51 protein-coding genes (2 of these 51 only partly in view) are annotated in these 57,671 nt (G+C 38.6%); 2 read left to right on the top strand and 49 right to left on the bottom strand.

Annotated elements, in window-relative coordinates:
* From D9780_RS20815 to D9780_RS20580, 48 genes are all read right to left on the bottom strand, one after another.
* Positions 1-336, bottom strand: partial view of a C40 family peptidase gene (locus D9780_RS20815; protein ID WP_240458746.1) — the beginning only. The gene continues 663 nt to the left of window position 1, outside the view; the window shows 336 of its 999 coding nt (coding positions 1-336); it begins with the start codon at positions 334-336; its stop codon lies off the left edge, out of view.
* 264 nt (positions 337-600) lie between these two features.
* Entirely contained in the window at positions 601-2,232 is a 1,632-nt protein-coding gene (locus D9780_RS20810) for a peptide ABC transporter substrate-binding protein (RefSeq protein ID WP_121641378.1), read from the bottom strand.
* A 15-nt stretch (positions 2,233-2,247) separates the two neighbouring features.
* Positions 2,248-3,252, bottom strand: coding sequence for an ABC transporter ATP-binding protein (locus D9780_RS20805; protein ID WP_121641377.1), 1,005 nt, complete (start codon positions 3,250-3,252; stop codon positions 2,248-2,250).
* Between the two features lie 8 nt (positions 3,253-3,260).
* The gene (locus D9780_RS20800) at positions 3,261-4,226 is read right to left on the bottom strand and encodes an ABC transporter permease (protein ID WP_121641376.1); all 966 of its coding nucleotides are present in this window, start codon (positions 4,224-4,226) and stop codon (positions 3,261-3,263) included.
* Positions 4,223-5,158 carry an ABC transporter permease gene (locus D9780_RS20795; RefSeq protein ID WP_121641375.1) on the bottom strand — a complete coding sequence of 312 codons (936 nt, stop codon included), beginning with the start codon at positions 5,156-5,158 and terminating at the stop codon, positions 4,223-4,225. Before D9780_RS20795 ends, D9780_RS20800 begins: the two co-directional genes overlap by 4 nt.
* Before the next feature lie 12 nt (positions 5,159-5,170).
* On the bottom strand, positions 5,171-5,995 hold the full coding sequence (locus tag D9780_RS20790) for a M55 family metallopeptidase (protein ID WP_073009301.1): 825 nt from the start codon (positions 5,993-5,995) through the stop codon (positions 5,171-5,173).
* A 472-nt stretch (positions 5,996-6,467) separates the two neighbouring features.
* Entirely contained in the window at positions 6,468-7,796 is a 1,329-nt protein-coding gene (murA, locus tag D9780_RS20785) for a UDP-N-acetylglucosamine 1-carboxyvinyltransferase (protein ID WP_121641374.1), read from the bottom strand.
* A gap of 34 nt (positions 7,797-7,830) precedes the next feature.
* Entirely contained in the window at positions 7,831-8,550 is a 720-nt protein-coding gene (locus D9780_RS20780; RefSeq protein ID WP_162985958.1) for a YwmB family TATA-box binding protein, read from the bottom strand.
* A gap of 101 nt (positions 8,551-8,651) precedes the next feature.
* Positions 8,652-8,882, bottom strand: coding sequence for a DUF1146 family protein (locus D9780_RS20775; protein WP_121641372.1), 231 nt, complete (start codon positions 8,880-8,882; stop codon positions 8,652-8,654).
* A gap of 489 nt (positions 8,883-9,371) precedes the next feature.
* The gene (locus D9780_RS20770; protein WP_121641371.1) at positions 9,372-9,767 is read right to left on the bottom strand and encodes a F0F1 ATP synthase subunit epsilon; all 396 of its coding nucleotides are present in this window, start codon (positions 9,765-9,767) and stop codon (positions 9,372-9,374) included.
* 97 nt (positions 9,768-9,864) lie between these two features.
* Positions 9,865-11,274 (bottom strand): F0F1 ATP synthase subunit beta, encoded by a 1,410-nt coding sequence (atpD, locus tag D9780_RS20765; RefSeq protein WP_073009287.1) that lies wholly within the window; start codon positions 11,272-11,274, stop codon positions 9,865-9,867.
* Between the two features lie 43 nt (positions 11,275-11,317).
* On the bottom strand, positions 11,318-12,187 hold the full coding sequence (gene atpG, locus D9780_RS20760) for an ATP synthase F1 subunit gamma (protein ID WP_073009284.1): 870 nt from the start codon (positions 12,185-12,187) through the stop codon (positions 11,318-11,320).
* A gap of 48 nt (positions 12,188-12,235) precedes the next feature.
* Positions 12,236-13,747, bottom strand: a complete 1,512-nt coding sequence (atpA, locus tag D9780_RS20755) for a F0F1 ATP synthase subunit alpha (protein WP_073009281.1) — start codon at positions 13,745-13,747, stop codon at positions 12,236-12,238.
* Positions 13,748-13,765: 18 nt separating this feature from the next.
* On the bottom strand, positions 13,766-14,311 hold the full coding sequence (locus D9780_RS20750; protein ID WP_073009278.1) for a F0F1 ATP synthase subunit delta: 546 nt from the start codon (positions 14,309-14,311) through the stop codon (positions 13,766-13,768).
* A complete protein-coding gene (gene atpF / locus D9780_RS20745; protein WP_073009275.1) occupies positions 14,308-14,835 on the bottom strand; it encodes a F0F1 ATP synthase subunit B in 528 nt (175 codons plus the stop codon). The genes D9780_RS20750 and atpF overlap by 4 nt, the downstream gene beginning before the upstream one ends.
* Positions 14,836-14,948: 113 nt before the next feature.
* Positions 14,949-15,161 carry a F0F1 ATP synthase subunit C gene (gene atpE / locus D9780_RS20740; RefSeq protein ID WP_073009272.1) on the bottom strand — a complete coding sequence of 71 codons (213 nt, stop codon included), beginning with the start codon at positions 15,159-15,161 and terminating at the stop codon, positions 14,949-14,951.
* Between the two features lie 46 nt (positions 15,162-15,207).
* Entirely contained in the window at positions 15,208-15,933 is a 726-nt protein-coding gene (atpB, locus tag D9780_RS20735) for a F0F1 ATP synthase subunit A (protein WP_121641370.1), read from the bottom strand.
* Positions 15,934-15,938: 5 nt separating this feature from the next.
* Complete coding sequence (locus D9780_RS20730; protein ID WP_121641369.1) at positions 15,939-16,325, bottom strand: ATP synthase subunit I; 387 nt, start codon at positions 16,323-16,325, stop codon at positions 15,939-15,941.
* Between the two features lie 505 nt (positions 16,326-16,830).
* Positions 16,831-19,032, bottom strand: coding sequence for a S8 family serine peptidase (locus D9780_RS20725; RefSeq protein WP_305847183.1), 2,202 nt, complete (start codon positions 19,030-19,032; stop codon positions 16,831-16,833).
* Positions 19,033-19,262: 230 nt separating this feature from the next.
* Entirely contained in the window at positions 19,263-20,381 is a 1,119-nt protein-coding gene (wecB, locus tag D9780_RS20720; protein WP_073009263.1) for a non-hydrolyzing UDP-N-acetylglucosamine 2-epimerase, read from the bottom strand.
* A gap of 87 nt (positions 20,382-20,468) precedes the next feature.
* On the bottom strand, positions 20,469-21,098 hold the full coding sequence (gene upp, locus D9780_RS20715) for a uracil phosphoribosyltransferase (protein WP_073009260.1): 630 nt from the start codon (positions 21,096-21,098) through the stop codon (positions 20,469-20,471).
* A 735-nt stretch (positions 21,099-21,833) separates the two neighbouring features.
* A complete protein-coding gene (glyA, locus tag D9780_RS20710; protein ID WP_073009257.1) occupies positions 21,834-23,078 on the bottom strand; it encodes a serine hydroxymethyltransferase in 1,245 nt (414 codons plus the stop codon).
* Between the two features lie 175 nt (positions 23,079-23,253).
* Positions 23,254-23,841, bottom strand: coding sequence for a TIGR01440 family protein (locus D9780_RS20705; protein WP_121641368.1), 588 nt, complete (start codon positions 23,839-23,841; stop codon positions 23,254-23,256).
* 65 nt (positions 23,842-23,906) lie between these two features.
* Positions 23,907-24,353: a ribose 5-phosphate isomerase B gene (gene rpiB, locus D9780_RS20700; RefSeq protein ID WP_073009251.1), complete on the bottom strand. Its 447-nt coding sequence runs from the start codon at positions 24,351-24,353 to the stop codon at positions 23,907-23,909.
* A 163-nt stretch (positions 24,354-24,516) separates the two neighbouring features.
* Positions 24,517-25,812, bottom strand: coding sequence for a methyl-accepting chemotaxis protein (locus D9780_RS20695; protein ID WP_073009248.1), 1,296 nt, complete (start codon positions 25,810-25,812; stop codon positions 24,517-24,519).
* 15 nt (positions 25,813-25,827) lie between these two features.
* Complete coding sequence (locus D9780_RS20690) at positions 25,828-26,433, bottom strand: low molecular weight protein arginine phosphatase (RefSeq protein ID WP_121641367.1); 606 nt, start codon at positions 26,431-26,433, stop codon at positions 25,828-25,830.
* Positions 26,434-26,708: 275 nt separating this feature from the next.
* A complete protein-coding gene (locus D9780_RS20685) occupies positions 26,709-27,260 on the bottom strand; it encodes a manganese efflux pump (RefSeq protein ID WP_116277331.1) in 552 nt (183 codons plus the stop codon).
* Between the two features lie 471 nt (positions 27,261-27,731).
* Entirely contained in the window at positions 27,732-28,766 is a 1,035-nt protein-coding gene (locus D9780_RS20680) for an L-threonylcarbamoyladenylate synthase (protein ID WP_121641366.1), read from the bottom strand.
* Positions 28,767-29,276: 510 nt separating this feature from the next.
* Positions 29,277-29,678 (bottom strand): GNAT family N-acetyltransferase, encoded by a 402-nt coding sequence (locus D9780_RS20675; RefSeq protein WP_073009234.1) that lies wholly within the window; start codon positions 29,676-29,678, stop codon positions 29,277-29,279.
* A gap of 69 nt (positions 29,679-29,747) precedes the next feature.
* Positions 29,748-30,389, bottom strand: a complete 642-nt coding sequence (gene spoIIR / locus D9780_RS20670; protein WP_121641365.1) for a stage II sporulation protein R — start codon at positions 30,387-30,389, stop codon at positions 29,748-29,750.
* Between the two features lie 63 nt (positions 30,390-30,452).
* The gene (gene prmC, locus D9780_RS20665; RefSeq protein ID WP_121641364.1) at positions 30,453-31,319 is read right to left on the bottom strand and encodes a peptide chain release factor N(5)-glutamine methyltransferase; all 867 of its coding nucleotides are present in this window, start codon (positions 31,317-31,319) and stop codon (positions 30,453-30,455) included.
* A 1-nt stretch (position 31,320) separates the two neighbouring features.
* Entirely contained in the window at positions 31,321-32,391 is a 1,071-nt protein-coding gene (gene prfA, locus D9780_RS20660; RefSeq protein WP_073009225.1) for a peptide chain release factor 1, read from the bottom strand.
* Between the two features lie 156 nt (positions 32,392-32,547).
* The gene (locus D9780_RS20655; protein ID WP_121641363.1) at positions 32,548-33,171 is read right to left on the bottom strand and encodes a thymidine kinase; all 624 of its coding nucleotides are present in this window, start codon (positions 33,169-33,171) and stop codon (positions 32,548-32,550) included.
* A gap of 358 nt (positions 33,172-33,529) precedes the next feature.
* Positions 33,530-33,775, bottom strand: coding sequence for a type B 50S ribosomal protein L31 (locus D9780_RS20650; RefSeq protein WP_073009220.1), 246 nt, complete (start codon positions 33,773-33,775; stop codon positions 33,530-33,532).
* A gap of 319 nt (positions 33,776-34,094) precedes the next feature.
* Complete coding sequence (gene rho / locus D9780_RS20645) at positions 34,095-35,378, bottom strand: transcription termination factor Rho (RefSeq protein WP_073009217.1); 1,284 nt, start codon at positions 35,376-35,378, stop codon at positions 34,095-34,097.
* A 1,341-nt stretch (positions 35,379-36,719) separates the two neighbouring features.
* Entirely contained in the window at positions 36,720-37,685 is a 966-nt protein-coding gene (gene glpX, locus D9780_RS20640) for a class II fructose-bisphosphatase (RefSeq protein ID WP_073009214.1), read from the bottom strand.
* Between the two features lie 250 nt (positions 37,686-37,935).
* Positions 37,936-39,222, bottom strand: coding sequence for a UDP-N-acetylglucosamine 1-carboxyvinyltransferase (locus D9780_RS20635; RefSeq protein WP_121641362.1), 1,287 nt, complete (start codon positions 39,220-39,222; stop codon positions 37,936-37,938).
* Between the two features lie 126 nt (positions 39,223-39,348).
* A complete protein-coding gene (fsa, locus tag D9780_RS20630) occupies positions 39,349-39,990 on the bottom strand; it encodes a fructose-6-phosphate aldolase (RefSeq protein ID WP_121641361.1) in 642 nt (213 codons plus the stop codon).
* 104 nt (positions 39,991-40,094) lie between these two features.
* Positions 40,095-40,952, bottom strand: a complete 858-nt coding sequence (locus D9780_RS20625; protein WP_073009206.1) for a class II fructose-bisphosphate aldolase — start codon at positions 40,950-40,952, stop codon at positions 40,095-40,097.
* A gap of 99 nt (positions 40,953-41,051) precedes the next feature.
* Positions 41,052-41,411 (bottom strand): response regulator, encoded by a 360-nt coding sequence (locus tag D9780_RS20620; RefSeq protein WP_073009203.1) that lies wholly within the window; start codon positions 41,409-41,411, stop codon positions 41,052-41,054.
* A gap of 515 nt (positions 41,412-41,926) precedes the next feature.
* On the bottom strand, positions 41,927-43,534 hold the full coding sequence (locus D9780_RS20615; protein WP_121641360.1) for a CTP synthase: 1,608 nt from the start codon (positions 43,532-43,534) through the stop codon (positions 41,927-41,929).
* Positions 43,535-43,876: 342 nt separating this feature from the next.
* On the bottom strand, positions 43,877-44,365 hold the full coding sequence (gene rpoE / locus D9780_RS20610; RefSeq protein ID WP_121641359.1) for a DNA-directed RNA polymerase subunit delta: 489 nt from the start codon (positions 44,363-44,365) through the stop codon (positions 43,877-43,879).
* Between the two features lie 910 nt (positions 44,366-45,275).
* Positions 45,276-45,902, bottom strand: coding sequence for a TetR/AcrR family transcriptional regulator (locus tag D9780_RS20605; protein ID WP_121641358.1), 627 nt, complete (start codon positions 45,900-45,902; stop codon positions 45,276-45,278).
* A 148-nt stretch (positions 45,903-46,050) separates the two neighbouring features.
* On the bottom strand, positions 46,051-47,190 hold the full coding sequence (locus D9780_RS20600; RefSeq protein ID WP_121641357.1) for an acyl-CoA dehydrogenase: 1,140 nt from the start codon (positions 47,188-47,190) through the stop codon (positions 46,051-46,053).
* Between the two features lie 14 nt (positions 47,191-47,204).
* Positions 47,205-48,332, bottom strand: coding sequence for an acyl-CoA dehydrogenase (locus tag D9780_RS20595; protein ID WP_121641356.1), 1,128 nt, complete (start codon positions 48,330-48,332; stop codon positions 47,205-47,207).
* 30 nt (positions 48,333-48,362) lie between these two features.
* On the bottom strand, positions 48,363-49,214 hold the full coding sequence (locus D9780_RS20590; protein ID WP_121641355.1) for a 3-hydroxybutyryl-CoA dehydrogenase: 852 nt from the start codon (positions 49,212-49,214) through the stop codon (positions 48,363-48,365).
* 19 nt (positions 49,215-49,233) lie between these two features.
* Positions 49,234-50,421 (bottom strand): acetyl-CoA C-acetyltransferase, encoded by a 1,188-nt coding sequence (locus D9780_RS20585; protein WP_121641354.1) that lies wholly within the window; start codon positions 50,419-50,421, stop codon positions 49,234-49,236.
* 579 nt (positions 50,422-51,000) lie between these two features.
* Positions 51,001-53,103 (bottom strand): (Fe-S)-binding protein, encoded by a 2,103-nt coding sequence (locus tag D9780_RS20580; protein ID WP_121641353.1) that lies wholly within the window; start codon positions 53,101-53,103, stop codon positions 51,001-51,003.
* 591 nt (positions 53,104-53,694) lie between these two features.
* Between D9780_RS20580 and pflB the strand changes: the two genes are divergently transcribed.
* Positions 53,695-55,941 carry a formate C-acetyltransferase gene (gene pflB / locus D9780_RS20575; RefSeq protein WP_101932870.1) on the top strand — a complete coding sequence of 749 codons (2,247 nt, stop codon included), beginning with the start codon at positions 53,695-53,697 and terminating at the stop codon, positions 55,939-55,941.
* A gap of 74 nt (positions 55,942-56,015) precedes the next feature.
* Entirely contained in the window at positions 56,016-56,750 is a 735-nt protein-coding gene (pflA, locus tag D9780_RS20570; protein ID WP_073009175.1) for a pyruvate formate-lyase-activating protein, read from the top strand.
* Positions 56,751-56,947: 197 nt separating this feature from the next.
* Here pflA and argS read toward each other — a convergent pair whose 3' ends face one another.
* Positions 56,948-57,671: the 3' portion of an arginine--tRNA ligase gene (argS, locus tag D9780_RS20565; RefSeq protein ID WP_116277352.1), read on the bottom strand. 941 nt of this gene lie beyond the right edge of the window; the window shows 724 of its 1,665 coding nt (coding positions 942-1,665); its start codon lies beyond the right edge, outside the window; it ends in the stop codon at positions 56,948-56,950.

The following is a 57,671-nucleotide window of genomic DNA, read 5'->3' as shown; positions in this document are numbered from 1 at the left end:
TTGTTTGAGTTGACAAGCAGGCACCCAACCTGGATAACCTCTTCTATCTTTATGTGATGGCTGAGTAGGTATAATAACATGCGCCCAATCACCAGCCCATTCCGTTACTAGCACTTGTTCGCCATATAACAATTGTGTTTGAATACGATTTTCCACACATAATGCCAGTTTTTCAGTATCATCTAATTGCTTCACCCACTGGTCTACATGTGCCGGGTTATGAAGCGCTAATGCATCTATTCTTCTAGCAGACAATGGTTCTGTCCAAACCGTAGCAACAGAGACACAGGTTACATACCGTTCATTTGTTGTTTGCTCATACGTTTGCTGACTCACTGTTGACCCTCCTATTTTATAAAATGAATCTTCCATGAGTAGTGTTTTCTTTCGCAACCCACACATTATTTAGTAGCAGCTTGAACTTCCGCTATAAAACTTGGCTTGTCGCCAAGTCTTATAGCGGAAGCTGTTGTTTTTCTTATACTATAAACATTTAAACTTTTATACTTCCTATAGTATTAGAAAAACTTTGGCTACCATAAGTGCCTGCTCGCCGAGAAGATCCATGTTATTTTTCTAAATGAAAGACCCCTTAGACGGCTATTGTTTATCGGCATACTTTAAATCCAGATACCCTACTGGATGGCGAAGTATTTTCGTTACACCTTCTTGTAATACTTCTACTTGATTATAATAGCGGACTGGAAATAACGGCATTTCTTCTGCTAATAGCTTTTCTGCCTCATACATATATTCCCAACGTTTCCCTTCATCCGCTTCTGATTTTGCATTGGCAATTAATTGATCATACTGTTCATTGGACCAGCCTGTGCGATTCATATATGATCCAGTAATAAAGCTTTCAAGGAAATTGACAGGATCGGCATAATCGTATAAAAAGGAGCTTCTTGATAATTGATGATTTAAAGCCTTTTGATCTTCTAAGAAAACATTCCATTCTGTATTTTCAAGCTCTACATCGACACCAATATTCTCACTAAACATGCCTTGAATTGCTTCAGCTACTTCTTTATTTAAATCGCTTGTATTATAGGATAAAGTAACCGTAGGCAGTTCATCATAGCCCTCTTCTTCCATCCCTTTTTCTAAAAGCTGCTTTGCTTCTTCAGGATCAAATGAGACGAGATCGCCATTTACATCTCGGAAGTCTTCGCCGCTAGGGTTGGTAAACCCAGGAGATATATAACCATAAGCAGGCTTCACTTTATTTTTCACCACATATTCTGTAATGTTTTCTTGATCTACTGCTAGCGCAAAAGCTTTTCTAATGTTTTTATTTTGAAAAGGCTCCTCCGTAACATTAAAGCGGAAAAACTCTAATCCTCCTTGGTCAACAACCTGCACATTATCTCCATCAATTAACTGATCGGATAATTCTGCAGGTATTTCGGCTGAATCTAACTCTCCTCGTTCAAACATTTGATATTCTGTATTCGTATCATTGACCATCGCCCAATGCACGCCGTCTAAGTTAACACTGTCTGCATCCCAATATGCATCATTTTTCGTAAACATCATTTCATTATCATGTTCCCAAGATTCCAGCTGAAATGGCCCATTACCTACAAATGATTCTGCTTCCGCATGCCATTCTGAATTATCAGCAGCTACTTGATGGTTCACTGGGAAAAAGGCAGGATTGGTTAGTACATGTAAGAAAAATCCAGTCGGGTTTTCCAATTCAACTTCTAGCGTTTTTTCATCGACTGCGGTGATTCCTAAATCGTCTGTAGAACCCTCCCCACTATTAAATGCTTCTCCCCCTTTGATAAAGTAACCGAGAAATCCAGCAGATGAGCCTGTTTTTGGATTTAATAAACGCTCCCACGCATAGATGAAATCTTCTGCCACAACTGGATCGCCATTAGACCAATTCGCATCCTCTCGTAAATAAAATGTGTATGTGGTTCCATCTTCTGAAACATCCCATTCTTCCGCAACTGCAGGTTGTGGTGTATGATCTTCATCAAGTCGCGTGAGCCCTTCCATCAAGTTATTTAACGCATTCCAAGAAACATTATCAAAACCTATTGCTGGGTCAAATGATGTTGGCTCCTCTCCGTTATTAAGTTGAAGAATTTTTTCTTCTCCTGCCTTTTCTCCCTCTCCTTCTCCATTCTCATCTTCTGTACCAGTACTCTCATTTGCCGTACAAGCAGCTAAAACAAGAAACACTAAAACTCCCATTAAGTAAAGCAACCCTTTCTTCATTATCTCTCCCCCTCGTTATTGATTGGCTGTGCGAGCTAGAAGTTGTTGCGCCCGTTTGTCCTGCAGCCAGCAATCCACTCGATGTGAACTGCTTCGTTCCGTCGTTACGGGATATACGTTATCACACACCTCCATGGCGTAAGGGCATCTCGCTGTAAACGGACATCCTTGTGGTGGTGCAAATAAATCCGGCGGTGTCCCATCAATTGGTGATAATTGCTCTTCTTTTAAGTCAAGCCTCGGAACTGATTTTAGCAAACCTTTCGTATAAGGATGCTGCTGATTGTAAAATATGTCACGCTTTGTGCCTGTTTCAATTATTTTTCCTGCATACATAACTGCAATTCGATCGGCTATTTTAGCCACAACCCCTAAGTCATGCGTAATTAGAATAATAGATACACCTGTTTTTGCTTGAATCGTCGTAAATAATTCTAAAATTTGCGCTTGAATGGTTACATCCAAAGCCGTTGTAGGCTCATCAGCAATTAATAACTCTGGCTCACAAATTAAAGCCATAGCGATCACAATTCTTTGCCGCATCCCTCCACTAAATTGGTGCGGGTATTGCTTTAAACGTTCCTTAGGATTTGGTATGCCAACTAAATGCATCATTTCTAAAGCTTTGGAGGTAGCTGTTTCTCCGCGAATGGATTGATGCTCCTGCAATCCTTCCATAAGCTGCGTGCCTATAGTTAGCGTTGGATTTAATGCTGTCATTGGATCTTGGAAAATCATCGATATTTCCACGCCACGAATCGATCGCATCTGTTTTTCGGTATAACGCGTTATCTCTTTCCCCTTAAACATCACCTTACCTCTAACAATTTTTCCTGGCGGTTCCGGAATCAGTCGCATAATCGCTTGTGACGTGACGCTCTTCCCGCAACCTGACTCTCCAACAATTGCTAGTGTTTCCCCTTTACGCAAATAAAAATTCACACCTCGAACGGCTTTGATTGTCCCACCATACGTCGAAAAAGCTACATGTAAATCGTGTACCTCAAGTAGTTTCTCCATCTACTCACCTACTTTCTCAGCTTTGGATCAAGTGCATCCTGAAGCCCATCCCCTAATACATTAAATGCAAACATCGTAAAAGAAATGAAGAATGCTGGAAAAAATAATGTCCACCAATGTCCAGATAAGATTGCCCCTAACGAATCATTTGCCATCACTCCCCAACTTGCAAATGGGGCTTGAATCCCAAGTCCAAGAAAACTTAAAAATGCTTCTGCAAAAATCGCACTTGGAACTGTTAACGTCATTTGCACAATAATTGGCCCCATTGTATTTGGTAATAAGTTTTTACGAATAATCCGTGCTGTCTTCGCACCAAATGACCTAGAAGCAAGCACAAATTCATAATTTTTGATTTGCAATACTTGCCCACGTACAATTCTCGCCATTCCTACCCAGCCTGTAACGGTTAAAGCGAGAATAATCGTACCTAAGCTAGGTCCTAAAACGACGAGCAATAAAATAACGACTAACAAATAAGGAAGACCATATAACACTTCAATAATTCGCATCATCATACTATCCGTACGTCCGCCTTTATATCCAGACAATCCACCATAAATAATTCCAATAGTAAAATCAATGAGCGCTGCCATTAGCCCGACAAATAATGAAATACGTGCTCCATACCATGTACGAGTAAACACATCCCTCCCACCATTATCCGTTCCAAACCAATGTTGTGAAGAAGGTGGCTGATACTGATCCGGTAAATTTTGTTTGTTTACTTCATAAGGCGATAATATAGGCGCGAATATGGCGAAAATAGTTAGTACAATCAAGAACACCAACCCCGTCATTGCTAACTTATTTTTCAATAATCTTCGCCAAGCATCTTTCCAATACGACAAAGATGGTCTTGATACCGTTTCTAGTGCTTTTGTATCTCGCTCTTTCCAAGAAAACCATTCATCTGGTATTTCCGTATGAGAAGTTGGCTTCTTTCCTGTTTGGTCTGTCACATTTATTTTCATTCTCTCCCGCCTTTCTTATGCAGCTTAATACGCGGGTCTAATATGCCATATGCAATATCAACGAGAAATAGCATTACTATTAAAAAAGCGCTGTAAAATACAGTTGTTCCCATAATAACAGGATAATCACGCTGATTAATGCTTTCTACAAAATACTTCCCCATTCCAGGAACAGCAAATATTTTCTCAATAACAAACGTGCCTGTTAATATTCCTGCCAGTAAGGTTCCCATAATAGTAACCACAGGCATTAACGCGTTTCTTAAAGCGTGCTTGCAAATAATCTTCCAAGGTGCTAACCCCTTAGCTCTAGCCATTTTAATATAGTCTTGTGTTAACACCTCAAGCATCGTTGACCTTGTAAGTCTTGCGATTATCGCCATGGGCCCTGTCGCAAGTGCTGTAACGGGTAAAATCATATGTGCGGGACTTAACCATCTTGCAACTGGAAACCATTCTATATTCACTGCTAATTGCTGAATAAGCAAGGTAGCTAATACAAAATTTGGAATGGATATTCCTAACACAGCAAAACCCATTGCTACGTAATCAATGATTTGATTATGCTTTAACGCTGCAAACACACCTAACGTTACGCCGGATAATACGGCTACAATAATGGTAATTATTCCTAGCTCGAAAGATATGGGGAAGCCGCGGCCAAGCATTTCATTGACCGTTTGTGATGGCTGTTTAATCGATGGGCCAAAATCAAACGTTACAATCGATTTTAAGTACAGGACATATTGAACTATGTATGGCTCATCCAAATTATAATGTGCTTCTAAGTTCGCTTGAACGGCTTCATTTGTTCCCCGTTCACTGTTAAATGGAGAACCTGGTATCGTCACCATTAAAATAAACGTTAGTGTAACAATAACCCATAAAGTCACTGTCATCATAAGTAAGCGCTTTCCTATATAACGCAGCATACTCCCTCCCCCTTATGAGAATTTTGTCATCATCGCAAGCTCTGTCATAACAAGCATTGCCTGATATGCTTCCAGTATGTCTTTTGCGTGAAAGCGAACGACTGTTGTTCCTGGTTCTATCTTTGTACCAGGCATTAAATTCGCCCATTCCGCCTGTCCGAAATTAGCAAATTCTATTCGTAAAACAGGTTCATCGGGAGGTACAAGCGGTAAAACAAGATGGCGATTTCGTACAGCTTCTGTTATCTTTTGCGTTAATAACTGCGCCGACTTTTTAGGTGTTAAGCTTTTAACAGATGACCGAGAAATCGTCTCTTTCACAGCTATAGCTGTAACATTTGGAATAAGTTCGCTTGCTTCCTTTGCTGCTTGATCATCGCCCGCAACAGCTATAATGGGTACGCCATAAAATCCTGCCAGATAAGCATTTAAACCCATTTCACCAATTTCGTGATCATTGATATACATCGTCCTTACAGCATGAATCATCGTATGAGACATAACTCCAAACATTCCTGCTCGTGCATGATAACCGACAAATATAGCGGCATCATATGAGGCATCTAGCCCATGCATCATGGAAAATGGCTTTACGTCACCAGTAATAAGCTGCGCATCTTCATGTAAATCCTCAATCAATAAGTTATTCATCTTAGAATGGCTATCATTGACAATGATTTCCAAACAACCTTGAGCAAGAGCCGCACGGATAACCACGTTGGCTTCTTCCGTCATCATCTTTCTGGAGCGTTCATAATTATGCATCGATGAGGCGACGAAAGTTTCATCTGGCAATCCCGTAATTCCTTCCATATCCACAGAAACATACAGTTTCATCTGAACATTCTCCCTAATGTTAAAATTTTCTTAAATTTTAACACAAAATAACTAAAAAGAAAAGTTTGAATTTTTATTTAAATATCAATTTAGTATATAGAACAAAGGATCAGGGCGCCCGGTTAGCAACGCAGAGAGTGGAGCGAACCAACGAAAGTTTTAGGAATCATGCTCCTGTAACAGGAGTATGCCGGCGCTCTCCGGCAATCCCATCTTAAGTCGGCCTTTCTATTTAGAACGAACCAATGATGACTTAGCTTAGGACAATGGAGTGAAGTCGCCTAGTTGCTGGGCACTGGGGCCGGACGGGGTTAAATAACTTAGTAAGTTTATCCACAGCTAATAAAATTTATAATTTCGAATAATTTCCTAGACTACAAAAAAACAGATGACCCAAACCTTTTCATCTGTTTTTACTCATATTGTATATTTATGAAACAAAATCGTTTTAATAATAATGACAATATCCAAATTATGACAGTTTTGCAGCTATAGAACGATTGATTGGTTCTACATGCACATAAGGCAAAACTGAATTACCATGCTCATCCACTCTTTCCACATCTGCTCCTAATCCTGCTAATTTCCCAGCAAAATCCACGTAACCACGATCTAGATGCTTTAATTCCGTAACTCTAGTCACACCATCAGCGATTAAACCAGCTAAAATAAGTGCTGCAGCTGCTCGTAAATCCGTAGCCGCTACTTCAGCTCCTTGTGGATTACAAGGCCCCTCGATGATAACACTGTGTCCTTCTATTTTCATTTTTGCATTCATACGACGGAATTCTTCCACATGCATAAATCGATTTTCAAACACCGTCTCCGTAATAACACTAGTGCCTTGAGCAACTAGCATTAAGGCCATCATTTGAGATTGCATATCTGTAGGGAATCCAGGATGAGGTAACGTTTTTATATCCGTTGCCTTCAATTGCTTAGGACCAATTACCCTTAGGCCATTTTTTTCTTCTTGTACGATAACATTCATTTCTTCTAATTTGGAGATAACGGAACGTAAATGCTCAGGAACAGCATTTTCAATGAACACATTTCCTTCTGTTATTGCCGCAGCCACCATAAACGTACCTGCTTCAATACGATCAGGTATAATCGAATGCTCTGTACCATACAATTTATCTACGCCTTCAATACGAATGGTTTCTGTTCCTGCACCAACAATTTTGGCTCCCATCTTATTTAAATAATTCGCTAAATCTACAATTTCTGGCTCTTTGGCACAGTTTTCTAAAACTGTCTTTCCTTCTGCTAGCGCAGCAGCCATCATAATATTTTCGGTTGCACCAACACTTGGCATATCTAAATAAATTTTCGCACCTTTAAGACGCTTGTCGACATGAAGCTCGACAAACCCATTTCCAACATGTGTTTTCGCACCCATCGCCTCAAAGCCCTTCAAATGCAAATCAATGGGTCTAGAGCCAATTGCACACCCGCCAGGCATAGCTACTTTTGCATGACCGTAACGTGCTAATAATGGTCCGATTACAAGAACAGAAGCACGCATTTTTCTTACATATTCAAACGGAGCTTCTGTTGTTAAACGATTTGAAGCATCAACCGTAACTGTGTTATTGTCAAAATGTACACTTGCATTCATATTTTCTAACACTTGATTAATTGTATATACATCAGCTAGTTCAGGAACATCCTTAATGACACTTTTTCCTTCACTTGCAATAAGACTAGCAGCAATGACAGGGAGAACAGCATTTTTAGCACCTTCCACTTTTACAGTGCCTTGCAATTGGTGTCCACCTCTTACGATGATTTTTTCCATATTTCAAATCTCCTTCAGATCCATTTTCACTATATTAATATTCATTTATTAGGATAGGTGTTCCTATTACGTATGTAGGATTGTCCGATCCATTTTCTTCAACTGCGATTTGTATGTTCATAGGTGTATCATTTACGGAAATTTTTCGTTCCCAAACTGGTGTATAACCGTAAATAATTTTTTTATGTGTCGATTGTTCTACTGTATCTAATTGCGTCTGTTTTTGTTGTATTTGAAAATAATTTGTTAATTTGTTTAAAAAATAATCACTACTTATTATACCATTTCCTTTAGTCGTCAGACAAGCAAATTTCTTTACAGAACTTGTGAAATATTCTTTTTGAAGGTGTAAAACGGTATTAAAATAGTTTTTTTCCATATCTGAATACCATCCATGTCCTTTTATAACTACGATCAATTCTGCATCAGCATGTTCTTGACGCGGGACAATCACATGAAATACCACGTTGAACCCTTTATATATACGGCTGTCTTCAAAGGAATATTTTATTTTCTGCTCATCTTTTGTTACATGCTTATGATATTTACGACTTAGCGTTTCTACTAATTCATCTGTTCTTGCTTGGGAAATGGATTCTTTCCAAGTTGTTTCCCATTCCAGAATAGAAGCATCTTCAACAATCATAAAATAAACTAAATCCAATAATTCGTTGTCACTTCTATCATGTGTTTGCGCTACTACTGTATTTGCGACGAACAAACATAAAATTGCTAGAATAATAGACTTTTTCACAATAAAATCCCCCATATCCACCTATTTACTATAAATAGTATGAACTGGGAGAAGCAAAAGCATACATGGTCCTACACGTAATCTTTTATTATACGTAAGCCTTAAAATAAATGGTTTAAATCTCTTGACCATTGGAGTACTTCTAGAAAGAAACGGCTGACACCTGATCCAATCACGATGGTTAAAAACAGAATTAATATTTGCGCCTCTTTGGCTCTTCCTTTTTTAATCATTGGCTCAAAATTAATTGCCATCATCAATTTCCATGTTACATATATAAAGAGAATATGTGAAATTAAACTAACTAATGCCTGTTGTCCTAGTGAAAACATAAGAACCACCTTTATACATTACTGATTAGATTATCACCAAGTTTTAAAGGAGAAAGGCCCCTTTTTGAAATACTAAAATCCAAAAGACTTTAGGCTCTTAAATGAAAACACTTTCCCATAAAACTCTCCTAATTGAAGCGCTACTAGTTACTTTGCCATGGATATGGAAAAAAGTCAATGTAAATGATAGCTAGAGATTTATATCCCGTCTGAAAGTAGTTTGAAATAACTACATTTCCCGGGAAATATCGACATTGCTGTAGATAATACTGACAATTCGCTTTCATGGATAGACTTTCTTATTTATAAAAAAAGTCAATGGAATTTACATTTTCCACTAATTTTTAATGGTTTGGAAAAAATTGTATTTATATATATTTTTTTGGAAAAAATAACCATCGTTTTGCTATGTTATATAATCCAAAATTTTTTACTTTCCTATAATGCAAAAAATCTCCTATAACATATTGTTATAAGAGATTTTTCAAATTATCTTATTACCCTTAAGCGATTGATAGCTCTTTTGAGAGCTAGTTCTGCTCTTAACGTATCAATATCATCTTGTTTTGATTGGAGACGGCGTTCCGCACGCTCTTTTGCACGCTCGGCACGATCGATATCAATGTCAGATGGTTTTTCTGCAGACTGCGCTAAAATTGTCACTTTGTCGGGACGCACTTCCATAAAACCACCATTAACCGCTAATTTATCTACATGATTTTCACGTTTCAAACGAACTACATTAATGGACAATGGTGCAACTAAAGGAATGTGACCAGGTAAAATACCCAATTCTCCACTTTCTGCTTTACAACTCACCATTTCGTAGCTATCTTCTAGTACTGGACCGTCAGGAGTAACAACACTCACCGTTAGTGTTTTCAAAACAACCCCTCCTTAGCTTAACATGAAGGCGGTCAATGCATAAATACGTATTCATCAACCTGCAAGTATGAATAGGATTCATTCCTATCAAGCCTCTTTATTCCATGCTTTTTGCTTTTTCAACTACTTCTTCAATACGCCCTACTAAACGGAAGGCATCTTCTGGTAGATCATCGTATTTTCCAGCTAATATTTCTTTAAACCCTTTTACTGTTTCTTCTACAGGAACATAGGAACCTGGTTGACCTGTAAATTGTTCTGCAACGTGGAAGTTTTGTGAAAGGAAGAATTGAATACGACGTGCACGAGACACAACGAGTTTATCCTCATCACTTAACTCATCCATACCTAAGATCGCAATAATATCTTGTAGTTCTCGATAACGTTGTAATGTTTGCTGTACTTCCACAGCTACGTCATAATGCTCTTGTCCAACAACTTCTGGGTCTAACGCACGTGAAGTGGAAGCTAACGGATCCACCGCAGGATAGATACCTTGTTCTGATAAACCACGATCAAGGTTTGTTGTTGCGTCTAAGTGCGCAAACGTTGTTGCTGGTGCAGGGTCCGTATAGTCATCAGCAGGTACATAAATAGCCTGGATGGATGTAACAGAACCTTTTTTCGTAGATGTAATACGTTCCTGTAATTGTCCCATTTCTGTTGCTAACGTTGGTTGGTAACCAACCGCAGAAGGCATCCGTCCTAATAATGCAGATACTTCTGTTCCTGCCTGTGTAAAACGGAAGATGTTGTCGATAAATAACAATACATCCTGCCCTTGCTCATCACGGAAATATTCTGCCATTGTTAGTCCAGTTAGGGCTACACGCATACGCGCACCAGGTGGTTCGTTCATTTGACCAAACACCATCGCTGTTTTAGAAATAACACCAGAATCCTTCATTTCATAGTACAGATCATTACCTTCACGGGTACGTTCACCAACACCGGCAAACACAGAAATACCACCATGCTCTTGTGCTATGTTATTAATAAGCTCTTGAATAAGTACTGTCTTACCAACACCGGCTCCACCAAACAAACCGATTTTTCCACCTTTTACATAAGGTGCAAGTAGGTCGACTACTTTTATTCCTGTTTCCAAGATTTCTGTTTCCGTTGTTAAATCTTCAAATTGTGGTGATTGACGATGAATTGGATCACGACGCACACCTGAGTCCAACGGTTCATCCAAGTCAATATTGTCTCCGAGTACGTTAAATACTCTACCTAATGTTACATCGCCAACAGGAACCGAAATCGGGCTTCCTTGGTCAACAACCTCCAAACCACGTCTTAAGCCATCTGTTGATGACATCGCAATGGTACGGACACTGTTATCACCTAAATGAAGCGCAACCTCCAAAGTGAGCTCTTTCGTTTCATTAGATGATTCATCAGGTATTTTAACAATAATCGCATTGTTAATGTCGGGAAGCTGTCCATCAGCGAATTTAACGTCAACGACAGGTCCCATTACTTGTGTAATACGTCCTTTGCTCATCGATTTCCCTCCTAACATACTTTCCTAAATTCCTCGAAGAAGCCTATTCAAGCGCTGCGACCCCTCCGCTAATTTCTGTTATTTCTTGTGTAATTGCAGCTTGACGCACGCGGTTGTAGGTCAATGTTAAATCATCAATAAGCTCATTAGCATTATCTGTTGCACTTTTCATTGCAGTCATACTTGCCGCATGTTCACTTGCTTTTCCATCCAATAATGCTCCATAAATGAGACTCTCTGCATATTGTGGTAAAAGTACTTCGAGAATTTGTTGCTCATTTGGCTCATACTCATACTCATCATGAAAGGCAGAATCAGTAGTCTGCACCCCTAAATCTGTAATCGGCAACAGTTGCGTTGTCGTTACCTTTTGCGAGATCGCACTTACATAATGATTATAAATGATGTGTAGCTCATCAATTTCTTCATCCACATATAATTGCACTGTTTCCGAAGCAATTTCTTTAATATCTGCAAAGTCAGGCTGATCGCCAATACCAATGATGCTTTGGGTAATTGGAAGATCCATTTTTTTACAGAACTCATAGCCCATTCGACCAATGGTTATCACAGTATACTCATCTTTGGATTGATGATTCTGTTGTATTCGTTGATACAACGCTTTTAAAATATGACTGTTGTACGCTCCGACAAGTCCTTTATCTGCTGTGATGACCATATATCCCGTTCGTTTTACTGCTCGTTTTTCCAACATAGGATGTGTGGTCTCTGTAGCAGAGTTTGCAATATGTGCCATCACTTCTTGAATTTTTTTACTGTAAGGTTCAAAAGCTTTTGTATTTTGCTCTGCTTTTGCCATTTTAGAAGCTGAAACCATCTGCATGGCAGAGGTGATTTTTTTCGTTTTTTGGGTAGAAGTTATTCTACCTTTAATCTCTCTAAGTGATGCCAAGCTCGTTCACCGCCCTTTCTCATAAAAGGTTACGCGCTATTATATACATTAACCTTCAGATGGCAAAAATGTTTTCTTGAAAGCTTCGATAGCTTCGTTCATTTCTGATTCATCAGGTAATTTTCCAGTCTCACGAATGGAAGTTAGAAGCTCTTTGCGATTATTCTCTAACCAATTATTCATTTCCTCTTCGAAACGAAGAATGTCTTCTACTTTAATATCATCAAGGAACCCTTTGGTGAGTGCATAAATACTCATAACTTGTTTTTCTACAGCCATTGGTTTATGCAACCCTTGTTTTAATATCTCTACGGTTCGTTCCCCACGGTTTAGTTTTGCCTGTGTCGCTTTATCCAGATCGGAACCAAATTGCGCAAATGCTTGTAATTCACGATAAGAAGCTAAGTCCAAGCGCAAAGTACCTGCAACTTTTTTCATCGCCTTGATTTGTGCGGAACCCCCAACACGTGATACGGATAAACCAGCATTAATTGCTGGGCGAACGCCAGAGAAAAATAGATCCGATTGTAAGAAAATTTGTCCGTCTGTAATAGAAATAACGTTTGTTGGTATATAGGCAGCAATATCACCAGCTTGTGTTTCAACAAATGGTAATGCCGTTAAAGAACCGCCACCTTTTGCATCACTTAACTTCGCCGCACGCTCTAATAAACGGGAGTGAATGTAGAATACGTCACCAGGAAATGCTTCACGTCCAGGCGGGCGACGTAAAAGTAATGAAAGCTCACGATAAGCTACAGCCTGTTTGGACAAATCATCATAAACTACAAGCACGTGCTTACCGTTATACATAAATTCTTCTCCCATAGCAACACCTGCATAAGGAGCTAAGTATAATAATGGAGCAGGATCAGAAGCACCAGCTGATACAACGATCGTATAATCTAAAGCACCATAACGGCGGAATGTTTCCACGGTGCCTCGTACAGTAGAGTCTTTCTGACCAATCGCCACATAAATACAAATCATGTCTTGATCTGCTTGGTTCAAAATGGTGTCTACCGCAACCGTTGTTTTACCTGTTTGTCGGTCACCGATAATTAATTCACGTTGCCCTCTACCAATTGGTACGAGCGCATCAATCGCTTTTATACCTGTTTGTAATGGTTCGTCAACAGATTTACGATCCATTACCCCTGGTGCAGGAGATTCAATCGGACGTGTTTTTGTTGCTTCGATCGCACCTTTACCGTCCAATGGTTGTCCTAGTGGGTTAACCACACGACCAATTAATTCATCTCCAACAGGTACTTGCATAATACGTCCTGTACGACGTACTTCATCGCCTTCTTTTATTTCACTGTAAGGACCTAAAATAACAATCCCCACATTACTTTCTTCTAAGTTCTGCGCTAAGCCCATCACGCCATTAGAGAATTCCAGTAATTCCCCGGCCATCGCGTTATCTAGACCATGAGCACGAGCAATACCGTCACCGATTTCGATTACTGTGCCGACATCGCTAACTTCAATATCTGTATCAAAAGTTTCAATTTGCTGTTTAATCAGACTGCTAATCTCTTCAGCTTTGATGCTCATACCATTTCACCCCTATCTTCATTTGTTTGCAGTTACAATATTTCGCTCAATTCTTTTCAGCTTACCGCTAACGGAGCCATCATAAATCGTATTGCCAACACGTATTTTCATACCACCGATTAAAGAAGGTTCAACAATATTTGTTAGCTCGATTGCCTGTTTATTAAAACGCTTGGCAAAGCTTGACTCCAATTGCCGACATTCTTCCTCCGATAATGCTCTTACAGAATAGACGGTTGCAGCTGCAATCCCTTTTGCATCATTTACTAGCCGGATAAAATGATCAATAATTGCCGGAAGTAATTCAATTCGATGACGCTGCACAAGCAGATTTAATATATTCACCACTTCTTTATGCGCCTGTTGAAATACATCTCGCAAAAATTGTTGTTTCTTCGCATTGCTAATACGTGGATGCATGAGGAATGTATAAAGATCTTTATTGTCTTGAAAAGCTTTTTTGACTACTTTCAACTCTTGAGTCAACGCTTCAAGTAGAGACTTTTCTTGACCAAGTTGGAAAAGAGCATCCGCGTAACGCTTCGCTATTGTTTCATTACTCATAGCTCTTCTCCTACCTCTTTAATGTACTCATTAATTAGCTTCTCTTGATCTTTCTCATCGATTTCTTTTTCAATCACTTTCGTTGCAATTAAAACGGATAATGATGCAACTTTATCTTGTAAAGCTTGTAATGCTTTTTCTTTTTCATTTTGGATGTCTGCTTGGGCAGACTCTTTAAGGCGGTTAGCCTCTTCGCGAGCTGCTCGAATAATTTCTTGCTCTTGCTTTTGACCAGCCTCTTTTGCATCGTCCACGATCTTTTGTGCTTCCTGTTTCATTTGCTTTAAGCGTTCCTGTGCTTCTTGAGAAGCTTTTTCAGCATCAGCACGGCTTTTTTCAGCTGCATCTATTTCATTAGCTACATATTCTTCACGCTTTTGCATCATATTAATAATTGGACCCCAAGCGAATTTCTTTACTAAGTATAGTAGAAGAAGGAAGAAGAATAATTGAACAAGCATATCACCTACTCTTAAGCCTCCAACGCTGGCACCTACAGATAAAACATCGATGTATGAATACACTAATCTCACTCCTTTCGTGATCGGTAACAACTTCAAACCATTTTTCGATTAAACCCCATAAAGGAATGGCGAAGACTGTTTAGCTAATCCTCGCCATGTTAAATTATGATAGTTTACATAAAAATAGCCATAAATGCGATTACCGCTGCGATAATAGGAATCGCCTCAACTAGTGCTACACCAACAAACATTGTACCTTGTAATGAACCTTTTAATTCTGGTTGACGAGCAATCCCTTCTACTGTTTTACTAACGATCATCCCGTTACCAAGACCAGCGCCTAACGCTGCCAATCCAATTGCTATTGCTGCTGCTAAAGCTTCCATTCTTATTTCCTCCTTTTATTATAAACCTATTTTTTTATGTTTTTATTTAATGGTCACTGCTCACCTTATGAGACAAATACACCATTGTTAACATTGTAAAGACAAAGGCTTGAATTCCACCAATAAAGACACTGAATCCTTGCCATGCAAGCATTGGTACTGCTGCGAAAATAAAACCGAATGGTATATTCGCTGTTGCGAGCATCACAAGTAAGCCTAACAACACTTCCCCTGCATAAATATTACCGAATAGACGTAAACCTAACGTTAACGTATTGGTAAACTCTTCAATGATTTTGAAAGGGAGCATAATTGGTGAAGGACTAACATAGCCTTTCAAATAATGCTTCATACCTTGAATCTTGATTCCATAAAAATGGGTTAATAAAATAACCATACCTGATAATGTTAATGTTAATGTTGCATCAGCCGTCGGCGATTTCCACCATAAATCATGACCAATTACCCCTACTGTGGCTACTCCTAGCAAATTACTAACTAAGATATAGGTTATTAATGTTAAACCAAGCGGGAGGAATATTTTACCGGTTTTCCAATCCATGGTATCGCTAATAATCCCTTTCACGAATTCAACGATCCATTCCATAAAATTTTGCAAACCAGTTGGCCTCATTTGCAACTTTCGACTTGCAATGACACTAAGTATAAACACGATGGCTGAAGAAACAGCTACCATGAAAAGATTCGCCAAGTTGACGTCCAACCAGGAAATACCAAATAGGTCATGTGCTATTGGCGCAGTATGATTCACGTTGTTCACCCCTCCTTCTTGTGCGATTGTTTAAAGTTACTTAGAGCAAAATCTATCATAATGACAGGATAAGATGTCATTAATCCAATAATTACAGCGATCATATGAAAGTAGGCATCAAACCGAATGGTAATTAATATGGCAAGAATTGCGGCAGTCATACGCGATAGGGTACCTAACGTTTTTACTTTTTGATTACTCGTCACAGCCTCGCCAAACAGATCTACTTTCTTCTGGAGTAAGTACAAGTTATAAAAGCTGATAGATGTGCCTAGTAACAAACCAAGAAAGATCCGTACATACGGTGTAAAGCCAGCTCCTATAACAAAAATCGCAAGCAGATAGAGCATCCATTTCCGCTGTCGCGCAACCATTATTTTATATTCCGACATAATTCCCTCTTCCCTTGCCCATAATACAGCATGTACATACGCAAAATGTTCTGCCTATTCAGCTATAGCTTTACGCTTTAAACTACTAAAGCTTAAGAAATTCGTATGTAAAAAAAGATCCATCTACATAGTATACTACAGCTTTTTTCACTTTACTATGAAGTTTATGTGAACAAATGAACAGGTAAGTAGCAAACCCGAAATGAAAGCGTTAATATTTATGAAGCCACTACCTTTCCACACTAAGCAAGTTTACATGAGGGACCCCTTAATGTCAATTGGTTTCAAGCATAATTTGCAAAGGAGAAGATAAGATTTTTAACCTCCAAAGAATTAAAAATCCCTCTTCCTAGTATAGTGTATATTCTTTGTCTAAAACGTGACAATTTAGTGAACAAAGGAACACTTAGAACAACTAGGCTTACGGTCAAGCCCTTATGACGAAAACCCTTCCTTTTACTTATACGATAAAGCCTTTTCCTATAATGCAAACCAACGCTTATCTCTACTTCGGAGGGACATATATCATTGTTTCATAGCTTGCATTTTCCCCTGTGTTAAGTTCTGCAGTAACGACTGCATAGTAGAAACCTGCCTTCCCGACTTTTTGCGCTTTTAATTCACCTTCATTCATCCCTGCTTCCACATCCGTATTCTCTATAAGCTGTCTATCAAATACAAGCGTATCTGGATCATACAAATTTACTTGTACTTTTGTGGCTGGTTCTGTCATATAATAACGATAGGAAAATGCATCATTCGATAAAGGCTCTAATGCAAATTCAAACCCCATCGCCTTTGGGTTATCCGCATTCTGATTAACAAATAAATACGGTAAATGATGTACTGTATTGCTTTGCTTTAACGTGAGCCAACCTTGATGAACGCCTTCTTCTAACTGTTGAGATGTTATTCTTGCTCCAATAGAAAGTTGTTTTGTTTCATTCGGTGGTATTGTTACAGCTTGTGGTAAGTTCCAACTTATCCCGCGTTGCTTATATGGCATGTCGAAATAATACGTTTGTTCTTCATTTGTCCTATTTTCTATGGTAATTTGTTCGTTTTTCATTTCACTGTTCCCCTGAACTTTACCAAACGTTATTCGTGGATCATCTATAATCGTCCTCGTTTCTATAGCTTCTTTAGGCTGAATGAGGCCCATTCCTTGAATAGTAGGATGTAACGGTTTTTGATTTACTTCCATTCGTAACGCTGTCGTTTTAATCGCTCCATATATTTGTTGATTCGTCCACTCAGGTCTAGCTTCTTTTATTAATGCAATGACACCACTTACATGAGGAGCGGCCATGCTTGTTCCTTGTAAAGCTTGATAACCACCAGGAACTGTACTTACAATATTCGTCCCAGGCGCGACAACATCTGGCTTAATATTCCAATTAACAGTGACTGGCCCTCTTGAACTAAATGGGGCAATAGAAGAAGCTTTGTCTTCGTATTTCGTATCTAAATGAAGATGATCTGACTGTAAGTATTCCTCCAGCCATGCACCATCCTGCTTCGATATCGAAGCAACCGGAATCTGAACAGCATCTTTAGCAGTAGATACATCTCCTTGTAGAGTTCCTTCTTCATTGTTTGCAATGATTACAGCTTTAGCACCGGCAGCTTGGGCTTGTTCCACTTTTTCAACAAAAGGAGTTTCATCTCGTTGAAAGAGAGCTATTTTCCCTTTTACATTTGCGCCTTTGTTTGCACGCATAATGGGATAAAATGTATCGAGCAGCCACGGCGGTGCACCCGCCATTTCTTGAATCGAAATACGCTTATTCTCCCATCGAGCATATAAATATGGGACTTGTTGTGGATGACTGGCAGCACCAACGGATAATGCGTGATTTGCTGTTGCAGGTGAGCCAACAGTCCATCCTCCAGGACCCGCATTCCCATTCGCTATAACAACAGCAACACCTAATTCAGCAGCTTTATTTACAGCTACACTTGTCGGATAATCTGGTCCATTCACTTGGTTACCTAAAGACAAATTAATGATATCCACATCATCTTTTATCGCCTGCTCCATAGCAGCAATTACCTGTACCGAAGTACCACTTCCTCCTGGACCTAACGCGCGATAACCGTATAACTCCGCATCAGGGGCTACGCCTTTTAAATTTCCGTTGGCAGCAATAATGCCAGCAACATGCGTACCGTGTAATGTCGGTTCTCCTTGTTGCGGCTTTGTTTCCATCGGATCATTATCTAAATCAACCACATCATACCCTGATTTATAATTCGTCTGTAAATCTGGATGGTTATAATCTATTCCAGTATCTATCACGCCCACTTTAACACCTTTACCTGTATATGTTGTATTATTCAAATCAAAAGGAAAAATGGCGTTTTTATCGTTCGGTTGATTAAATTGGCTCGTTGTTGTTTCATACTTATGGACGGGGTGAACGTTTTTCACAAACTCTAGCGACCCCATTCGCTCCAGTTGTCTTTTATCTCCTTTTAAAGCAAGACCGTTAAACAATTCTGTATACACTGCCACTACTTGAATAGAGGGATAATGATTCTCCAAAAACAATTGATGATCTTTTGGATTACCTTTTACTTCAATAATAATGGATTTCTCATTCATTTTTTGCTTCTCTTTCAACTGTTCTCCTGAGCTAGTAACACCTATAGAAATAAGTGTCATTATCACGACTATCATACTAATAATCATTATTCGTACACGCATAGCATCCTCTCCTTAATAAGTAGGATTTGATGAAAGAAAGGGAAATATACGTGTATATATGAGCTAATACCCATTTACGCTGTTCAAGTGCAACCGCTACGAAAAACACTATGCATATTTTGATAAAACGATGTCGCTTGCCTTATACTATAAAACCGAAAAAGCTTTATACTTTTCGATAATGCCAAAAAAGAGATGCTAGGCATACGTAGCATCTCTTTTTTTATATATTATTTATCAAAATAATCCACTATAGTATCAGCAATTCTGCGGGAGGCTTGTCCATCACCGTAAGGGTTTGACGCTTTTGCCATCTTCTCATAAGCTTGTTTATTCGTTAACAATTCATTTGCCATTTGATAAATAGGTTCTTCTTCTGTTCCAGCCAATTTCAACGTTCCAGCTTCAATGCCTTCTGGTCGTTCTGTTGTATCTCTTAACACAAGGACAGGAACTCCAAGCGATGGTGCTTCTTCCTGTACACCTCCAGAATCTGTCAATATTAAGTGTGCACGTGACGCGAAATTATGAAAGTCAACGACACCCAAAGGGTCAATTAAGTCAATACGCGCATCATTACCTAAAATCTCATCTGCTGCTTGTTTCACAACAGGATTCAAGTGTACCGGATAAACAACGTGAACATCATCATGCGTTTCCACTAAACGTTTAATTGCTCTAAACATTTGCTGCATATTTTTCCCTAGGTTCTCTCTCCGATGTGCAGTCATGAGAATAAGTCGTTTTCCTGCTATACGTTCTAAAATTGGACTCGTGTACGAAGGGTCTACCGTAGTTTTCAGTGCATCAATAGCTGTATTTCCTGTAACAGCAATTCGTTCGCTAGGCTTATTTTCCTGTAATAAATTCGCTTTTGATTTTTCCGTTGGAGCAAAGTGTAAGTCTGCCATAACCCCGGTTAATTGGCGATTCATTTCTTCTGGATAAGGAGAGTACTTATTCCACGTCCTTAGACCAGCTTCTACGTGACCTACTGCAATTTGGTTGTAATATGCAGCAAGAGAAGCAGCAAACGTAGTAGTTGTGTCTCCATGAACAAGCACAATATCAGGCTGTGTCTTTTTCATTACTTCGTCTAGCCCCTCTAACGCTCTTGTCGTAATTTGCGCTAGTGTTTGTTGCTTCTTCATAATGTTCAAATCATAATCTGGGGTAATGTCAAAAATCCCCAACACTTGATCTAGCATTTCACGATGTTGTGCAGTCACAGTGACAATGGATTCAAATTCCTCACTCCGCTTGTTCAACTCGAGAACGAGCGGAGCCATTTTAATAGCTTCTGGCCTCGTTCCAAAAATCGTCATTACTTTTATCCGATTACGTGTCATATATGTTCACTCCAGAATGTATTGTCATTTCCATCTATTGTACCGAAAAAAAGCTTATCTTGCTATCCTGCACCTAAATTTTGTGGACTACTTTGTTCCAAAAAGTCGATCGCCAGCGTCTCCTAATCCAGGAATAATGTAACCTTTTTCATCCAACTTTTCATCCATCGCACCTAAGTAAATGTCAACATCAGGGTGCTCTTGCTTAATTACTTCTACGCCTTCTGGTGCAGCTATTAAACACATCAACTTTACATGCTTTGCTCCCCTATTTTTCAATGAATGGATAGCATCATTTGCCGAACCACCTGTCGCTAACATAGGGTCGATAACGATCAATTCACGCTCATGAATATCAGAAGGTAATTTTATATAGTATTCAACTGGCTGTAATGTATTAGGATCACGGTAAAGCCCAACATGACCTACCTTAGCAGCAGGTATTAAATCAAGCATTCCGTCTACCATCCCTAATCCTGCACGCAGAATAGGTACTAAACCAATTTTTTTGCCTGCTAGAACGTTTGATTTTGTTTCCATTACTGGGGTTTCGATCGTTTTTTCTTGTAATGGAAGGTCTCGTGTAATTTCAAATGCCATAAGCATGGAAACTTCATCGACTAACTCACGAAACTCTTTAGTACCCGTGTTTTTATCTCTTATGTACGTTAGTTTATGTTGAATTAATGGGTGATCAAGTACAAATACTTTTCCCATGTCGCCGTTCACTCCTTTTGTTTAGTTGCATCTTTCAAATTGTACTCAAAATTACTTTCACATGCAAGTTATGCTTTACATTGGCTCCCATTGTTGGAGCCCTTGATCGATAAGATAGAAACACCCTTCACATACTTCCTGCATCATATAAGTGTCATGATCTAGACACATTTAAACATAGATACTCTTTATACAGGCGAGTCAACATTCCATGGTTTCGGAAAACGTAGCTATTCACGAAATTTAAATCATTTTTTATATGTTAAAGTAAGGTTGCCTCCTTGTAGACTTTCTTTAACAAACATTTATTATTCACAGTATTATTTATGAGAAAAACTGTACTATTTCATACTTTATATAAGAAAAATTTAGTTTACCGCCAGGATGCTGTAATTTTTCTTATACTGTAAACCTTAAAACTTCTACTTTCCTATAGTATGAAAAAAGGCTCAGGGCACCCGGTTAGCAACGTAGCGAGTGGAACGAAACGACTAAAGTTTTAGGAATCATACTCCTGCAACAGGAGTATGCTGGCGCCCTCCGGCAAGCCCGCCTTTAGTCGGCCTTCCTATTTAGAATGAACCGATGATGACTTAGCGTAAGGTAATGGAGTGAAGTCGCCTAGTTGCTGGTCGCTTGCGCCGGACATGGCTAAATAACTTAGTTAGTTTATCCACAACTGCATTTCTAATTTCTAGACTATAAAAAAAGAGATGCCAAATCGGCACCTCTTTGTTATGCATAAACAGCATAAAGTGGAAATTTTTCAGTTAATGTTTTCACACGTTGTGCAGCTGTCTCTAGCACCTTTTGATCTTCATGATTTTTTAACGTCATTGCCATAATAGACGCTATTTCTTTCATTTCTGACTTGCCAAAACCACGCGTAGTAACTGCTGCTGTTCCAATACGTAAACCACTAGTAACAAACGGACTTTCTGTATCAAAAGGTATCGTATTTTTATTAGCAGTTATTCCAATTGAATCCAATACGTGTTCAGCTACTTTCCCTGTTAAATCTAGTGGAGTAACATCTAATAATAAAAGATGGTTATCCGTACCTCCAGATACGATACGTATTCCTTCAGATTGTAACGCTTCTGCTAGCATCTTGGCGTTTTCAATAACATGTTTACTATACGTTTTAAAAGAATCAGTTAATGCCTCTTTAAAAGACACGGCTTTAGCTGCAATAATATGCATTAACGGGCCACCTTGCATTCCAGGAAAAACGGCTTTATCGATTTTCTTAGCAAATGCTTCCTTACACAAAATCATACCGCCTCTAGGTCCTCGTAATGTTTTATGTGTTGTCGTCGTAACAAAATCAGCATATGGAACTGGGTTAGGATGTAAACCAGAAGCTACTAAGCCAGCAATATGCGCCATATCCACCATTAAATATGCGCCTACTTTGTCAGCAATCTCACGAAATTTTGCAAAATCAATAATTCTTGAATAGGCACTAGCCCCAGCTACGATAAGCTTTGGCTTTTCCTGTTCTGCTATTTTTAAAACAGCTTCATAATCTAGTTTTTCTGACTCTTGATCAACACCATAATCAACAAAGCGATATAACGTACCACTAAAATTAACTGGACTACCATGTGTTAAATGTCCGCCATGATTCAAATTCATACCTAGCACTGTATCGCCAGGTTCTAAAACTGTAAAGTAAACAGCCATATTTGCCTGTGCACCAGAATGAGGCTGCACGTTTGCATGATCCGCCCCAAACAACTGCTTTGCACGATCTCGAGCAAGGTTTTCAGCGACATCTACATGTTCGCATCCTCCATAATACCGTCTTCCGGGATAACCTTCTGCGTACTTATTCGTAAGTACAGATCCCATCGCTTCCATTACTGCTTCTGACACAAAATTTTCAGAAGCAATTAGTTCAATATTATCTTGTTGACGTTTCTTTTCCGCTTCTATTGCTTGAAAGATTTCGATATCAGCTTGTTTAACATAGTCCATTTAATAACCCCCTTTTATGTATAATTCTATTGTAGCCTTAAACGGGTAGAAGAACAAACCCAATTTTTACTTCGTATTCATTGTAAAAGAAAGGAACTCTTTCTATATAAGCATTGGAACAGCAAACGTGTGATTTAGAAATGTGCTAAAAATCTTAATACGGTTTTCGCTTATTTCATTGACAGTCTCTGTTCATGGAGTCATAATTATCATCAGAATAGACAGCACGAGCGCCGCCAATTCTTTTCGCACGCGTATAAGCTGCATTAACACGTGCTTCTCCTAAAAATCGTTGTTGAAAGCGAAAAGGTATAGCAACTGGTTTCAAATGCATTCCAATCATCGTCTCACCAATATCTATCCCTGCATGTGCTGCTACATTCTCCACTACTACAGGATCTTCCAATTGTTCAAATGCATAAGCAGCCATTGCCCCACCAGCTTTTCTAACTGGTATAACGGATACTTCCTCAAATTGAAAATCAATCATCGTGCTTCTTTCCATCACCAATGCTCGATTTAAGTGCTCACAGCATTGAAAACAGAGGCGAATTCCAGTTTCATCTGCCAGCTCCTTTAATGCTTGATAAATAATAACCGCAACCTCTTTCGTTCCTGCCGTTCCAATAGACTTTCCTGCTACTTCACTAGTTGAACATCCAACCACAAATAAATTTCCGCGCTGAAGACGCCCTGACGCTTGCCACTCTTTCTGAATCCCTTTCATTTGCACTGTTAATTCTTGATAAAACGGCTCTTGCATCAACTTGAAACACCTTTCTTTCGTTATAAAAGAATCTCTAATAAGTGTGGTTTGTTATCACACACTTATTGCACTCCATCTTCATATGTTGCAATTTTACCAATGCGATTTTCATGTCGACCGCCATCAAACTCTGTTTCTAACCATACTTTTGCCACTTCACGTGCTAATCCTGGACCAACTACCCTTTCCCCCATAGCAAGTACATTCGTGTCATTATGTTGTCTTGTTAACTTCGCACTATATACATCATGTGTAAGCGCACAACGAATGCCTTTTACTTTATTTGCAGCGATAGACATGCCAATTCCAGTTCCACAGATGAAAATGCCACGATCAAATTCCCCTTTTGCTACACGTTCCGCTGCAGGTAGTGCGTAGTCAGGATAGTCAACAGAACCTTCGCAACTACAACCTGTATCTTCAAACTCCATTCCCATTTCAGTTAACAAATCTTTGATTTCGTTTCTAATTGTCATACCTGCATGATCAGCTGTTATAATTACTTTCATTTGTATAAACTCCTTTTTGTCTCTTATTTTATCATGTTCATTCCATTACATCCTAACCATTAGTCACCTCTTTGTGCGACAAGAACAGTTCTAAAGTTGATATTAACCTAGATAAAGATGGGCTTCATCGCCAAAACTTGCTAAAAATTACCAAAAACAAAAATCATTTTACTGTAAACTGATTAATTTGTTTATTCAAATTTTTAGCCTGTTCTTCCAACGCATGCGCTAATTCATCAATCTGTTCGATGGTGGAAGCTTGTTCATGTATAGAGGCATTCACTTCCTCAGCACCAGCAGATGTCTCCTCAGCTACAGCCGCTACCTCTTGGGATTGCTTTACTGTATTCTGAATGGATTCCAATTGGCGATCGACTAAATCTGTAATTCTGCCAATCTCTGTTGCCACCTCACTTACAGAACTAGACATCTCTGCAATAGAGGAATCTGTTAATTTGCCATTACTTGCTTCCTGTTTTGCATAGGATACATTATCATTAATTTTCCCAACTACGGTTGCAACATCCTCTTGTATAGCAGTAATTAATCCAGAAATTTGCTGCACAGCTTGTGCACTTTGATCTGCAAGCTTCCGAATTTCATCAGCCACTACAGCAAACCCTTTCCCATGTTCTCCGGCGCGAGCAGCCTCAATCGAAGCGTTGAGAGCTAATAAATTCGTCTGCTCAGCTATTTCACCTACAAGTGTAATAATGGTTTCCACTTGTAGCGCATTCTGTTTTAAATGATCCACATCTTTAAGGGAAGCTTCCTGTTCATTGGCAAGTTTTTGAATTCCTTCCACAAGTTGATTAACTGCGACTTTACTGCGCTCTAAAATTTCCATCATAGCGTTCGATTTATGTTTTGAATCATTTGCTTTTCGTTGCACTTCCTCGGCAAGCTCTGTTGACATTTCTACTGCTTCAGCGGTATTTTGAATGGATTCTGATGCGCTTTCTGCTCCTTTAGAAATTTCATCAGCGGAGGAGCGTATTGACATAGAATGATGGCTTGCTTGTTCGGAAGCCTGCCGAATTTGTACAACAGATTGATTCGTATTTTCAAAATGTTGATCGATATTATGTACAATATTGCGTAAGTTTTTTAACATGCTATCAAAAGCGAGTCCTAAAGCTTTTACTTCATCATCTGATTTAGAGATTTCAATAACTTGATTTAAGTTCCCTTTAGCAGCTTCTGAAGCGGCTGCTTCTAACTTTTCTAACGGTTTAACAATCACTCTTGCAGCAAAAAAAGCGAGTATACCAGACCATATAATACCAAGGATAAACGTCGTTATTGTAAAAAAGTGTTCAGAAACGTCCCAGTAATCCTTTACATAGTCATAAATAAAGTATATAAATATAGCACTTACTGAATACGTTACCAAAGCTAAGCTCGTCGTAAATAGCACGAGTTTCAAGCGCAAACTGAACCGATATTTCTTCTTCTCCATAGATCATTCCCCCGTCTACTTTGTAAGTTTTTTACGAAGCAGATCAATATACTTTTCCAACTCATCAAGCGTATCCTGATAGGTCCGCAAATCTCCACCAAAAGGATCAGAAATATCATAATTGATTAGATTCGCTTCTAGCCTTCGAATATTCACCATGTCTTCGGCTAAATGTTCTTGAATGCGTTGATTGAGAAGAGAATTATCCAGTTTATGCTGATGTTTCTGGATAAATATTGATCTTTTTTCCTCATAATCTGCATATGCTTTTTTTAACTTTTCCCATACTTCTTTATCGGCTTCTAAGACATATTCTTTTAATGTAAAGTATTTATCTTGAAATTGGGGGAAACTCATAATTAACGACTGCTTGTGCTGGGTTGTCATTGTTAAGACAACGTCAGCCCAATGAAGTAAATCTTTCGTAACCGGTTGGGAAAGATGGTTCATTTTTATTTGCTTTCGCTTTAAGACTTCAATCGTTTTAGGATTTGCTTGTTGATCATTGGCTGCAAATATACCAGCTGATTGTACTTCTACTTCCGGAATTTTATGCTTCACTAAGGCTTCAGCCATTGGGCTACGACATGTATTACCAGTGCACACAAATAACAATCTCATAATGTTACCTCCGATACTAAACTCTGATATCAATATATCATATCCATCTTTCCTTTCACCAGTTCTTCCCCCTGTATAAAGACGAATGAACAAATTCCTTTAGTAACTAGAAAAAACTTGGTATACTAACCAAGCCTTTGCGAAAATATAAAAAACATGCTTAACGCTAAATATTTACTGCAAATAACGTTGCTACTTTTGTTCGTGTAAACTTTAAAATATTGAACCTTCTCTATAGCAGAAAAACACGCGAACTATTTTTAAATTTTTCCTATTTAGCCGAATAATACATGTAAGCCAAAAGCAATTAAAATACTCCCTCCTAATAGCTCACTATAAGCACCTAAGTAACCTTCTACTCTCCTTCCAAGCAGCATGCCAATCCAAGATAGACAAGCACTTACCATTCCAAATAACAGAAGTGCTATAACCGTCTTGACTCCAGAGATACCTAAACTTAGCCCAACAGAAAAGCTATCGATACTTAAGCCGAGAGCTAACAAAAGCAATCCAACACCAACTGGTTGAATCATTTTTTTCACATTCTGATTAAAAGCAGAAAAAAACATTTGGGCACCAATCCCTACAAGTAACAATCCGCCAGCTAAATTAGTTAAACTACCAATTTGTTCTGATATCATAGTACCAAATAGAATACCTAAAAATGGCATAAGTATATGAAATAGCCCTACTACAACCCCAATGAGTGCTATTCGCTTTAAACGAAGACGCTGTAACCCTAATCCTAAACTGACAGAAAAGGCGTCAAGTCCAAGCGCAAAAGCTAAAAATAATAAGGCTGTCACCTCTCCAATGTATCCTGACACGTAAACTCCCCCTTGGACATGCTTTTAAACTATATGATGATCCAAGGGGAAATATGTTTAATTTCAACTAGCGTTGCTTAGTAGCCATATTAGATATGATTCATTTTGTTTCCCCCATATATTTAGCTGTAGTTAAACAAATATAAAAAATACAAATACAACACTTTGAGAAGTAGCTTCTCAAAGTGTTGTAAAAACCTCTACTTTTTATGGAATTTCGCATGTTTTCTCATTGCAGGAACCAGTAGAAAAAACCATCCCTATCTTAGATGACAGACTCAATAATGGTTCAAAAACCTTACATACATATTCTGTTGATGCTGTTTATACCATTCTCTCATTTGTTAGTTGATATTATAATCGAATCCATCTGTCTTTCCGACATGGAACATCTACACCTTATGATGAAAAGGGCAAGTTACCCTTTCCCTCGTTTATTTCAAAATCCGCTGGAACTTATTATGGTAACAACTACAATGCAATAATACGACTAGCTGCTTTCGTTAAGCGGTTCATTACTGCTTGTCCAATACCTTGTTCGGGAAAAGACTCACAAAGAATAATATCAACTTCCCCTAATTTAAAGGTACGTAATGCGTCATATAAATTGGCAGCTACTTGCTCCATTGTATTTCCTAGCTTTATAATTTCTTCTACCTGCAGCTTTTCAACGGTACCGTCTTTCCCCATAACACCAACTCTTTTTCCTTCCATTTGTAAACGATAAATCATACTCTGCAAGTTTTCGCTAGCCCCAGGAACAATCCATAGCGGAACTTCCGGGGAATAATGCCGATATTTCATCCCCGGAGATTTTGGTTGTTCATTTTCATTTTTTACTGCTAGTCCAGGATCAACCATCACAGCCCCCGCTACTTTTTCAATTTGCTCTTTCGTGATACCACCCGGTCGTAAAATAACCGGAATATCCTGCGTGCAATCAATGACAGTTGATTCCAATCCAACACCAGTAGCCCCACCGTCCAAAATTCCAGCAATCTTATCACTTAAATCATGCCATACATGTTGAGCGCTAGTTGGGCTAGGCCTTCCCGATATATTGGCACTTGGTGCAGCAATTGGCAACTGACATGCGGATAGCAATTGATGAGCAACTGGATGACTCGGGATCCGGACACCGACAGTATTTAAACCTGCAGTTACAGCAGCAGAACACACATCATTACTCGGTAAGACGAACGTAATTGGCCCTGGCGTATAAGCAGCTAATAGTTTATCTACATAAGCAGGCCAATAACGCACTAAATTTTCCATTTGCAAAGCATCGGCCACGTGAACAATTAGCGGATTATCCTGCGGACGCCCTTTTGCGTGAAATATTTTCTGTACTGCTTGCTCATTTGTAGCATTAGCTCCTAAACCATACACAGTCTCTGTTGGAAAAGCTACAATTTCGCCTTGTTGCAGTAACTGACTCGCTTCGATTATCGACACTTGTTGTTCTCTTTTAGTCATTTTAGATATATTCCAATACTTCGTTTTCATTTTCAGTTACCTCTTTTCTACTAACATTATTTTAGTAGATCAAGACGGGTTGCGCAATGAAAGCAAACAGAGTTACTATTATTTTGATACTTGATTACTAAGGACACATTTCATAATCGCTTCGACAACAATGGGAGTAATTCAAATCGAAGAGCATTTGCCGCGATTCAGTACAAAGAGGCTAGGGAGAGAGAAGGTTTTTCATTCCAATACAGGAAAGTATGAGATGCTTTTGGTTTATAACAAAAACAAAGGCTTCGGCCATATGACTTGATGACATGTCAAGTTTTTTCAAGAATAAGATGGAAATTATCGTCACTTTTTCTACATTAAAATCCTGTGGATAACTAATAAACAACATATCCACAAGCCTTACATTTATAAACCTTTATTATAAGGATTTTTTTACATTTATACACATTTTCCACAACAAACTTAAATGTTATCCACAAAAACAGTGGATAACATTGTTAGTAACTTAATTTTTTGGCAATTTATTTTAAATAAACATCACGAAACATGATACAACCACCAATTACCATCTTTTTGATCAATTTTATTAACAAAAGCTCTTTCTTTCTGTGGATGAAACTGCAAGGCTTCAAGTAAAATATCCACAACTGGTTGATGACTATGCACATAAACTCTTTTTGCATGCTGTTGTTTAGCCATTGTTAAAATGGATTCCAATAATACTGGAAGGACAGCTGCTTCAGTTTGTGTAATATATAGCTGTTTTAACCAATACGTTCCTTCTTCCATTTCCTCAAGCATAAAACAGCCTTCTATCTTTCCTTTTATCTCAACAACATACCCTTTTTGTAATAAACTACACTTATTCATATGTGGATTACTTTGTAAAAAGTAGTCTAACTTTTCCTGCGATACTTTGTTAGCCTGAATTAAATTCATTTCTACTCACCCCTATTACGTTTTAATAGTTTTGCTTATATAAATATAGTATATGCACAGACAACGAAATTATGACCAGCCTAACCATTCAAACAAGAAAAAGCTCACTTCCGTGTCCGCATCATCTTCGTCTTCTTCTCGCTCCAATTCTTTCTCTTCTTCTGTGTCTTCTGCCGTTTCAGCTGATACGGCGCTCGTTCCGTTAGAAAAATCTAGAAAACAGAGAGGAGGAAATAAAACACACCACCAATTGTCACCTTTCCCTTCTCCAATTGTAATTAAAACTGCTTCATATTCACCTGCAGGATATAAAAATTCACCATATATTTTCGTTGGAAAGGAAACATTTTTATCGTAAGACACTTCATAACTTTGTTTTACATCCGCTTCTTTGAGCACGGAACCTACAATCTGATTTAATTCTGGTATACGTTTTTCTATTAAACTTCTAGCCTGCTCAATATCTGTAATATCCTCTACCCATTTCGTAATCTCTTTATTCACTTGATCGCGTATACTTCTTTTTAATTCTTGATCTGCTTCACTATCACTATTAGCTAATATACGTAAACGGATCGCTTCATCCGGAATGACTTGATATTCATCTTGATTCTTAAGTGCTGTTTCCCCTGATTTTTGGCTTATCACTTGCCCAGGAATAATTAATAATCCAATAAATAATATAACAACAAAAAATACTAGCTTTCTCATCACCGTCTTCCCCCTTTGTATTCTTCATTATGTACAAAGGTCGATGATTTTAAACTAGTATTCTTAAATATTATTATTTACAATGACCATCCGATCTTTTCCATTGATGTCTTGTAACACCTGCGGATAGCTGCCAGGGTACACATGCTTCATTAATGCAGCTACAGCTTCCCCTTGTTGATAGCCTATTTCAAAAGCAACCAAACTAGGTTTCTCTGGCAATTTTATCATTTGGTCAGCGATTTTTTTATAAGCAGCTAATCCATTTTGTTCTGCAAACAAAGCTAAATGAGGATCAAAGTTTTTCACTGTATCTGCCATAAAAGAAATATCATCCCTCGCAATATACGGAGGATTACAAACCAATACATCCATAGAAATATTTTGCTCTAGTATTGGTACTAAAAAATCGCCAGCAGTAAATACAACAGCAGCTTGATGTCGGCTCGCATTTTCCTTCGCTATTTTTAAAGCTTGGTCCGAGATATCTGTAGCGTAAACCATCGTCTTAGGCATCTCTAAAGCGAGTGTTATGGCAATTATGCCACTTCCTGTACCTACATCAACAATAGTCGGGCACTTATTCACAAAGTGATCGTTTACATGTTGAATAACCTGCTGCACGAGCTCCTCGGTTTCTGGCCTCGGAATAAGTACATCTTCGTTTACCTTAAATTCCCGTCCGTAAAACGAAGCGTACCCTACCAAATGCTGTACTGGTACCCCCGTTGAAGCATGTTGTTTAATAGCTGCCATATACGGTGTAAGCACTTCGTCTGGAACAAGCTGTTGCATATTCATGTAAAATTTAGTAGCGGTTACCTGTAGAAAATGTTGTAGCAAAATAACGGCAACATTTTTTTCTCGACCGTGTTCCTCTAAAAAAAGGGAAGCCCATTGGAGGACTTCGTATTGTTTCTTCATTTCCATATTATTCACCAATTTGTTCCAGTTTTTTCGTTTGCTCTTCTATAATTAATGCTTCAATAATTTCATCTAATTTCCCTTCTAGAATTTGATCTAGTTTCTGAATAGTTAAACCAATCCGATGATCGGTTACACGATTTTGCGGAAAATTATAGGTGCGAATACGCTCTGATCGATCTCCAGTTCCTACTGCAGATTTACGATTTTCATCGTATTCAGCTTGAGCTTCTTGTTGATACATATCATATATTCTAGCTCGCAGCACCTTCATTGCTTTTTCTTTATTTTTAATTTGCGATTTCTCATCTTGAATGGAAACTACGATGCCTGTTGGCACATGCGTTAAACGAACAGCTGACATCGTTGTGTTAACACTTTGACCACCTGGTCCACTAGAGGCAAAGGTATCCACACGTATATCCTTTTCATGAATATCCACTTCTACTTCTTCAGCCTCAGGCAGTACAGCTACTGTCGCCGTTGATGTATGAATTCTTCCGCCTGATTCCGTCTCAGGAACACGCTGAACACGATGGGCGCCGTTTTCATATTTCAAACGAGAGTAAGCACCTTTACCGTTAATCATAAAGATAATTTCTTTGTATCCACCTACACCAGTTGTGTGAGCTTCCATGACTTCTAGTTTCCACCCATAAGTCTCGGCGTAACGGGAATACATCCGATATAAGTCTCCTGCAAATAATGCCGCTTCGTCTCCACCGGCAGCTCCGCGTATTTCCATAAATACGTTTTTATCGTCATTTGGATCTTTTGGTAATAGTAAAACTTTTAACTTCTCTTCCAATTGTTGTTTATTTTCTGTAAGTTCGTTAATTTCAAGTTTTACCATTTCTTCCATTTCTTCATCTAGCTCGTCTTCTTGCATTTCTTTTGCGTCTTTTAACTGCTGTACGACATCTTTATATTCTCGATAAACTTGAACAACATCTTCTAAGCTTGATTGTTCTTTGGAATATTCTCGAAGCTTTGTCGCATCGCTAATTACTTCCGGATCACTTAGCCATTCATTTAATTTATTGTAACGATCTTCTAAAGATTGTAAACGATCTAACATCACGGCCACCTCTTTCTAATTAACAGTATAATTATAGTATACTCCTGTTATTAGGTCAAAATCGGTGTGGATTAAAGACAAGAACTTCTTTAAAACACCTCTAAATTCGTGTTCAGGTTGTGCTAATCTTATTTTATACGAGATAAAAAAATCCGCTTATCTGGACATTTTTGTTAAACATATGTTGGTTGTTGCTTTATTCGGTTTATTTGGTACTTCATGGTGATGGCGGCATCTTGGCTCATAAGATTCAGAAGCGCCAACTAATATAATTGGATCATCATAAGAAGCTGGTTGCCCGTTGATTAAACGTTGTGTTCTACTTGCTGGAGAACCACAAATGGGACAAATAGCATTCAACTTCGTGACGGACTCGCTTAACGCCATTAATTGCGGCATAGAACCAAATGGCTCCCCACGAAAATCCGTGTCTAAACCAGCGACTACAACCCGTATACCAGCATCCGCTAATTGTTCTACAATAGTAACAATGGACGCATCAAAAAATTGCGCTTCATCAATACCAACAATATCCACATGTTCATTTATATGTTCAAGCAAATCTGTTACACCTTTAATTGGTCGAGCGATTATCGACGTTCCATTGTGAGATACGACTGCTTCTTTTTCATAACGGTCATCTAGAGATGGCTTAAATACTCTTACAGTTAAATTAGCGTATGTAGCACGTCGGACCCGGCGAATCAATTCCTCTGATTTACCTGAAAACATGCTCCCACAAATCAATTCTACCCAGCCACTTTGTTTCATTACATACATACGTCTTGTCCCCCACTTTTCCATTTTCGTTTATTTCCATTTTGCTTATCCGTTCGTTTTTCTATACATGCTTCACTTTTTATAAACATACAACGACTTGCAGTTCATTTACAAATTTCCATGGTGAAAACTGTAGTTTTGCTTAGAATGTTATATGTTTCTATAAGTATTAGAAAGACTTGGCTTGTTTCCCAATCTTATGGCGAGAGCCGTAGTTTTTTCTTATACTATAATCCTTAGAAATGTTATCTGTCTCTATAGTATAAAGTAAAAAAACAGGCAAAGTTGGACATTTTGCCTGTTTTATACACTATTGTAAATAGATGATTCGTGTTCGGAACTTCTTGCGTTCCAACAATTACTTCATATTATATTTTTTCTTAAAGCGATCCACTCGGCCACCGACTTTATCAGCTTTTTGCTTACCAGTGTAAAATGGATGTGATTCTGAGCTGATCTCCACACGAATTAATGGGTACGTATTCCCATCTTCCCACTCAATTGTTTCATTGGATGATTTTGTAGATCCACTTAAAAATTTAAAGTCGGAACTCGTATCAAGAAAAACTACTTTTTGGTACTCTGGATGAATATCCTTTTTCATGTTTTCCACTCCTTTTTGCCCTGAATCCTTTGGAGACAGAGTTATTGTAAGAGCCCTCATAGGTAAAATACCTGATCTAAACTCACATAAAAAGATTATAACAGGATGATTTCTATAATGCAATAGTAGGCTCTACCTAATCGGGGTTAGAAAAATCTTGGCTTAGCGTCATGTGTCTATAGGGAAAGCTGTAGTTTTCTTGACATGGAAAGACGTATTAGCAAATCCCAATGCAAGCAATGACTGTATTCTTATATAGGATAAATCTAATTTTATACTTGGCTAAAGTGTAAAAAGTGTGGCAAGCTTAGATTATTCTTTAAGAACGTTTCATGCGACGTCGTTTCATCTCTTCATCCATCATTTGGAAAAATTCCTCATTATTTTTTGAAGCTCTTAATCTACGTAAGAAGCGTTCCAGAAAATCATTAGAATCTTGCATTGTTTTGCGAATGGCCCACATTTTATCCAAGTGCGATTTGTTAACAAGTAATTCTTCTTTTCTAGTTCCAGACCGTAAAATGTCAATCGCAGGAAATATACGACGCTGAGCCAAATGACGATCTAAGTGTAATTCCATATTACCGGTTCCTTTAAATTCCTCATAAATCACATCATCCATGCGTGAGCCTGTATCGATCAATGCTGTCGCTAATACTGTGAAGCTTCCACCCTCTTCAATATTACGGGCAGCTCCAAAAAATCGTTTTGGACGATGAAACGCAGCAGGATCAATACCGCCTGATAACGTACGTCCACTAGGCGGAATAACGAGGTTATAAGCGCGCGCCAAACGAGTAATACTGTCCATTAAGACGATAACATCTCGCTTATGCTCCACTAAACGCATTGCCCGTTCTAATACAAGCTCCGATACTTTAATATGACTCTCCGGCACTTCATCAAATGTCGAACTGACAACATCCACATCAGGATGTACAGAGCGCTCAATGTCTGTTACTTCTTCAGGGCGCTCATCTACTAAAAGAATAATTAATTTCGCATCTGGATGATTTTCCGAAATGCTGTTGGCAATCTCTTTTAATAAAGTTGTCTTCCCAGCTTTAGGTGGAGCAACAATTAGTCCACGCTGTCCGTAACCTACAGGTGTCATTAAATCAATAATGCGTGTTGATATTTCATTTGATTTCGTTTCTAGCTTCATGAAGCGATCTGGGTATAATGCCGTTAGCGCTGGGAAATGCACACGTTCTTTCGCTGTTTCTGGGTCATCTCCATTGACAGCATCTACATGTAATAGACCATAATATCTTTCGTTTTCTTTAGGAGGTCGAACCTTCCCAGATACTTTATCACCATTACGTAAATCAAAGCGCCTAATTTGCGAAGCCGAAATATAAATATCTTCAGCACTTGGTGAATAGTTAATCGGTCTTAGAAAGCCAAAGCCTTCGGAAGGAATAATTTCTAATATCCCATCCATAAAGAGGTAGCCATCTTTTTCCGCTTGCGCTTTTAAAATTGCAAAAATTAGTTCTTTTTTCGTTAACTTTGCATAATAAGAGATTTTATACTCTCTTGCTAATTGGTAAATCTCCTTTAATGTTAACGTCTCCAAACGGGAGATAGTTAGTCCTGCCATAAAATCACCTTACCTATAAAATTTTACTTTCTTTATTGAAAAACTTGGCTATTTGCTTCTTGATGACAAAAATGTGGCCAATTTCTTTGTCGTATAAAACCTAAAAAATTTGACTTGTTGACACGTCTTCCAAGCAGAAAAAGCTGCTATTTTTACTATAAACCAAAAAAATCTTAAACTTTCCTATAATAAAAAAGATATATTTGGTTTTACTAGTCAATCTACTAAATGATACGAGGATCACGCACAAAAAGACGATGTAAGATCGTATTTTCTTCTTTAAAAGCTGTTCATCTGGAATTACATATAAGGTAAAATCCCAGTCCAATTTTTCTTCATTTCTAATAGTTTTTAGTTTAATTGCTGTAATAGTTATTCCTACTTAGTTGTAAAGCAATCGTTTTTACATCGTCTTTTCCTTAGAAAGTGTAAAAGGCAACTGCATTAATTGAAAAATTCAGTTTATGCGCAAGTACGCCAGACATGTATTTTAACTGAGATGACCTTTTCCCTTAAGTAACCTTATTCATACTTTATGCTTCATGTAGAATGCAGCCTGTATCAACTACCTAGTGTGTTCCTGATACTTGAGAAATGTAGCATGAGATAAACATGACTGACACCAAGCCTTGATGTCAATAGTTACCGTTTTTCCTATACTTTAAAACTGCTAGAAATTTTGATACTTTCCTAATAGCACAAGAAATCAAATAGAATTTTTCACTTCTTTATTGGAAAGCCTGTCTTCGAAGAAATGAAGATATTTTGTAGGGAAGCTAGATTCGAAGTTCAACATAACACATAAATTATAAACATATACCATCTTACTCTTTTAACATGCAAAATTCAACCGTATAACGCTATTTAATTCCACAAATTATATTAGGTTCATTTTAGCATATGTGAAGGAATCTTGAAATAAAACAGAATTGATAAAATGCAAGACAATTCAAAGCGGGGTATTCCTCGTAATGGTTGACATTAAAACATAAACTACGACGAAATCTATGAAGAAATTATCTTTCTCCTCACCTGTTATCCACAATCATCTTATAAAATCTTTTATAATACTTAGGCTAAATCTAATCTTCTACGGAAACTTGCGCTTTTCTCATACGATTATCGCCCACTCTTTATGGTAAATTCGCCCATAGTGTAAAGAAAAGGAAGCTGGTGTGCGTAGCTTCCTTGTTACATAACAGTGAAAAGATAAGGAGCGAGCTACCCCGTTTAGAGTTTTCCTTAGTTTCGATCTCGAAGTAGAAATCAGCTCGCTCCTTGCAAGCTTTGTAATAAAATATATGTTCTATTCATTCCCCATTATGAAGTGAAGTATACCTGTTATTTTATAACGAAATCTGGTTTTTTCTGCAAGCTATGTGTACCATCAATAAAGCGAACGGTTCCACTTTTTGCTCGCATAACTACTGTTTCAGTAGTAGCATTCGTTCCTTTAAATTGAACGCCTTTTAATAATTCTCCATCTGTAACTCCAGTAGCAGCAAAAATGGCGTCATCCCCGCTACAAAAATCATTCATATACAATACTTTATTAATATCCCTAATACCCATTTTCGAGCAACGATCGGATTCTTCTTTATTTGCAGGAACCAACTTACCTTGTATTTCTCCCCCCAAGCATTTAAGAGCAGCAGCTGCAATAACACCTTCTGGAGCTCCGCCAATTCCTAATAAAATATCCACTCCAGTTTCATCAAAAGCTGTATTAATAGCTCCTGCAACATCACCATTTGAAATTAGTTTAATGCGAGCGCCAGCCTCGCGGATTTCCTCAATTAATTTATGGTGACGTGGGCGATCCAAAACAGTTACTACTACATCTTCTACCGCTTTATTTTTTGCTTTAGCAACGGCTTGTAGATTATCAAATGTAGAAGCATTAATATCAATTGTACCAACTGCTTCAGGGCCTACTGCGATTTTATCCATATACATATCTGGTGCATGTAATAATGTTCCTTTATCTGCTATTGCAATTACAGAAAGTGCATTCCAAGAGCCGTTTGCCACGATACTCGTTCCTTCTAGAGGATCAACAGCCACATCAACCCCTGGTCCATTGCCTGTACCGAGCTTTTCTCCAATATATAGCATAGGTGCTTCGTCCATCTCTCCTTCGCCAATGACGACCGTACCTTGCATTGGAATTGTATCAAAAACAGCACGCATAGCGGTTGTCGCTGCATCATCTGCTTCTTCTTTCTTACCTCTTCCCATCCAACGTGCTGATTTTAAAGCTGCGGCTTCCGTAACTCTTACTAATTCCATTGATAAGCTTCTTTCCAAAGTTAACCTCTCCCTTTTGTAAACTGTCCTCATCCCAAGAAGAAGTTTGACAAAAGCATTCTCTCTTTAACAAGCTGATTTCTTCTTAAATCATCTTTACACAACTAGTATACGACATATGATTTATAGATGAAACTATTCAACTGCATTATATAACTTAACTATCCTATTAGAAAAGCTTAATTATCCATATATACGCCGTCGTTTTGCTTCATAAACCTAAAATTATATGCTTTTCTATCGTATGACGTTACGAATTTTGTAGTTCTTCAACTTCTTCCTGCGTCATCGTATCGCGCCAAATTTTTGCACCTAAGTTCGTCAGTTTTTCTGTAATCTTTTCGTACCCGCGATCGATATGATCCAATCCCGTTATTTCAGTAATTCCCTCAGCCATTAAGCCGGCAATAATTAATGCTGCTCCAGCACGAAGGTCCGTAGCATTCACTTTAGCACCTTGTAATTGCACAGGGCCTGACACAATGGCAGATCCACCTTCCACTTTAATGGAAGCATTCATTCTGCGTAACTCGTCAATATGCTTCAATCTTGCCGTATAAATCGTATCTGTAACAACTCCAGTACTTTCTGCTTTTGTTAGCAGCGTTGTAAACGGTTGCTGTAGATCTGTAGGAAAGCCAGGATATACGAGTGTTTTTATATCTACACTTTTAAAAGGTTGCTTTGGCGCAATAAATAGTTGCTCATTATTTTCCTCGATAGGAACGCCCATTTCCCGCATCTTTGCTAATAGTGACTCCAAATGTGGAGGAATGACATTATCAATTGTTACTTCTTTTCCCATAGCAGCAGCTGCTATAGCAAATGTTCCTGCTTCAATGCGGTCCGGAATAATCGTATGACGGCAGCCGTTTAAATGAGGAACGCCTTCTATGCGAATCACATCCGTACCAACGCCTTTAATCTTTGCACCCATATTTGTAAGCAAAGTGGCTACATCAATAATCTCAGGCTCTTTAGCTGCATTTTCTATAATGGTCTTTCCTTTTGCTTTTACAGCAGCAAGCATAATATTGATCGTTGCCCCAACGCTAACAACATCTAGGTATATACGTGCACCGGTCAATTCCTTCGCACGCAAATATATTGCTCCCTGTTCATTCGTAACTTCTGCTCCAAGTGCTTCAAAACCTTTAATATGCTGGTCAATAGGTCGAGGCCCTAAAAAACAGCCACCAGGTAACCCAATAACCGCTTTTTTAAATTTCCCAAGCATTGCACCCATAAAATAATACGATGCTCTTAGTTTTTTCACTTTTCCATTTGGCAGCGGCATCGCTATCATCTTAGAAGGATCAATGTGCACGGTTTGTCCATCCCAGGAAACCGAACCTCCAATTTCCTCTAGTAAATCCCCTAATGTGTACACATCAGATATTTGCGGAAGTCCTTCTATCGTCACGTCAGAGTCAGCCAATATAGCAGCAGGTAATAATGCGACAGCACTGTTTTTCGCTCCACTTATACGAACTTTGCCATTTAAAAAATGACCACCTTCAACGAACATTTTTTGCATGTAAAAACCTCACTTAAGCAAGGAACATGCGAGCGCATATCCATGCGCCCACATTTACTTGCAATCTTTATTGCAGTAAACACTGCCTTGTCTCTTAGGTTGTACAACATTTCCAATTATATGCAACTATTTTTGTTTATTCCAATCAGCCAAAAACTTTTCAATTCCTTGATCTGTTAATGGATGTGACACGAGTTGCTGAAGTACTTTAAATGGAATAGTAGCTATATGTGCACCGTTCTGTGCAGCATCTATAACATGTAAAGGATGGCGAATTGATGCAGCAATAATTTCAGTGTGAATGCTATGCTTCCTAAAAATATCAGCGATCGTTTCAATTAGATCCATTCCGTTATGCCCAATATCATCGAGGCGACCAAGAAAAGGAGACACATAAGTTGCACCAGCACGAGCAGCAAGCAAAGCTTGATTTGCATTAAAAATAAGTGTAACGTTCGTCTTAATGTTTAAATCACTGAATGCTTTCACTGCCTTTAAGCCTTCTAGTGTCATGGGAACCTTCACTGTAATATTAGGAGCTATAGCTACAAGCTCTTTTCCCTCTCGTATCATGCCCTCTGCATCTTCTGCAATTACTTCGGCACTAACCGAGCCAGACACTTCATTCGTTATCTCTTGCAGACGATCATGAAAAGATACACCTTCTTTTGCTACAAGACTAGGGTTTGTGGTTACCCCATCTAGAACACCAAGTGCATTTGCTTCACGAATTTCATCAATATTAGCTGTATCAATAAAGAATTTCATAAATTCCTGCCCCCTTCACATATTGTATAAAAAACTTAGCTTGTTTTTAAAGCAATCTATCTTCATATTATAAAGCATGAGCTTGTATAAGATAAGAAATACGTTTATGCTTTTTGTGATGAACCAAATTCACGCATTTTACCAATAACTGTTTCTTTAATCGCATCTTTACCAGGTCCTAAGTATTTACGTGGATCATATAGATCAGGGTTTTCGTTCAAAACTTCACGTACCTTATTCGCTTGAGCGATTTGATTTTCTGTATTTACATTAATTTTAGCAGTTCCAAGTGAAACAGCGCGTTGAATATCTTTTGTAGGAATACCTGTACCTCCGTGAAGTACTAAAGGAAGTTCTACTGTATTTAAAATTTCTTCCATTTCTTTGAAGCCAAGGTTTGGTTCCCCTTTATAAGGACCATGAACAGAACCAAGTGCAGGAGCTAAACAGTCAATACCTGTTGCATCAACCAATTTTTTACACTCTTTTGGATCTGCATAAATAACTCCATCGGCAACTACATCGTCTTCTTGTCCACCGACAGTACCTAGTTCAGCTTCCACAGACACACCATGAATGTGAGCTAATTCCACGACTTTTTTCGTAACAGCTATATTTTCTTCTAATGGATCATGAGACGCATCAATCATAACAGAAGTGAAACCAGCATGAATTGCTTCCGCACACTTCGCAAAGCTTGAACCGTGATCTAAATGTATCGCAACAGGTACAGTTGTGCCATATGCTTCCATTAGTGATTTCACCATTGCAACAACAACATTAAAACCACCCATATATCTTGCAGCACCTTCAGAAACCCCGATAATAACAGGAGATTTTTCCTCTTCTGCAGCTTGCAAAATGGCTTGACCGTACTCTAGGTTATTTAAGTTAAATTGACCAACTGCATAACCATTTTCTTTTCCTTTTTCTAACATTTCTTTCATTGATACTAATGGCATGTATATCCTCCTCTAGATGAACATTACACCTATGTCAAAATAAATTACATTAATAGAATACCAACAACTACACAAAGTCGCAACAATACGCTTGTGAAATTATTTCAAAATGGAGTGAACCAATTCGCAAACTTCCTTAATATTAAATGGTTTACTAAGAATGGTTACAATATTATTACAATCTTCTTTTTCTCGAACAATACCTTCTGTCATACCAGTCATGACAATTACAGGGATTTGATTGTTTGGCTTTTCCAACTGCTTTACTACTTCAAATGCATTGAATATCGGTAATTGATAATCCATCAACACTAAATGATAAACGGAAGTATTCATCTTTTCTAGCCCTTCTTTTCCGGTGCTAGCAGTTTCCACATGATATCCTTCTTCCGTTAGTATATCCGTTAATAGCATACAGATACCTGGCTGATCATCAACAACAAGGATTGTTTTTTTCACTATTAACTTCCCCTTTCCAAATCATTTGCCCCCAACAATACTATTCTCTATTACATAACAGATATCCTGCTGCATTGGCTGTTTATCTTAGAGAAACTTGGCTTGTCGCCAAGTCCTATGGCGAAATCTGTAGTTTTTCAATTTTATACTTTTCTATCGTATAAATAAAATAAGAACAAAGGCTCGGGGCGCCCGGTTAGCAACGTAGCGAGTGGAACGAAGCAACTGAAGTTTTAGGAATCATGCTCCTGCAACAGGAGTATGCCGGCGCCCTCCGGCAAACCCGTCTTTAGTCGGCCTTCCTATTTAGAACGAACCGACGATGACTTATCTTAGAGCAATGGAATGAAGTCGCCTAGTTGCTAGGCGCTTGCGTCGGAAGTGGCTAAATAACTTAGCAAGTTTATCCACAGCTGCTAAATTTTATAATTTCCAATTTCCTAGACCATAAAAAAGGGAGCCGCCTACCTTCATCCCGACTCCCGTTTCTAACATATCCCTTATTCATAAATTCCTTATGCTTTCTGAAAATCAACTGCCGCTCCAACAAAGCCTTTAAATAAAGCTTGCGCTCGAGTCGGTCGCGATGTAAATTCTGGATGAAATTGACTCGCTACAAACCAAGGATGATCTGCAATTTCAATCGTTTCTACTAAACGACCATCAGGGCTTGTGCCAGAAAATACAAAACCGTATTCTTCCATTTGCTCACGGTAAACATTATTAAATTCATAACGATGACGGTGGCGTTCTTCAATATAATCAGCACCATTATAAGCGGCTTTCACTTTTGTACCGTCTTTTAGTTTGCAAGGGTAAATACCAAGTCTCAATGTGCCCCCAAGGTCCGAGATGTCTTTTTGCTCTGGAAGCAAATCAATAATCGGGTATGCTGTGTCAGGATCAATTTCTGAAGAGTGCGCACCATAAAGACCTACAACATTGCGAGCAAACTCTACAGTAGCTAATTGCATACCTAAACAAATGCCTAGGAACGGAATTTTATTTTCACGTGCGTATTGAATAGCTGTGATTTTCCCTTCAATACCCCGATCACCAAATCCTCCAGGTACTAAAATCCCATCTACATGCTGTAATTGTTCATGAATCGTTTTCTCATCGAGCAACTCCGAATTCACCCAATGTACACGAATATCAGCATCATACATAAATCCAGCATGCTTCAATGCTTCTACTACAGATAAATAGGCATCAGGAAGCTCCACATATTTCCCCACTAAAGCTATATCTACTGTTTTGGATAGATGACGCACTTTGTTTAGAAGCTCCAGCCACTCTTCCATATCTGCTTCCTTGCAGTCTAGCCCAAAATGATTACAAGTGAGCTCATCTAATCGCTGCTCTTGTAAAGCAATCGGTACTTGATACAATGTATCTGCATCTAACATTTCTATAACAGCTTTTTCATTTATATCACAAAACAAAGCTATCTTTTCTTTCATTTCTTTACTAATCGCTTGTTCGGTTCGTAACACGATAACGTCTGGCTGAATTCCTAATGAACGTAATTCTTTAACACTGTGTTGTGTGGGTTTTGTTTTCATTTCACCAGCAGCTTGAATATAAGGAACAAGGGTACAATGCAAATACATAACGCTGTCCCTGCCTACATCTTTTTTAATTTGGCGAATAGCTTCTAAAAAAGGTAATGATTCAATATCACCAACGGTGCCGCCAATCTCCGTTATAACAATGTCTGCTCCTGTCGCTTCACCCGCACGGAATACTTGTTCTTTTATTTCGTTCGTAATATGTGGAATAACTTGAACTGTTCCACCTAAATAGTCTCCACGTCGTTCTTTGCGAATGACACTTGAATACACTTTACCCGTTGTAATATTGCTATATTTATTTAGATTAATATCGATAAAGCGTTCGTAGTGACCTAAATCTAAGTCTGTCTCCGCACCATCTTCTGTCACATAAACTTCTCCATGTTGATAAGGACTCATCGTTCCAGGGTCAACATTAATATAAGGGTCAAATTTTTGGATCGTTACTTGTAAACCACGATTTTTTAATAACCTTCCTAATGAAGCAGCTGTAATTCCTTTTCCTAAAGAGGATACAACTCCTCCAGTTACAAAAATATACTTGGTCATCTTTTCTTTCCCTCTTTCTCTATATTGTGAAATGCGATAATGAAAACTTTATTCAGTAAGCTAATTGCTTACTGGATGCCTAAGTACCACATAGGTATATAACGTAAAGATTCTTACATGAATCTATCGCTTAGGAGCTATTTTCTCTCACTTAACTTGTTTCGCATGCGTAACAACCAGCATAAAACTCTAGCAAAAACAATAAAAGCGTCTCCCCAATCAACCGAGGAAACGCTTTGTCAATTAAAATAAAAGAGCCCAAGATAAATTGTACTGACCTCATTAAAAAAAGTCAAGGCTTTAAAGGATGTTTTAAATTTCCAAATGCATTGTATTCATTATCTATTTTCTATCCTCAGTTTCATCTTCATCGTCATATGCTTCATCCAAATCTTCGTCATATACTTCATCGTCAAAATCTTCGTCTAATTCTTCTGCATCATAATCTAAATCTATATCTAAATCATCATCTAAAATCTCAATATCCTCATCAACAATATCCAACTCATCTTCGTCTTTTTTCTTCTTTGCTTTCTTCTTTCTTTTCGGAGCAACATTTACTTCTTCATCCATTTTTTCTACAGGGTACCAACGCTTTAATCCCCACATATTTTCGCCAACAGTAAGAAATCTACCTTCAACATTTAAATCTGTATAAAATTGTGCAATCGCATTTTTCTTTTGCTTTTCTGTATAGCCTTTCAAATCTGCTAAACGATTAAATAAGTCTTTAAAGTGAAATGATTTTCTTTCTTCTTCCAGTAACAAGCTAGCCAACTCAATCATTGGCATTTTTTGAATTTCTTCGTGGCTATATTGATTTAAGCTCACGGTCATGCACTCCCTTTAATTTATATTGATGGCTTCTATACCGTTTATTTCATGATAATGAGGTCGCATAATAGAAATGGTTATCTGTTTGAACACACACGAATAATATATTATGAAACCTACTTTTGTTCTATCCCTGTATTTCTCTGTAATGGATAGAAACAACATAATTGAAACCACTTTAACCATACCATACATTATAAACAAAATTATATAGTTTATGCTAGAGATAAAGAAGAAAAAATGCAAGTAAAATGTAGATAGTGACCGTTGCGGAAAAACACTACGATTTCCATGGGTTGGAGCTGAGCCTCCTCGAAAAAAAGCCGTTCGCTTTTTTTCGGGTATTCCCATTGCGATTTCCTACCGGACAAAGAGAGCTGCGTCAGCGAAACATCGCAAGAAGAAGCTGATTGTTCAATTTCGAGAAGTCTCCCCGTTTTTCCTCCGCTAACTTAACAGAATCAACTATCGCTTTTTTATACTATATCCGCCGGCTATTTCACAATCCAATTACTCAATAAACGGATAGTGTATTTTTCCTTTTTCATCATGCACAAGGTATGTTGAAAGCAAGCATTAATTTGAACCATTTTTTGGTCTTCTAGCTGGATTGTCCATCCTTATTCTTGGTGCTTTTTCTTTGATAACCTTGAACACCTGCACGAACACTTTATACGTCACACGTTGAAGACACTCTTCCAAACAGACTAAATCATAGGATTATTTATGTTAAAAGAAACTTAGCTATCACAATCCTTTATGACGATAGAACATCGTCGCTTGAATGAAACGATGAATCTTAAAAAACTATCCCCTCTATAAGCGCGAAAAGAAAAACTTCGCATGAGAAATGTTATACTCATACAAAGCTTCTTGGTTTCGGGGCGAGTTGTCATTCCAGCTTTCTTTAACATTTATCGCTCGAGGATTTAGCCTGAATAGATTGTATTAGAAATTGAATTTGGCTATCCATGTATGCCTCCAGTGTAAATTGCTTTTGTAACATCCATCTCCGAAACCCCCACATCTGCCCTTGAATAAAAATATTATTGGCAAGGAGTTGCCGCTCATTCGAGTTTAAGGAATGAGGAAAGCATTTAGCAATAACTCGCTCTAACATAGACACCATATCTTTTTCTTTCTGTAGTACATAATCTTTACTCTCTTTTTTTAACGACTTCACTTCTTGGTACATAATGATGACTTCTTCTTGCATGTCATCCATTAAATAAAAATAGGAACGAATTACATTTATAAAATGTGCCAAGGAAGAATTATCTGGGTCAATTTGTGCTTCTAAACGTTCACGCACCTGTAAATAAATGGAGTCGCAAACAAGAAATAGAATGTCTTCTTTTGTACGAATGTATTCATACAAAGTTCCAATGCTAAACCCGGCTTCTTTGGCAATTTCTCTAGTTGTTGTCCTATGAAACCCCTTTTTTTCAAACAAACTGATCGCGGATCTAATAATTTGATTTCGTCGCTTTTCAATTAACGACGGATCTTTGATGGAAGAAAGGATCGAGTTCATTTCCTTCACTCCTTCCCATTAAGCACTTAGATTCCCACATGCGGTAGTAGCTAATAGCGTAAAACACAAAAACTATACGAACGCGACATCACACACATTGTAAACAGATATCACCTTACAGTCCGCTTCATGTTAAAGAGTTAAAATATCATTTTGTAAGCATCCTACCAATGACGAGACGTTGAATCTCATTTGTTCCTTCATATATTTGGGTGATTTTTGCATCTCGCATGTATCGTTCGACAGGATAATCTTTCGTATATCCGTAACCACCAAATATTTGTACAGCCTCCACCGTAATCCTCATCGCGGCATCACCTGCGAACAACTTCGACATAGCAGAAGCCTTGCCGTATTCCATACCCTGTGATTCCAACCAAGCTGCTTGATACGTCAGTAAGCGAGCAGCTTCTACCTCTGTAGCCATGTCTGCTAATTTAAACGAAATACCTTGATTTGCTGCAATTGGCTTACCAAATTGCACCCTTTCCTTGGCATAAGTGGTCGCAGCATCCAAAGCACCTTGCGCAATTCCTAATGCCTGTGCCGCAATACCATTTCGCCCACCATCTAACGTGCTCATCGCTATTTTAAACCCTTCTCCTTCGTTACCAAGTCGATTTGCTTTTGGTATACGGCAATTTTCAAAAATTAATTCCGTTGTCGGTGAAGATCGAATTCCGAGCTTTTTTTCTTTTTTACCAAATGAAAATCCTTCTGTTCCTTTTTCAACGATAAATGCTGTCATACCTTTATGCTTAGCATTAGCGTCTGTTTTAGCAAAAACAATATACATATCTGCTACCTCGCCGTTGGTAATCCACACTTTATTACCGTTTAAAATGTAACTGCCCCCATCTTCTTTTGCAGTTGTTGACATAGACACAACATCACTTCCAGCACCAGGTTCGGATAAAGCATAGGCACCTAACGCCTTTCCCGTTGCTAAGCGATGCAAAAAGTTATGCTTTTGTTCTTCTGAACCGTACTTATAAATCGGCCAACTCGCTAAAGATACATGTGCAGATAAAGTGACACCTGTGGAAGCACATACTCGTGACAATTCTTCAACAGCTATGACGTAACTCATGTAATCAGAGCCAATCCCGCCATATTCTTCTGGCCAAGGAATTCCCGTTAGCCCAAGTTCTGCCATCTGATCAAAAATTCCCCGATCAAATCGCTCTTCTTCATCTCGTTCTGCCGCTGAAGGTTCTACTTCATTTTCCGCAAATTCGCGTACCATTTTTTTAAGCATCTTTTGTTCATCCGTAAGATCAAAATTCATGGACAAACCCTCCCTTATTGTTTGAGTAAATTTTTAGCTACTACCATGCGTTGAATTTCACTCGAGCCTTCGTATATTTCCGTAACTTTTGCGTCACGGAACAGTCGTTCAACAGGATAATCTTCCGTATAGCCGTAACCACCAAATATTTGCACCGCTTCAATAGCGTTATCGACAGCTACTTTAGAAGCATATAATTTAGCCATGGAAACTTCTTTCCCTGATGTTACACCACGCTCTACGAAATGAGCCGCTTGGTAGACGAGTAGTTTAGCTGCCTCTGTCCGAGTTGCCATGTCCGCTAATTTAAAGGAAATGCCTTGGTTTTCTGCAATTGACTTGCCAAATTGCTTTCGTTCTTTGGCATACTTTGTTGCCTGCTCTAGCGCTGCTTCACTTATTCCAAGCGCTTGAGCCGCTATACCAATTCTACCGACATTTAAATTATGCATGGCAATTTTAAACCCTTTTCCTTCTTCTCCCAAAAGTTGTTCTTTGCTAATGCGACAATTATCAAGTGTCAGTGTCACTGTATTGGATCCGTGTAGCCCCATTTTCTTCTCTGGTTTACCAATGATAAGTCCAGGAGTATCCCGCTCTACGATAAACGCACTAATTTCTCTTTCTCCTGTACGCGCAAAGGTGATATATGTATTAGCCACACCACCATTTGTAATAAACACTTTCGACCCATTTAAAATGTATGCCTCTCCGTCTTTCACAGCTTTTGTTTTTAGACTTGCTGCATCCGATCCTGCATTCGGTTCTGTTAAAGCAAAAGCTCCTAAATATTCACCACTTGCCAGTTTAGGAAGATAGAAATCCTTTTGCTGTTCCGTACCAAAATAAAGAATCGGATTCGTTCCGACAGATGTATGGACGGATAAAATAACACCTACCGTTGCACTCACCTTTGATATCTCATGAATGGTTTGAATATACGCAGTGTAATCCATTCCTGCTCCGCCATATTTCTCTGGAATAGGAATTCCCATTAGTCCAAGCTCTCCCATTTGCTTGACGACTTCTATTGGAAAGCGATCCTCCTCTTCCATAAGAGGTACCGCTTTCAAGATTTCGGTTTGCGCAAAATCTCTCACCATTTTATTTAGCATTTGTTGCTCGTCGGTCCAACGCAGCATATTGTTTTCCCCCTCGATCTTTACAAGTTTTTACGTATACACATAAAAACCTCGACCTGTTTTTTTACCTAACCATCCCGCTTGCACATATTGCTTAAGTAACGGGCATGGTCGGTATTTACTATCGGAAAAGCCTTCATGCAGTACCTCCATAATGTACAAACATGTATCCAAACCAATAAAATCAGCGAGTGTTAACGGACCCATCGGATGATTCATACCTAGTTTCATTGAAGTATCTATATCTTCTGCCGTAGCAACTCCTTCTTGTAATGTATAAATAGCCTCGTTAATCATTGGCATTAATATACGGTTGGAAACAAAACCTGGGAAATCCGCGACAGTAACTGGCGTTTTATGTAATGCTCTTGCCATTTGCTCAACTTTAAAATAGGTTTCATCACTTGTTTGTAATCCCCGAATAATTTCTACCAACTCCATAATTGGAACCGGATTCATAAAATGCATGCCAATCACCCGGTCAGGGCGATTTGTCGCAGCTGCTAGTTTAGTAATTGGCAAAGATGACGTATTAGAAGCTAAAATAGTACGTGCTGGCGCTAATTGGTCCAACTCTTTAAAAATAGCGGCTTTGGCATCCATATTTTCGATGACAGCCTCAATAACGATATCCGCCTTTTCCACAGCTTCTACCTTCTCCGCACGTTGCAATCTTTGCAGCGTTTCATCACGTTGTTTTTCCGTTATTCGTTCTTTTTCAAAAGCTCGTTGTACAAACGTGTGAATTCTTTTCATACCATTATTCAATGATGCGACATGTTTATCATATATGACTACATGAAACCCAGCTTGAGCACAGACCTGGGCAATTCCTGCCCCCATTTGCCCAGCGCCTATGACCATCACTTGTTTAATATCCAATTCCTCTCCCCCTTGTTAATTACTGTTTAGGTACTTCGATTAAAACAGCGTCACCTTGACCTCCTCCGCTACAAATTGCAGCAATGCCAAGTCCACCCCCACGTCGTTTAAGCTCATAAATAAGCGTTAGAATAATCCGCGCTCCACTTGCGCCGATTGGATGACCCAATGCAACTGCCCCACCATTTACATTCACCTTTTCCGGATCAATCCCGGCAATTTTGCCACTCGCTAATGCCACTGCAGCAAACGCTTCATTAATTTCAAATAAATCAATTTCTTCTTTGGAATACCCCGTTTTTTCCAATAATTGATTAATAACTAGACCTGGTGTTTTCGGAAAATCTTCTGCAGGAACAGCAATTTCCGTATGCCCTTTTATAACTGCTAATACTTCTTTTCCAAGTTCGGAAGCTTTCTCATCTGACATAACAACAAATGCACATGCACCATCATTTATCCCCGGAGCATTCCCTGCGGTGATCGTACCATCTCGGTCAAATGCCGATCGAAGCTTCGCTAGTTTTTCTATGCTCGTATCTTTTCTTGGAGCTTCATCTTGATCGACAATAATTGGCTCGCCCCTACGTTGTGGCACTTCCATAGCTACAATCTCTTCAGCAAACTTGCCATCCTCTATCGCTTCTACGGCACGTTGATGGCTGCGATACGCCCATTCATCTTGTTCCTCTCGCGTTAAATCATACTCTGCAGCTGTCGTATTTCCATACGTTCCCATATGAACACCATGGAAAGAACAAGTCAATCCATCATGTACCATCATATCGACAACTTTCTTGTCACCCATTCGATTGCCCCAGCGAGCATCTGGCAAAAAGTATGGAGCATTACTCATACTCTCCATCCCACCAGCAACAATGATATCTTCATCACCTAAACGAATAAGCTGGTTTGCTAATGTAACGCTTCGTAATCCCGAGGCACATACCTTGTTCACCGTTTCTGTCTTCACTTCCCAAGGAATTCCTGCTTCTCTGGCTGCTTGTCTAGAAGGAATTTGCCCTTGACCGCCTTGTAAAACATTTCCTATTATTACTTCACCTACATCACTACCAGCTATATGAGCACGTTTTAATGCTTCTTCAATAGCCTTCCCCCCTAACTGTGAAGCGGTAAAAGGTTGTAGTGCACCACCAAACTTTCCAAACGGAGTCCTAGCTCCAGATACAATCACTGCTTCTCTCATAACTTATTAATCACTCCTTTATTTTGATTGAACGCTCGCTCATCGTTTCATTCAGAACATGTTCAAAAAGCTTAGTTACCTAACTTTTTTTAGAAAAACTTAACTTGTCGCCAATTGTTATGACGAACGCTGTAGCTTTTCTTATACTATTATTTTTTACTTTCTAAAGTGCAGCAAAGGCTCAAGGTGCGCCCGTTTAGCAACGTAGAAAATGGAACAAATCATTAAAGCTTTACAAACCATGGTGAGGGAAGAACTAATGATGACTTAGCTCAGAGCATTTGTTAAATTACCTCGTTGCTGGGCGCCAGAGCCAGACGTAACTTATTCGGTTATGCTGTTATACACAAACCACTCATCTTACATTCTCCTATAGTGAAGCATACTCTATAGATTAATAGAATAACAGGTATCGAGAAATATTCGAAGTGTTTTTATTGCAAATTTGTTAGAAAAACTTGGCTTGTCGCCAAGTCTTATCGCGAAAGCCTTTGTTTTTCTTTATACGATAAACCCCAGAACTTTGTACTTTCCAATGGTAAGCAGTTAAGGACAATTTCACGCTGTCACACCATTCTATTAAGCGGATTTTATTTGTTCTTCATTACATACAGAAATAGCTAAAATCTCTGCTACATCCATCGTGCTAATATCCTCTTCCACTTCTTTCGCTTTTGTACCATCACTGATCATCGTTAAACAATACGGGCATGCACTAGAAATCATGTTCGGCTTAACCGCTAACGCTTGCTCTGTACGCGCAACATTAATACGATTTCCTGTCGTTTCCTCAGCCCACATTAACCCACCACCTGCTCCACAGCACATCCCATTTTCTCTCGTACGTTGCATTTCTACCAATTCTAACCCTGGAATAGATTGGAGAATCTCCCGCGGCGGATCGTATACGCCATTATACCTGCCTAGATAACAAGAATCATGGTATGTCAGCCTTTGGTTAATCGCTTTTTGAGGCTTCAACTTCCCTTCTATCAATAAATCATATAATAATTGGGTATGGTGGTAGACTTCCGCTTCAAATCCAAAATCTGGATACTCATTTTTAAAAATATTGTATGCATGTGGATCAATCGTAACAATTTTTTTCACATCATTTTTCATAAATTCTTTAATATTTTTCTCCGCTATTTCCTGGAATAAGAACTCATTCCCTATCCGACGAGCTGTGTCTCCAGAATTCGCTTCTTTATTTCCTAAAATTGCAAAGCTCACACCTGCTTGGTTTAATAACTTGGCAAACGCAATAGCAATTTTTTGGCTTCGATTATCATATGCTCCCATAGAACTAACCCAAAATAAGTATTCGAAATCTTTGCCTTCTTTACTTAATTCTTTTATCGTTGGTATGTGCACAGACTCATCTTGCTCACGCCACTTAATCCGATCTTTTTTCGATAATCCCCATGGATTACCTTGTCGTTCAATATTCATAACTGCTCGTTGAACATCTTGGTCCATCTTTCCTTCTGTCATGACCAAGTACCTGCGCATATCGATTATCGTTCCTACATGCTCGTTGTTAACAGGGCAGGCATCTTCGCAGTTGCGGCACGTTGTACAACCAGCCAATTCTTCTTCTGTAATGACATCACCAATTAAACTCGCGCTTTGCACAGTGGCAGCAGCCTCTTGTTTTGCAGTGGCTTGATTGCCCGCCGTATTGGCAAATGCATAGGCTGGGACCCATGGCGACTTTCCAGTAATTGCTGCGCCTTTTTCTGTTAAATGATCTCGTACTTTAATCATAATATCCATGGGCGATAGCATTTTCCCTGTACCTGCAGCAGGACAAACATCTGTACATCTACCGCATTCTACACATGCATAAAAATCAATCATTTGATGCTGTTCAAAATCTTCCACTTTCCCAACACCGAATGCGATCTCTTCTTCCTCTTGATCTTCGTCCATATCAAAATCAATTTTCTTTAACTTACCTGGTACACGCTTACTTAAAAACACATTAATTGGTGCAGCAATTAAATGGGCATGCTTGGATTGTGGGACGTAAACGAGGAACACAAGGATTGTGATCGTATGAATCCACCAAGCGACATAAAATAGTACCATAGCAGCAGTAGATGACAACCAAGAAAACGCCATCGCAATAACACTTGCAACGGGTTCCGCCCACGTTACATCATGACCGTGCCATAATAATGCCATTCCATTTCCAAATAACACAGAAATCATTAATGTGCCAATGAACAATAAAACTAAACCTGCCTTAAATCCGCGTTTAAGACGGACAAGTTTTTCAATATAACGGCGATAAAAAGCCCATATCACTGCTACAAGAATCATTAAGGTTACTAATTCCTGAAAAAATACAAACCCTGGATAAAGCGGTCCAAAAGGTAAGTGGTTTCCAGGTGATAACCCCTTAATAAACATGTCCAGCGCACCAAATTGTACGAGAATAAATCCGTAAAACATCATGACATGAATAATGCCAGATTTTTTATCCTTTAAAAGTTTCGACTGACCAAAAACAATTTTCCCTATTCTTCTGAATCGCTCTTTAAACTCCCCATCAAACTCTGACTTTTTCCCTAAACGAATATAAGCCACCCGTGTAGCTACGACTTTTGCAAATAAGTACACCCCATAAATCGTAATGACGGTAAATGCAATGGCATTTACTAACAAAAATGTATTCACTTCACTCACTCCCCTTATCATGCAGTAGAACAATTTGAATAGGTGCACAACTCTCCCTTGACAACGATTTCATTTTTCAGAAAAATGGTTTGTTTTTAAATCTTATATTTACTACTATAAATATGAATGATCATTCAGTCAACTGTTTTTCTACTATATTTTCTCTTTTGATCAAAGAAGAAATAAATTTTTTACATCTTTCTGTGAACAATTATTATAAGCCCCGACATTTTTTGGGGGTAACAATGAAAGGATTCTTATCTAACTTATAGCAGAATGAATACAGTCCAAGTATTATGGATAAAACAAATTCATATATTATAAAAACTTGGATTGTAGCGAACGCTGTAGTTTTTCTTATACTATAATCGTTTAAACTTTTTGCTTTCTTACTAAAAGGATAAAAGTGACGTTCTCCTAGTTCACATTATACGGTTTTCAAAACCATATTTTTACATGTAAACGTATTCTTTGTGAATACTTATAAAGAGAGGTAAATGTCATAAAAATATCACATGTGAATACTTTCACAATATGATATTTTTGTTATACTATTAATAGAAGCTTTAAATATATGAAGGAGGTAGTTCTATGACTACTACTACTTTATCCCCTTGGAGAACTTTCCGTAGTGGGAAATGGGAACAAGACGTTAATGTTAGAGACTTTATTATACGCAATTTTACTGGCTACGAAGGTGATGAACAATTTCTAGCTAAACCTACACAAAACACGTTAGATCTTTGGAAACAAGTAACAGAACTTACTGCAAAAGAACGCGAAGCTGGTGGCGTATTAGATATGGATACAAAAATCCCTTCTACCATTACGTCACATGGTCCTGGATATCTTGATAAAGATAAAGAAACCATTGTCGGCGTTCAAACGGATAAACCATTTAAACGTGGTCTAATGCCATTTGGTGGTATTCGCATGGCGAAAAATTCATGTGAAGCATATGGCTATGAGTTAGATAAAGAAACAGAGCACATTTTTACGGAATATCGCAAAACACATAACCAAGGCGTATTTGACGCTTATACTCCAGATATGAGAAAAGCACGTAAAGCTGGTATCATTACAGGTTTGCCTGACGCTTATGGGCGTGGTCGAATCATCGGTGACTACCGTCGCGTTGCTCTATATGGTGTAGACTTCTTAATTAAGAAAAAACAAGAAGAACTTACATTGCTAGAAAACGACGGTGTTATGACTGAAGATATCATTAAACAACGTGAAGAGCATAATGAGCAAATAAGAGCATTGCACGAATTAAAACAGTTAGCAGAAAGCTATGGATTTGATATCTCTAAACCAGCTACAAATGCGCAAGAAGCTATTCAATGGGTATACTTGGCTTATTTAGCTGCGATTAAAGAACAAAATGGTGCCGCAATGAGTTTAGGGCGTGTATCTACATTCCTAGACATTTATATTGATCGCGACCTACAAGAAGGTCACCTAACAGAAGAACAAGCACAAGAACTTATTGACCATTTTGTTATGAAATTACGTTTAGTGAAATTCGCTCGTACTCCAGAATATAATGAATTATTTAGCGGGGACCCTACTTGGGTAACAGAATCCATTGGTGGTGTAAGCTTACAAGGTGAGCCACTTGTTACAAAGAGCTCATTCCGTTTCTTACACACATTAACGAACTTGGGACCTGCTCCGGAGCCTAACTTAACGATTCTTTGGTCTACAAAATTACCAGAAGCGTTTAAAAAATATTGTGCTAAAATGTCCATTGAATCAAGCTCCATCCAATATGAAAATGACGATTTAATGCGTAAACATTACGGTGATGACTACGGTATCGCTTGTTGTGTAAGTGCGATGGAAATCGGTAAACAAATGCAATTCTTTGGCGCACGCGCTAACCTAGCTAAGGCTTTACTTTATGCGATTAATGGTGGCGTAGATGAAAAATTAAAAATGCAAGTAGCACCACCACTTCGCCCGATTACTTCTGATGTGTTAGACTTTGAAGAAGTTATGGAACGTTACGATGTCATCTTAGACTGGTTAGCTAAGCTATACATGAATACATTAAACGTCATTCACTTCATGCATGATAAATATGCGTATGAACGTATTGAAATGGCACTACACGACAAAGACGTTCTTCGTACAATGGCAGGCGGTATTGCTGGACTAAGCGTTGTTGCAGATAGCCTAAGTGCTATTAAACACGCAAAAGTTCATGTTATTCGTGATGAAGACGGCTTAGCAGTAGATTATCGTATTGAAGGAGACTTCCCTAAATATGGTAACAACAATGATGAAGTGGATTCCATAGCTGTAGACGTTGTGAATCGTTTTATGAATAAGTTCCGTCAACACGAAACATACCGTAATGCTGTACCAACATTATCTATCTTAACGATTACTTCAAACGTTGTTTACGGTAAGAAAACAGGGAACACACCAGACGGTCGTCGTGCTGGTGAGCCATTTGCACCAGGTGCTAACCCACTTCATGGTCGTGATCAATCTGGAGCACTTGCATCCTTAAACAGTGTTGCTAAAATACCTTATGAAAACTCATTAGACGGTATTTCTAATACAACAAGTTTTGTTCCAAAAGCACTAGGTAAAACAGAAGATGAACGTACAAGCAACTTAGTATCCATTCTTGATGGCTATGCAAGTAAAGAAGGACATCACTTAAACATTAACGTATTTGACCGTGAAACGTTAGAAGATGCCATGGAGCATCCAGAATTATATCCACAATTAACGATTCGTGTTAGTGGATATGCAGTAAACTTCATTAAACTTACTAAAGAGCAACAGCTCGATGTTATTAACCGTACATTCCATAAAGGATTGTAAGCATACTTGTAACTTAATTTTGTTAGGAAGGGCATTTATCCTGCCCTTCCGCCTTAAAGAAGGGGGCTTTACCAATGATCGGAAGAATTCACTCGATAGAAACATGCGGTACAGTAGACGGACCGGGTTTGCGTTATGTCATCTTTTTACAAGGCTGTCTGCTTCGATGTCAATTTTGCCATAACCCCGACACGTGGGACGTAAAAGGCGGGGTTGAGAAAAGTGTAGCCGAAATCATCACAGACCTAAAAGACTACCTCCCATACATTAAGAGCAGTGGAGGCATTACGGTTAGTGGCGGAGAACCATTATTACAAATTGATTTTCTGCTGGAGCTGTTTAAGGAATGCAAAAAATTAGGCGTCCACACGGCAATTGATACATCAGCTGGATGTTTTCGGGAAAGCCCTACCTTTTTAAGGAAAGTGGATGAGTTATTACGTGTTACAGATCTTGTACTCTTAGATATTAAGCATTTAGATAATGATTTACACAAACAGCTTACAGGAATGCCCAATGCGCATATCTTGAAATTTGCGGAACTATTAGCCGAGAAAAATACACCTGTTTGGATTCGCCGTGTTCTTATTCCAGAAAGAACAAATGACCCAGACGAATTAGCAAGGCTAAATGATTTCATTAAAAATATGGGTAATGTACAAAAAGTTGAAGTACTTCCGTATCATAAGATGGGAATTTATAAATGGGAGCATTTAAATTTAGAATACCCACTTGCCGGTGTCGAACCACCTACAGAAGAAGAAGTGAAGCGCGCTAAAGAAATACTTTCTATTCCCGCTGAATCGTAGAATCGTTAGTCGAAATCCTCACAAAGACGAGACTAGGCTAGCAAAACAAAAAATGGCATATAAAAACATAATTAAAACGAAGACTTTTCGCCATAGAGGGCTGGCGATAAAGTCTTCGTTTTTCTATACGGACAGAGCTTTCTTTTCTTTTGAAAAAGCGGTGGTCTTTTCCAAGCTTTTTCCAATAACGTGGAAATCTACATCTTCTCTGGCGCCGTTACTCCTAACACGCGTAAACCATTCGCCAATGTAATTTTGACAGCTTGCATCAAAGCGATACGCGCTTTCGTTCTTTCGAGATGATCTGTATCTAATACTTTTTCTGCATTATAAAAACTGTGTAGCAAAGACGCTAGATCAAATACATACTGAGTTACTTTATGCGGTGTTTGCATTCGAGCTGCATCAGCGATAACTTGCGGAAATGCAGCTAGCTTTTTTAACAAATCGGTTTCTTTTTCAGCGGTTAAAAGTGAAACATCGGCATCGCGATCAAAAGAAAGTCCTTTCCCTTCTGCTTGCTTTAACATCGTACAAATTCTTGCATGTGCATATTGCACATAAAATACAGGGTTATCATTCGATTCAGATCGGGCAAGATCCATATCAAAATCAAGCTGCGAATCATTGGAACGCATTACAAAATAATAGCGAACGGCATCTACCCCGACTTCTTCTATAAGCTCTCTTAATGCTACAGCTTTACCGGTACGTTTGCTCATCCGCACCTTTTCGCCATCCGCAAATAAATTTACCATTTGCACGATTTTTACGGAAAACTTTTCAGCGGGATAGCCTAACGCTTGAATCGCAGCACGCATCCGCGGGATATAACCATGATGATCGGCGCCCCAAACGTTAATAATTTGATCAAACCCACGATCCAATTTATTCTTATGATACGCAATATCCGGGGTTAAA

The sequence above is a fragment of the Virgibacillus sp. Bac330 genome, from assembly GCF_003667845.1.
GTDB classification, from domain to species: domain Bacteria; phylum Bacillota; class Bacilli; order Bacillales; family Amphibacillaceae; genus Virgibacillus; species Virgibacillus chiguensis.
Note: the sequence above shows the minus strand (reverse complement) of the source record. Positions and strands in the feature narration are given on the sequence as shown.

Coding starts and splice junctions, on each gene's coding strand:
- D9780_RS20810 (WP_121641378.1), bottom strand. CDS start 2,232: ATGAAGAAAGGGTTGCTTTACTTAATGGGAGTTTTAGTGTTTCTTGTT.
- D9780_RS20805 (WP_121641377.1), bottom strand. CDS start 3,252: ATGGAGAAACTACTTGAGGTACACGATTTACATGTAGCTTTTTCGACG.
- D9780_RS20800 (WP_121641376.1), bottom strand. CDS start 4,226: ATGAAAATAAATGTGACAGACCAAACAGGAAAGAAGCCAACTTCTCAT.
- D9780_RS20795 (WP_121641375.1), bottom strand. CDS start 5,158: ATGCTGCGTTATATAGGAAAGCGCTTACTTATGATGACAGTGACTTTA.
- D9780_RS20790 (WP_073009301.1), bottom strand. CDS start 5,995: ATGAAACTGTATGTTTCTGTGGATATGGAAGGAATTACGGGATTGCCA.
- murA (WP_121641374.1), bottom strand. CDS start 7,796: ATGGAAAAAATCATCGTAAGAGGTGGACACCAATTGCAAGGCACTGTA.
- D9780_RS20775 (WP_121641372.1), bottom strand. CDS start 8,882: ATGTTTTCACTAGGACAACAGGCATTAGTTAGTTTAATTTCACATATT.
- atpD (WP_073009287.1), bottom strand. CDS start 11,274: ATGAGCAAAGGACGTATTACACAAGTAATGGGACCTGTCGTTGACGTT.
- atpA (WP_073009281.1), bottom strand. CDS start 13,747: ATGAGCATCAAAGCTGAAGAGATTAGCAGTCTGATTAAACAGCAAATT.
- D9780_RS20750 (WP_073009278.1), bottom strand. CDS start 14,311: ATGAGTAATGAAACAATAGCGAAGCGTTACGCGGATGCTCTTTTCCAA.
- atpE (WP_073009272.1), bottom strand. CDS start 15,161: ATGGAAGCTTTAGCAGCAGCAATAGCAATTGGATTGGCAGCGTTAGGC.
- D9780_RS20730 (WP_121641369.1), bottom strand. CDS start 16,325: ATGTCGGAATATAAAATAATGGTTGCGCGACAGCGGAAATGGATGCTC.
- D9780_RS20725 (WP_305847183.1), bottom strand. CDS start 19,032: ATGCGTGTACGAATAATGATTATTAGTATGATAGTCGTGATAATGACA.
- wecB (WP_073009263.1), bottom strand. CDS start 20,381: ATGACACGTAATCGGATAAAAGTAATGACGATTTTTGGAACGAGGCCA.
- upp (WP_073009260.1), bottom strand. CDS start 21,098: ATGGGAAAAGTATTTGTACTTGATCACCCATTAATTCAACATAAACTA.
- glyA (WP_073009257.1), bottom strand. CDS start 23,078: ATGGACTATGTTAAACAAGCTGATATCGAAATCTTTCAAGCAATAGAA.
- D9780_RS20705 (WP_121641368.1), bottom strand. CDS start 23,841: ATGCAAGAGCCGTTTTATCAAGAATTAACAGTGCAAATGAAAGGGATT.
- rpiB (WP_073009251.1), bottom strand. CDS start 24,353: ATGAAAGTAATTATAACAGCTGATCATGCAGGTATGACAATTAGAAAC.
- D9780_RS20695 (WP_073009248.1), bottom strand. CDS start 25,812: ATGGAGAAGAAGAAATATCGGTTCAGTTTGCGCTTGAAACTCGTGCTA.
- D9780_RS20690 (WP_121641367.1), bottom strand. CDS start 26,433: ATGAGATTGTTATTTGTGTGCACTGGTAATACATGTCGTAGCCCAATG.
- D9780_RS20680 (WP_121641366.1), bottom strand. CDS start 28,766: ATGAAAACGAAGTATTGGAATATATCTAAAATGACTAAAAGAGAACAA.
- D9780_RS20675 (WP_073009234.1), bottom strand. CDS start 29,678: ATGAATTTAATTCAGGCTAACAAAGTATCGCAGGAAAAGTTAGACTAC.
- spoIIR (WP_121641365.1), bottom strand. CDS start 30,389: ATGAGAAAGCTAGTATTTTTTGTTGTTATATTATTTATTGGATTATTA.
- prmC (WP_121641364.1), bottom strand. CDS start 31,319: ATGGAAATGAAGAAACAATACGAAGTCCTCCAATGGGCTTCCCTTTTT.
- prfA (WP_073009225.1), bottom strand. CDS start 32,391: ATGTTAGATCGTTTACAATCTTTAGAAGATCGTTACAATAAATTAAAT.
- D9780_RS20655 (WP_121641363.1), bottom strand. CDS start 33,171: ATGTATGTAATGAAACAAAGTGGCTGGGTAGAATTGATTTGTGGGAGC.
- D9780_RS20650 (WP_073009220.1), bottom strand. CDS start 33,775: ATGAAAAAGGATATTCATCCAGAGTACCAAAAAGTAGTTTTTCTTGAT.
- rho (WP_073009217.1), bottom strand. CDS start 35,378: ATGGCAGGACTAACTATCTCCCGTTTGGAGACGTTAACATTAAAGGAG.
- D9780_RS20635 (WP_121641362.1), bottom strand. CDS start 39,222: ATGCAAAAAATGTTCGTTGAAGGTGGTCATTTTTTAAATGGCAAAGTT.
- fsa (WP_121641361.1), bottom strand. CDS start 39,990: ATGAAATTCTTTATTGATACAGCTAATATTGATGAAATTCGTGAAGCA.
- D9780_RS20625 (WP_073009206.1), bottom strand. CDS start 40,952: ATGCCATTAGTATCAATGAAAGAAATGTTAGAAAAAGGAAAAGAAAAT.
- D9780_RS20615 (WP_121641360.1), bottom strand. CDS start 43,534: ATGACCAAGTATATTTTTGTAACTGGAGGAGTTGTATCCTCTTTAGGA.
- D9780_RS20605 (WP_121641358.1), bottom strand. CDS start 45,902: ATGAACTCGATCCTTTCTTCCATCAAAGATCCGTCGTTAATTGAAAAG.
- D9780_RS20600 (WP_121641357.1), bottom strand. CDS start 47,190: ATGAATTTTGATCTTACGGATGAACAAAAGATGCTTAAAAAAATGGTA.
- D9780_RS20595 (WP_121641356.1), bottom strand. CDS start 48,332: ATGCTGCGTTGGACCGACGAGCAACAAATGCTAAATAAAATGGTGAGA.
- D9780_RS20585 (WP_121641354.1), bottom strand. CDS start 50,421: ATGAGAGAAGCAGTGATTGTATCTGGAGCTAGGACTCCGTTTGGAAAG.
- pflB (WP_101932870.1), top strand. CDS start 53,695: ATGACTACTACTACTTTATCCCCTTGGAGAACTTTCCGTAGTGGGAAA.
- pflA (WP_073009175.1), top strand. CDS start 56,016: ATGATCGGAAGAATTCACTCGATAGAAACATGCGGTACAGTAGACGGA.